At 51.6% G+C, this 48,950-nt stretch carries 40 protein-coding genes, 2 tRNA genes and 2 CRISPR repeat arrays; of the genes, 16 read left to right on the top strand and 26 right to left on the bottom strand.

The window, feature by feature from the left end:
• Nucleotides 1-49 precede the first annotated feature (49 nt).
• Nucleotides 50-1,786: direct repeats of the CRISPR family, unit length 29 nt; unit sequence CGGTTCATCCCCGTACTCACGGGGAACAC.
• A gap of 74 nt (nucleotides 1,787-1,860) precedes the next feature.
• The 10 genes from cas2e to KCG43_RS19870 all read right to left on the bottom strand — a co-directional run bounded on the left by cas2e (nucleotide 1,861) and on the right by KCG43_RS19870 (nucleotide 15,074).
• A complete protein-coding gene (gene cas2e, locus KCG43_RS19915; protein WP_218387134.1) occupies nucleotides 1,861-2,160 on the bottom strand; it encodes a type I-E CRISPR-associated endoribonuclease Cas2e in 300 nt (99 codons plus the stop codon).
• Nucleotides 2,161-2,162: 2 nt separating this feature from the next.
• On the bottom strand, nucleotides 2,163-3,083 hold the full coding sequence (gene cas1e, locus KCG43_RS19910) for a type I-E CRISPR-associated endonuclease Cas1e (protein ID WP_218387133.1): 921 nt from the start codon (nucleotides 3,081-3,083) through the stop codon (nucleotides 2,163-2,165).
• Nucleotides 3,084-3,137: 54 nt separating this feature from the next.
• A complete protein-coding gene (cas6e, locus tag KCG43_RS19905) occupies nucleotides 3,138-3,812 on the bottom strand; it encodes a type I-E CRISPR-associated protein Cas6/Cse3/CasE (RefSeq protein ID WP_218387132.1) in 675 nt (224 codons plus the stop codon).
• Nucleotides 3,799-4,590 carry a type I-E CRISPR-associated protein Cas5/CasD gene (gene cas5e / locus KCG43_RS19900; RefSeq protein ID WP_218387129.1) on the bottom strand — a complete coding sequence of 264 codons (792 nt, stop codon included), beginning with the start codon at nucleotides 4,588-4,590 and terminating at the stop codon, nucleotides 3,799-3,801. The genes cas6e and cas5e overlap by 14 nt, the downstream gene beginning before the upstream one ends.
• Before the next feature lie 12 nt (nucleotides 4,591-4,602).
• Nucleotides 4,603-5,637, bottom strand: a complete 1,035-nt coding sequence (gene cas7e, locus KCG43_RS19895; protein WP_218387127.1) for a type I-E CRISPR-associated protein Cas7/Cse4/CasC — start codon at nucleotides 5,635-5,637, stop codon at nucleotides 4,603-4,605.
• Nucleotides 5,638-5,662: 25 nt separating this feature from the next.
• Nucleotides 5,663-6,220: a type I-E CRISPR-associated protein Cse2/CasB gene (casB, locus tag KCG43_RS19890; RefSeq protein ID WP_218387124.1), complete on the bottom strand. Its 558-nt coding sequence runs from the start codon at nucleotides 6,218-6,220 to the stop codon at nucleotides 5,663-5,665.
• 20 nt (nucleotides 6,221-6,240) lie between these two features.
• Nucleotides 6,241-7,875, bottom strand: a complete 1,635-nt coding sequence (gene casA / locus KCG43_RS19885; RefSeq protein ID WP_218387122.1) for a type I-E CRISPR-associated protein Cse1/CasA — start codon at nucleotides 7,873-7,875, stop codon at nucleotides 6,241-6,243.
• On the bottom strand, nucleotides 7,875-10,607 hold the full coding sequence (gene cas3 / locus KCG43_RS19880) for a CRISPR-associated helicase Cas3' (RefSeq protein WP_218387120.1): 2,733 nt from the start codon (nucleotides 10,605-10,607) through the stop codon (nucleotides 7,875-7,877). Before cas3 ends, casA begins: the two co-directional genes overlap by 1 nt.
• A gap of 156 nt (nucleotides 10,608-10,763) precedes the next feature.
• Nucleotides 10,764-12,075: a CRISPR direct-repeat array (repeat unit 29 nt; unit sequence CGGTTCATCCCCGTACTCACGGGGAACAC).
• Between the two features lie 125 nt (nucleotides 12,076-12,200).
• Complete coding sequence (locus KCG43_RS19875) at nucleotides 12,201-13,985, bottom strand: family 20 glycosylhydrolase (protein ID WP_218387115.1); 1,785 nt, start codon at nucleotides 13,983-13,985, stop codon at nucleotides 12,201-12,203.
• 9 nt (nucleotides 13,986-13,994) lie between these two features.
• Nucleotides 13,995-15,074, bottom strand: coding sequence for an ROK family transcriptional regulator (locus tag KCG43_RS19870; protein ID WP_192017170.1), 1,080 nt, complete (start codon nucleotides 15,072-15,074; stop codon nucleotides 13,995-13,997).
• Nucleotides 15,075-15,313: 239 nt separating this feature from the next.
• On the opposite strand from KCG43_RS19870, the gene KCG43_RS19865 reads away from it, so the two are divergent.
• The 5 genes from KCG43_RS19865 (at nucleotide 15,314) to KCG43_RS19845 (ending at nucleotide 21,577) form a co-directional block, all read left to right on the top strand.
• On the top strand, nucleotides 15,314-16,528 hold the full coding sequence (locus KCG43_RS19865; RefSeq protein WP_218387112.1) for an ABC transporter substrate-binding protein: 1,215 nt from the start codon (nucleotides 15,314-15,316) through the stop codon (nucleotides 16,526-16,528).
• Nucleotides 16,529-16,579: 51 nt separating this feature from the next.
• Nucleotides 16,580-17,569: a carbohydrate ABC transporter permease gene (locus KCG43_RS19860; protein ID WP_218387110.1), complete on the top strand. Its 990-nt coding sequence runs from the start codon at nucleotides 16,580-16,582 to the stop codon at nucleotides 17,567-17,569.
• 8 nt (nucleotides 17,570-17,577) lie between these two features.
• The gene (locus KCG43_RS19855; protein ID WP_218387106.1) at nucleotides 17,578-18,420 is read left to right on the top strand and encodes a carbohydrate ABC transporter permease; all 843 of its coding nucleotides are present in this window, start codon (nucleotides 17,578-17,580) and stop codon (nucleotides 18,418-18,420) included.
• A 2-nt stretch (nucleotides 18,421-18,422) separates the two neighbouring features.
• Nucleotides 18,423-19,541: an ABC transporter ATP-binding protein gene (locus KCG43_RS19850; RefSeq protein WP_218387105.1), complete on the top strand. Its 1,119-nt coding sequence runs from the start codon at nucleotides 18,423-18,425 to the stop codon at nucleotides 19,539-19,541.
• Nucleotides 19,542-19,930: 389 nt separating this feature from the next.
• On the top strand, nucleotides 19,931-21,577 hold the full coding sequence (locus KCG43_RS19845) for a methyl-accepting chemotaxis protein (protein WP_218387103.1): 1,647 nt from the start codon (nucleotides 19,931-19,933) through the stop codon (nucleotides 21,575-21,577).
• A gap of 548 nt (nucleotides 21,578-22,125) precedes the next feature.
• On the opposite strand, the gene KCG43_RS19840 is transcribed toward KCG43_RS19845, so the two are convergent.
• Together KCG43_RS19840 and KCG43_RS19835 are read right to left on the bottom strand one after the other, a co-directional pair.
• Nucleotides 22,126-22,202 (bottom strand) — tRNA-Asp (locus KCG43_RS19840).
• 42 nt (nucleotides 22,203-22,244) lie between these two features.
• Nucleotides 22,245-22,335: transfer RNA gene (locus KCG43_RS19835), tRNA-Ser, on the bottom strand.
• Between the two features lie 314 nt (nucleotides 22,336-22,649).
• Between KCG43_RS19835 and KCG43_RS19830 the strand changes: the two genes are divergently transcribed.
• Nucleotides 22,650-23,372, top strand: a complete 723-nt coding sequence (locus KCG43_RS19830; protein WP_192017176.1) for a YebC/PmpR family DNA-binding transcriptional regulator — start codon at nucleotides 22,650-22,652, stop codon at nucleotides 23,370-23,372.
• A 139-nt stretch (nucleotides 23,373-23,511) separates the two neighbouring features.
• Here the strand turns inward: KCG43_RS19830 and fhuB are convergent, their stop codons facing one another.
• The 6 genes from fhuB to KCG43_RS19800 all read right to left on the bottom strand — a co-directional run bounded on the left by fhuB (nucleotide 23,512) and on the right by KCG43_RS19800 (nucleotide 30,097).
• Nucleotides 23,512-25,482 carry a Fe(3+)-hydroxamate ABC transporter permease FhuB gene (gene fhuB / locus KCG43_RS19825; protein WP_218387102.1) on the bottom strand — a complete coding sequence of 657 codons (1,971 nt, stop codon included), beginning with the start codon at nucleotides 25,480-25,482 and terminating at the stop codon, nucleotides 23,512-23,514.
• A gap of 3 nt (nucleotides 25,483-25,485) precedes the next feature.
• On the bottom strand, nucleotides 25,486-26,424 hold the full coding sequence (locus KCG43_RS19820; RefSeq protein ID WP_237795725.1) for an iron-siderophore ABC transporter substrate-binding protein: 939 nt from the start codon (nucleotides 26,422-26,424) through the stop codon (nucleotides 25,486-25,488).
• Between the two features lie 75 nt (nucleotides 26,425-26,499).
• The gene (locus KCG43_RS19815; RefSeq protein ID WP_218387100.1) at nucleotides 26,500-27,285 is read right to left on the bottom strand and encodes an ABC transporter ATP-binding protein; all 786 of its coding nucleotides are present in this window, start codon (nucleotides 27,283-27,285) and stop codon (nucleotides 26,500-26,502) included.
• A 63-nt stretch (nucleotides 27,286-27,348) separates the two neighbouring features.
• On the bottom strand, nucleotides 27,349-28,122 hold the full coding sequence (locus KCG43_RS19810; protein WP_218387098.1) for a siderophore ferric iron reductase: 774 nt from the start codon (nucleotides 28,120-28,122) through the stop codon (nucleotides 27,349-27,351).
• 309 nt (nucleotides 28,123-28,431) lie between these two features.
• Entirely contained in the window at nucleotides 28,432-29,124 is a 693-nt protein-coding gene (locus KCG43_RS19805; protein WP_218387096.1) for a hypothetical protein, read from the bottom strand.
• Between the two features lie 55 nt (nucleotides 29,125-29,179).
• Entirely contained in the window at nucleotides 29,180-30,097 is a 918-nt protein-coding gene (locus KCG43_RS19800; RefSeq protein ID WP_192017182.1) for a DUF808 domain-containing protein, read from the bottom strand.
• 338 nt (nucleotides 30,098-30,435) lie between these two features.
• Between KCG43_RS19800 and KCG43_RS19795 the strand changes: the two genes are divergently transcribed.
• Genes KCG43_RS19795 through KCG43_RS19775 form a run of 5 tightly spaced genes read left to right on the top strand, consistent with a single transcriptional unit; the run spans nucleotide 30,436 to nucleotide 35,074 of the window.
• Complete coding sequence (locus tag KCG43_RS19795; RefSeq protein ID WP_192017183.1) at nucleotides 30,436-31,554, top strand: cytochrome c oxidase subunit II; 1,119 nt, start codon at nucleotides 30,436-30,438, stop codon at nucleotides 31,552-31,554.
• Between the two features lie 20 nt (nucleotides 31,555-31,574).
• Nucleotides 31,575-33,335: a cytochrome c oxidase subunit I gene (gene ctaD / locus KCG43_RS19790; RefSeq protein WP_192017184.1), complete on the top strand. Its 1,761-nt coding sequence runs from the start codon at nucleotides 31,575-31,577 to the stop codon at nucleotides 33,333-33,335.
• A complete protein-coding gene (locus KCG43_RS19785) occupies nucleotides 33,332-33,946 on the top strand; it encodes a cytochrome c oxidase subunit 3 (RefSeq protein ID WP_192017185.1) in 615 nt (204 codons plus the stop codon). Before ctaD ends, KCG43_RS19785 begins: the two co-directional genes overlap by 4 nt.
• 33 nt (nucleotides 33,947-33,979) lie before the next feature.
• The gene (locus KCG43_RS19780) at nucleotides 33,980-34,702 is read left to right on the top strand and encodes a cytochrome c oxidase subunit 3 (RefSeq protein WP_218387094.1); all 723 of its coding nucleotides are present in this window, start codon (nucleotides 33,980-33,982) and stop codon (nucleotides 34,700-34,702) included.
• A 24-nt stretch (nucleotides 34,703-34,726) separates the two neighbouring features.
• On the top strand, nucleotides 34,727-35,074 hold the full coding sequence (locus KCG43_RS19775) for a cytochrome C oxidase subunit IV family protein (RefSeq protein ID WP_192017187.1): 348 nt from the start codon (nucleotides 34,727-34,729) through the stop codon (nucleotides 35,072-35,074).
• 39 nt (nucleotides 35,075-35,113) lie between these two features.
• Here the strand turns inward: KCG43_RS19775 and KCG43_RS19770 are convergent, their stop codons facing one another.
• The gene (locus tag KCG43_RS19770) at nucleotides 35,114-35,671 is read right to left on the bottom strand and encodes an NAD/FAD-utilizing enzyme (protein WP_192017188.1); all 558 of its coding nucleotides are present in this window, start codon (nucleotides 35,669-35,671) and stop codon (nucleotides 35,114-35,116) included.
• A 234-nt stretch (nucleotides 35,672-35,905) separates the two neighbouring features.
• Here KCG43_RS19770 and KCG43_RS19765 point away from each other — a divergent pair, with 234 nt between their 5' ends.
• Nucleotides 35,906-36,097 carry a hypothetical protein gene (locus KCG43_RS19765; RefSeq protein WP_192017189.1) on the top strand — a complete coding sequence of 64 codons (192 nt, stop codon included), beginning with the start codon at nucleotides 35,906-35,908 and terminating at the stop codon, nucleotides 36,095-36,097.
• Between the two features lie 129 nt (nucleotides 36,098-36,226).
• Here KCG43_RS19765 and KCG43_RS19760 read toward each other — a convergent pair whose 3' ends face one another.
• Nucleotides 36,227-36,514 (bottom strand): hypothetical protein, encoded by a 288-nt coding sequence (locus KCG43_RS19760; RefSeq protein WP_192017190.1) that lies wholly within the window; start codon nucleotides 36,512-36,514, stop codon nucleotides 36,227-36,229.
• A 420-nt stretch (nucleotides 36,515-36,934) separates the two neighbouring features.
• Between KCG43_RS19760 and KCG43_RS19755 the strand changes: the two genes are divergently transcribed.
• Nucleotides 36,935-37,354 carry a hypothetical protein gene (locus KCG43_RS19755; RefSeq protein WP_218387085.1) on the top strand — a complete coding sequence of 140 codons (420 nt, stop codon included), beginning with the start codon at nucleotides 36,935-36,937 and terminating at the stop codon, nucleotides 37,352-37,354.
• A gap of 69 nt (nucleotides 37,355-37,423) precedes the next feature.
• Here KCG43_RS19755 and KCG43_RS19750 read toward each other — a convergent pair whose 3' ends face one another.
• The 3 genes from KCG43_RS19750 to KCG43_RS19740 all read right to left on the bottom strand — a co-directional run bounded on the left by KCG43_RS19750 (nucleotide 37,424) and on the right by KCG43_RS19740 (nucleotide 41,809).
• A complete protein-coding gene (locus KCG43_RS19750; protein ID WP_192017191.1) occupies nucleotides 37,424-39,211 on the bottom strand; it encodes a M28 family metallopeptidase in 1,788 nt (595 codons plus the stop codon).
• Nucleotides 39,212-39,512: 301 nt separating this feature from the next.
• The gene (locus KCG43_RS19745; RefSeq protein ID WP_192017192.1) at nucleotides 39,513-40,229 is read right to left on the bottom strand and encodes a DUF2799 domain-containing protein; all 717 of its coding nucleotides are present in this window, start codon (nucleotides 40,227-40,229) and stop codon (nucleotides 39,513-39,515) included.
• A 326-nt stretch (nucleotides 40,230-40,555) separates the two neighbouring features.
• A complete protein-coding gene (locus KCG43_RS19740) occupies nucleotides 40,556-41,809 on the bottom strand; it encodes a D-amino acid dehydrogenase (protein WP_218387084.1) in 1,254 nt (417 codons plus the stop codon).
• A 202-nt stretch (nucleotides 41,810-42,011) separates the two neighbouring features.
• On the opposite strand from KCG43_RS19740, the gene KCG43_RS19735 reads away from it, so the two are divergent.
• Nucleotides 42,012-42,926, top strand: coding sequence for a LysR substrate-binding domain-containing protein (locus KCG43_RS19735; RefSeq protein WP_218387080.1), 915 nt, complete (start codon nucleotides 42,012-42,014; stop codon nucleotides 42,924-42,926).
• On the opposite strand, the gene KCG43_RS19730 is transcribed toward KCG43_RS19735, so the two are convergent.
• The gene (locus tag KCG43_RS19730) at nucleotides 42,915-43,685 is read right to left on the bottom strand and encodes an ABC transporter permease (protein WP_218387078.1); all 771 of its coding nucleotides are present in this window, start codon (nucleotides 43,683-43,685) and stop codon (nucleotides 42,915-42,917) included. The two genes, KCG43_RS19735 and KCG43_RS19730, sit on opposite strands and share 12 nt — an antisense overlap.
• Entirely contained in the window at nucleotides 43,678-44,244 is a 567-nt protein-coding gene (locus KCG43_RS19725) for an ATP-binding cassette domain-containing protein (protein ID WP_370630715.1), read from the bottom strand. Before KCG43_RS19725 ends, KCG43_RS19730 begins: the two co-directional genes overlap by 8 nt.
• Before the next feature lie 263 nt (nucleotides 44,245-44,507).
• Between KCG43_RS19725 and KCG43_RS19720 the strand changes: the two genes are divergently transcribed.
• The gene (locus KCG43_RS19720; protein ID WP_192017197.1) at nucleotides 44,508-46,376 is read left to right on the top strand and encodes an ABC transporter ATP-binding protein; all 1,869 of its coding nucleotides are present in this window, start codon (nucleotides 44,508-44,510) and stop codon (nucleotides 46,374-46,376) included.
• Nucleotides 46,377-46,703: 327 nt separating this feature from the next.
• On the opposite strand, the gene KCG43_RS19715 is transcribed toward KCG43_RS19720, so the two are convergent.
• The gene (locus tag KCG43_RS19715; protein WP_218387074.1) at nucleotides 46,704-47,291 is read right to left on the bottom strand and encodes a TetR/AcrR family transcriptional regulator; all 588 of its coding nucleotides are present in this window, start codon (nucleotides 47,289-47,291) and stop codon (nucleotides 46,704-46,706) included.
• A 122-nt stretch (nucleotides 47,292-47,413) separates the two neighbouring features.
• Between KCG43_RS19715 and KCG43_RS19710 the strand changes: the two genes are divergently transcribed.
• Entirely contained in the window at nucleotides 47,414-48,610 is a 1,197-nt protein-coding gene (locus KCG43_RS19710) for an MFS transporter (RefSeq protein ID WP_218387072.1), read from the top strand.
• The last annotated feature ends 340 nt before the right edge of the window (nucleotides 48,611-48,950 follow it).

The following is a 48,950-nucleotide window of genomic DNA, read 5'->3' as shown; positions in this document are numbered from 1 at the left end:
GTACTCACGGGGAACACCGTGACTTTCGTTGCTACATCACTGCAGCTGGCGGTTCATCCCCGTACTCACGGGGAACACTGCGCAGTACCATCCGTTTTGAGTTCTGAATGCGGTTCATCCCCGTACTCACGGGGAACACTCGGAAGGGCTGCTCAGTTCCTGTGGCCAATCCGGTTCATCCCCGTACTCACGGGGAACACAAAGAAGCATAATCATATGCATCAGGAGCTCACGGTTCATCCCCGTACTCACGGGGAACACTCTGGAATTATCCAGTCGTTTATTCAGCTCGTCGGTTCATCCCCGTACTCACGGGGAACACGGGACAACCAGTGGCCGGATGTGGAAAGCTTCCGATTCATCCCCGTACTCACGGGGAACACGGTGAATCGTCAGTTAGAACACGGATCATCAACGGTTCATCCCCGTACTCACGGGGAACACGGGCGCAGCCCTTCACCGGGAATCAACACCTGCGGTTCATCCCCGTACTCACGGGGAACACATCCGGATTGACCACACTGACCCGAATACCTGCGGTTCATCCCCGTACTCACGGGGAACACTCCAGTAATTCTCTTTGGCGATACTGAAAGGGCGGTTCATCCCCGTACTCACGGGGAACACGTGGCAGTACGATAGAGTGAAAATATAGGCATCGGTTCATCCCCGTACTCACGGGGAACACGCCTTATCAATCGCAGTTCGGCTTACACCGACCGGTTCATCCCCGTACTCACGGGGAACACTTCGGGTTGCGTCGCCTAAGTTCATCAATGATCGGTTCATCCCCGTACTCACGGGGAACACGCACGGCGACAGCATCGACATCAGTTGAACCGCGGTTCATCCCCGTACTCACGGGGAACACGCACGGCCAGCGCCTTAGATTTTGCCTTTTCCCGGTTCATCCCCGTACTCACGGGGAACACCTTAGCCCAGCTATCCTCCGGTATGTCCTGCGCGGTTCATCCCCGTACTCACGGGGAACACTTCGAACATGATATTTTCGATAATCTCAATGACGGTTCATCCCCGTACTCACGGGGAACACTTCTGGTTCAGTGGCTGGATGTTTACCCTGTGCGGTTCATCCCCGTACTCACGGGGAACACCATCGGAAGTAGAGAGAAACCAAAAGCAAGGGCGGTTCATCCCCGTACTCACGGGGAACACTCGGCGCGGGTGAAATCCTGTTCGAGGGCGGACGGTTCATCCCCGTACTCACGGGGAACACTCCATCCGTTTCCGCGCCAGACCGTTTGATACCGGTTCATCCCCGTACTCACGGGGAACACAATACGGAACCCGGGCCTCATACAACAGCTCGCGGTTCATCCCCGTACTCACGGGGAACACGGTGCGAAGGCTGAGACTGAGGGCCGTGGCCACGGTTCATCCCCGTACTCACGGGGAACACTCGCCCACCCCAACATGTGAACTCATTCATCCCGGTTCATCCCCGTACTCACGGGGAACACCGTTCGCTCCGGTCGGTAAGCAGTATCGCGCCCGGTTCATCCCCGTACTCACGGGGAACACGGGCGCTTAGAATGGATTACAGAGCGTTTTAGCGGTTCATCCCCGTACTCACGGGGAACACGGTGCTCAGGAAGGGGGCCGTGATGCCCGATACGGTTCATCCCCGTACTCACGGGGAACACAACATGCTGAAAAATGCCATTTCCTATGTTAACGGTTCATCCCCGTACTCACGGGGAACACCGGTTTTGAATCTAAGAAAATGGACATGGAACCGGTTCATCCCCGTACTCACGGGGAACACTCTAATTTTAGATCATTGTTCTATATAGACTTTTTTCACCTCAAAAATTCTACCAGACTTTTCACCTTTGAAAACTACGCATCTGAGGCATCAACCGGCTTGAACAGTACGAGGCGTAAGCCATCCATATCGACGGGTTCACGGCGATTTTCGCCGTAAGTCTGAAAGTCAAATCCCGATTCGGTATTGGTAGCCCAACTCATCACGGCATTGCCGTCTTCGGCCAGTTCAGTCACCTGTTCCCAGATCATTTCACGCACCCGGCGCGACACATCCCCTACATACACACCGGCGCGCACTTCTAACAGCCAAACGGCCAGTCGACCCCGCAATCTGGGCGGCACCGCTTCGGTGACAACCACCAGCATACTCATGACTATTTACTCCTGTGTCCGGCATCGCCAATCGACTTCGGCTCAGGAATTGCTGGCGGCTGTGCATCTTCCGGCGGCAGTGGTGGTTCAATTTCCCCAGCACTCAACACCTCCTCGATCAATGGAATCAACCGCCTCAGCACCTTGTCGGAACGAAAGAGTTCGCGACAGGCCAGCCGGACTTCCCGATCCGGCGATCGGGGTTGTTTCGCAGCAATTTTGAAGGCAATCGGCACCACGGTTTCAAACTTCAAAATATCCGCAATATCATAGACAAATGACAGCGGTTTCCCGGTATGAATAAAGCCAATCGCAGGCGCATAACCGGCAGCCAGAATCGCCGCTTCCGTCACACCATACAGACAGGACGTCGCCGCACTGATGCATTGATTGACCACATCCCCTCTGGCCCAATCGTTCGGATCGTAATTGCGGCCTTTCCAGTCGACACCATACTGCTTTGCCAGCATTTGATAGGTCTGCCGCACGCGGGAACCTTCAATGCCGCGTAACTGTTCCACACTGCGCCGTTCCGGGGCCGGTTCGCCGAAACGCAGTTCAAACATTTTCCGCACCACTTTTAACCGCAAGTCCGGATCCAGAGCCAGTTTCGCCTGATAAAGTAAACGGTCACTCCTTGCCCCACCCGGCTGACCAACGGAATACAGCCGGACACCCGCTTCACCCACCCAAATCAGCAAAGTCCCCGTCGTGGCGGCCAGTTTGACAGCGGCATGACTGATCCGCGTGCCCGGCTCCAGCATGATGCACACGATAGAGCCGACCGGGATATGCATCCGCTCGCCATTGACTTCATCGATCACCACAAAAGCCCCGTCGCGGACATCTATCCGTCCCATCCCGACAAAAATCATCGAATTGCGATCTTTAATCGGGATCGGTTTCAGCGGAATAAAAGCCATTTCACCTCCCTGTCAAAACACAGGGCCATGATTATGATGGCCCTGAAAGCTCGTCTAAATTGAACGAATCAGCATCAGCCCGCACCCCATCGCTTTAGCGCGCCCAAAGCCCTGCGAATACTGAGCCAGGAAACGTTCCGGATCTGTGACCGTCAGGATGCCCTGAAAATCCACACTAGAGAACTGAACCGGGCGGCCAGATTTTTTCTGACTTTTATGCTGGGTATAGCGCTCAATCTCCGGTAGCACATCCAGTTGAATACCCCAGGTGGCTAAGCGTTTTTCATCGCAGATCCACTGCTGTGCTGCCTCATTCATCAGCGCTTTTTCTGCTTCCCGTTCGGTTTTACCGGACTGCTTTATCTGATATTTCGCATGCATCATCACATCGTGACGGCGGCTTTTACCCTGTTCGTCCGTCACACAAATGGTCGGGTTCACCCGCAACTTGAAGGCCAGCCGCTGTCCGGTCTGAATCTGAGGGGAAAACACCTTGGTCTGAACCAGAAAAACCGGCAGATCTTGCGTGGGCGCAATCTGAGACAATACATAAAATTCAGGTCGTCCGCCTGACCCGATTTCTTCCCGGAACAGGAAAGGGCGATCGCTTGCGTGTGTAAAGAGCTGCCATAACATCTGATGGCCTGAATAAGCACCATTGCCGCCGAACCGGGCAAACAGCGCCGCAGCCTGTCCCGACGAAGCAAGCGTCACTTTAGACAGATACATGCCCATCCTCCTTCCCTGTTTCTTCAGAGCCATGCAATTCGGATCCAGCCACTTCAGAAACCGACAACTGATACATAGCCCGCTGCCGGAACTGCCAGCGCTGGCGATGGACCGGTTCATCCCAAGGGTGCACCGTCAGTACACGCTTGTCTTCAATCGCATGCTTATCCCCTTCCCAGAAATAGGTCACCCGGCCGGTATGACCCAACCAGAATGCATCTTCTTTCTCTGAGCGGGTCAAAGCCGGAAATGACGTGTCCAACGCATCTTTCAGCGATCGGTTTTCGATAACTTTTGGCATCAGCGGTAAGGCTGGCGGACAAGATTTCCGCCCCAAACACAGCGTGAATACCGGTTTGAGCAACGCAGCCTGCAACTGAACCAGACTGATACTTGCCTTATCGGTAAGCGACACCGCAACGATCCACAGCCCGTCACAGCGGTAATCCCGGCTCGACAGCACGGTATTGAGTTTGTCTTCACTGAGTTCGCTTTTACGGGAACGGTGCACCACTTTATTGCTCTGTGAAGGTACCTGCGCCGTGTGATAATCCCGCATCAAGGTGCTGGGCGTGGTCTGTTTCACGGCCACTTCAACACTGTACTGCAACGCTTTCAGCCCGGCTTCATCCTCTCGCCGGATCCCCAGCGCTGCACCTAACAAGCCAAGAATTGCTGAACGGGTCGGCTGAATCCCGGTCGGGCGGTCACCGCCCACCGCAGCTTGTCCCCAGCTCGCCAACGGGCCGTATAATCGAAAAACCAAATAGTTCTTCATCCTGCCTCCGGTTTATTCCGCCACAAAACTCAGCAATTCAGCCAGTGAACCTTCTCCGGTAAAGGCACTCAGCGAATAGCGTGCATCTGCACAGTCGCCGTACACGCGATCAAATTTCTCTGCTTGCGCAACCAGCGCGCCCACAGCCGCTTCACCCTGATCATCTTCTTGCACAGGCTTGAGGAAAGCAACGGACAACTGACGCGGTTGCTGCTCTCCTTTCTCTGCCAGCACAAAACTGGCATACGCACGGGAAGCAAAGCTGTTTTGTTTCCCGGTTGGTGACACCTTCACCGCAGATTCGGTCAGCGCACGAATCGCCCGGTTCGCCAGTGTTTCATCACCGCCCAGGTTTTCAACCAGCAATGTTTTGTTAATGCAGATATAACTGTAGAACAGAGCAGCAGCAAAGCCCTGCTCACCGATATGCGCGGAACCAGCATCCGCTTTACCGCTGTTCAGATCATCCACCGCAGTAAAGTAATCATCTTCAACCACCACGCTGTGCACACTAATCGCATGGGCGACCTGACAGGCCGCTTCGACATTAAACGCCGGACTAGAGGCTAGCATTCGACCAAACAGGGCAATATCAACCGCGGTTTGCTCTGCTTTCAATAAATTCAGCTCATCTGAGTTAGGCGCTCGATTTTCAGCCGCCAGCACCGCAGCCAGCGACAAGGCCGCATCCTGCTCCGCCGGGCTGATATGGGCAAGCTGTTCTATTTCAAGCGCATCTTTTTTCCCTTTACCGAATACACCCGCAATCGAACTTGCCCAGGCTTTGGCGTCTTTTTCTTTCACACCGCCCACCGTCAGGGCTTCAAAAATCTGATGACCGAATCGTTTCGTGCGAATGCCCAGTTCTCCCTGCATCGCTTGCTCAAACAGATCAGAGGTGCGCCAGTGACGCTTCAGACTTTGGGAACTGACACGCAGACGATCAAACCCGCCCATTTTAGCGGTCTTCGGGCGACCTAAGTCGTCTCGATTGAGGTTGGATGGCGCATAAGAGGTCAGCAGGTGTAACTGAATAAATTGGCTCATGATGTGGTCCCTTTCTGAATTTGATTTATTTGCCTGAGGCGGCGCGGTAATAGTCCATTGCCCATTTCACGCTGATGCGTTTATCGGCTTGGCGCGGGCGAAAACCCGTATGTTCCCGATACCAGTGCTCAATATCTTCTGCGAGTTTGATCACGGACACTTGGCCGCCCACCTGCTGCAAGGTCCGGCGCAGACGGCGCAAAAACTCATCCGGTGTTTTAGCGCTCTGCAACTGAGCAAAACGCAGTTCACTCACCACGGATTTATCCCCTTCACCTTTCATGCCTGCCGCCGTGGCAAGATTGATGCTGGTTTCCGTTTTCACATGCACCAAAGCCGCAGCAATTGTCGCCCAGCATTCATAAGATTCCGCGTTCTCTGGCGCCTGAATATCTTCCGGCAACCGTTCCCAGAGCACCCGAAAACCGGGTGACATCATGGCTGCATCAGCCGACTCACAGCGCTTCAGCTGTGCCTTTTGACCGCTGGGAGCCGGGGCAATGCCCTTTTCCTGAAGCTGTGCGGGTGGCAGATACATACTCTGCCACCAGCGATGCACAACATTTTTTATTTCTTTGTCCATCAAACAACCTCCCTGTCGAGCTAAATTTGATAATTAAAGACGAAATCATTAATTTTATTACTGCTACCAGGAGCAGAAAGATATTTATCCAAAGCAAGGCGAGCTTTCATGCGTTTTTCCATAGATCGCACTTCTACAGACTCAGATAATGCATATTCATCAAATAAATCCATACAGATTCTTCGCAATGATGATAACCAATATTTCGCATTTTCAGGCGTTAAATAAACATCACTCCCCGCTGTACTTTCAACCACTTGCTGTACAACAGCATAAAAGTGACATTCACTTCTATGCCAAAATTCAGCATTAAAAGATGAAACGTTTTTGAGAAGCTTTGGATATAAATATTCTTTCTTATCTCCCTTTTTTTTATCTTGAACTCCGTATAAAACATAAGAGATTATCTTTTCCGTGTACTGCCACATATCCTTTGTTAAATCAATCATGTCTCTGACAATGTCACAAATTTTCCCTTGCTCCTTATTTTGCAGAGAAAATATCGGCATTTCATGTGAAAACCATCCATTGACTTTCGCTGATTTTTTCTTGTCAATTTCATAACCAAAAACCCATAACCGGGGTTTATGATTCAAGCCTGATCGCCTTCGTATTAGGCTATAGTAATGACTGACTGTCTCAGCACACTTGGTTTTACCTACATCATCTACAAAAACAAAATTACACCAGTAACTATAATTCAACTCATTTAAAAAAGTCCTTACAGGCTGCAACCCATCATCAGAAACTACATCTTGATAAGGTGATAGCCAATGTCGCCACTCAGCAGAATATGAATTACCATAAGGTTTTATTTTACACTCACGAACAACATTTTCTTTTTCCCTACCCGAAATATCACAATTTGTCTGTATAGATTCATTAATCAACCGAACCCGACAAGGCATTCCCCAATAAACATGTAAAGGATGTGCATCATTCGGATACAATTGATTAAAGTTTTTCTTAGCATCGGGCCTACTATCAGCAGTTTTTTTCAACCACGGGAAGATGTTATTGAAATCATCAATAGGTTGATGTTGAACAAAGTCACGGCTCATCACATTTAACCATAAACTTTTCCATAGTGAATCAGAGTCATTATCAGAGAGTATAATTGTCGTTAATGGTCCTAGACCGCGAAGCCCCTTTCTTCCCCCCTTACAACCTCTATTAGTCGGGGGTTGTAACTGTAATGTAAACAATGCCATTACTGCCATTTCTAATGACATCACAGCACTTTCAGAACGCTTAACGAAATGATCTCTGTTTTCAGAACATGTGTTCTCTCCAGGTGATTCTATCAGCAATGCTGATACTGATTTAGTTGGCGCATCCTCCAATGCATCCAAGTCTTGCATAAACAGAGGGCCATCACCGGTCGTGTTAAATGCATGCTCCACCCGATTCAACGCATCTTGTAACATCTCAGTAGATGGTGGTGTTGAAAAATATTCCCACCATTGGTTTTTATCTTTCGGTGCGAAAACAGTTTGCAACAGCCCAATGGCAAACTGATACGCCGCCCCCTGAAAATCAGCCCTTGGTAAAGCGAAATCTACTACCTCAGAGTTACAAATGGCCGTGATAGGAAGCACCTTTTCACTCCCATCTTGAAGCCTGAATGGCAGCCATGCATCGTGCACTAAGTTCATCACACCTCCTGTGTCTGACGTTCACAAAAACCTGTTGTTGCGTGATAAGTAAAATTCGGGTCTTGCTCCGGCAGCCAGACCGTCATGAATTGAATCTGCCGGTAGCACTGTTGCAGCGCTTCTACGGCAGGTTGCAGATGTTCGGGAATCGGTGCCAGTTTGTCGGCATAGGTGTTTTTTGCCACTTTGATAGTGCTGAGTGCGATGGCAAAACGATCGTCATCCACCCAGGGAACCAGTATTCCTTCAGACGATTCTCGGACAAGCAGCACCTCGACCGTTTCCCTATCACTGTAACGAGTACTAATTTCTACCCTGCTCTCGTTAATCCAATTATCCGCGCTTTCCAAACAATAACCATATTGCTGCCAGTCAATCAGCACAGATTTCGCCTTCTCACGAACACCTCTTGCTTTCGCATAATGCTCGTCTTCCATGAATTGCATGGAGGGCGGGATCTGTGCCAGCGATGCGTCACTGTAAACAGATTCAATCAGCTCACGGGCGTCAGTCGGCATACGAATCGCGCCCAACTGACGCAGCTTGCGTAACCCCAGCCATAAGCGGCCGGGCGAGCGATACACAAACTGGGTTTGCTGAAAACCCCGGCTCAGCCAGTCGGCTTCGGGTGTGTCGTCCCAATCCGGCGCATGGAGATAGAGCACAGGCGGCTGTCGGGCATCTTGGCAATCTTGCTGATATTCACCCGATGCATTCCGGGTATGGCGATGTAAACGCCCGGTACGCTGAATCAGATCGTCAATCGGGCAGAGATCGGAGATCATCACGTCGGCATCAGCGTCTAAACTTTCCTGAAAAACCTGAGTGGCAATCAGCACTTTGCCCCGGCGATCAGCTGCGTTAGCCTTTTTGCCAAACGTTGCCAGCACCAGATCTTCTTTCACCTTGCGATCGGCCAGCACAAAGCGGCTGTGGAACAACAGACAGTCGTCCGGATTCGCCATTCGGCTGCGCACCGCTTCAAACGCTTCCAGTGCATCATTCACCGTATTGCGCACCCACACCACGCACTGTCCGGCCTCGACGGCACGAAACAGGGTTTGCAGGCAATCGCCGAAACTTGTCCGATGAACAACGGTCACTTCCCGGCTCACCGAAGCGCGGCTTGCCAGTGCTTGCTCCGCCACAGGAGCTTCCGGGTCTGCCGTGATGTACGTCGCCAGCGGAAAGTCAGTGCTCCGCAATGGCCGGCTAGGCAGTTCAGCCGCTTTCAGCCAGGCATTGCTCAGGCGCTGACGCTGCTTTTGTGACAACGTCGCCGTCAGCAAAATCACCGAACCACCCTGATGAAAATGCAGCGCCAGCAGGCTTTCCAGCAGTTCGAACATGTATTCATCGGCGGCATGGACTTCATCAAAGATCAGGATTTTCCGGTTCAACCCCAGTAAACGCAGCGACTGATGACGCCGGGGCAATACAGCCAGCAACACCTGATCAATGGTGCCGACACCGACCGGTGCCAGCAGGGCTTTCTTACGTGAATCCGCCAGCCACTGGTTACACTGCGCAGTGGCCGTGTGATCGCGGCGATCATAGTCGGCATCAGCCGGGCCAGAAACGAGCACCGCGTCCCGGAAGCGTTCGTTCATCTCCCGGGCACCATGTGCCAGCACAATGCTGGGTTGCTGCCCGTCTTCCAGCGCCAGCATCTGGAGGTAGTGATCAGCAACCCGATCGAACATCGCGTTAGATGTTGCCATCGTCGGCAGACCAAAATAGAAACCATCGGCCACGCCCGACTGCATCAGGCGATGGGTCAGCGTGAGTGCCGCTTCCGTTTTCCCGGCACCGGTGACATCTTCCAGAATAAAGAGCTGTGGCGACTGACAAATGGGGACAGTTTCTGCCCACGCCTGCAATGGTGTTGGATCAAAACCGAAATGTTCTTGAACTGAAAGGAAAGGCCTTATTTGCGGTTGCTGGTTCAGATCGGTATTGGCGAGCGCTTTTTGGGCGTGAGATAATGCCTCTGACCAGTAATTACTCAGTGGCACTGGTTCGTCACAGTATTTGAAAAAATTCTGATCAGAACCAATCCAGTCGGCCAGTACGGCCAGTCCTGCAAATTGCCAGCTAACCAACTTCAGACGCCTGCGCCATTCTTCAGATAGCATTTTGTCGACTGGCCATGTCGTCCTAAATAGCTCTGTTAGATCTGAAGAAAAATTCGCCGCATCGTCAATATTATGATTCTCTGTAAAAGCTTCTGTGGAATCAGGCGATTTTTGACTTATCGGTAATCCATGGTGTCCCAAAACACAATCCATTAAAACCAGCAAGCTATCGGCAAAGTATTCCTCCTCATCGAGTGATAGCTTTCTACTTTGTAATAGTTTGGGAAGCACCGTGGATTCACATTGAAGCCAGACGTAATATCCCATCCGGTCATGACGAAACGCTTTACTGTCATAGCACTTCACACGTTTCGAATTCCGCATCGCTTTATAGCCAGCAGGAGAGAGCTGCTGAAACGCCGCCGCGAATTTGCCCAAATCGTGCAGTGCCAGACAAAAAGTCCAGATGGCACACAATTGTTCGGGGGTGATTTCCAGAAAATCGGCTAAGTCCCGTGTGAGCGGCTTGTTCGGATCCATCAACAGGTAACCGACCGCGGCAACATCCAGGCAGTGGTACGGCAGTAAATGATAATCCGCACCGGGCTGTTTCGGATCGCGTTTGGCTTTTCCCCAGTACTGAAAATAAGTTGGCATCACCGCACCACAATCAATCATCTTAAGCCGAACTATACAAATGAAATCAGATGAATACTGTGATTCAACTATGAAAGTCAACGGTGTGAAATCAATCCTTATCAATGCAAAAGGAATCTGGGCCCGCACCGACACAGAACGTGCAGGAGTGTTGTTTTCGTCATCCCCGTACGTACGGGGGACACCCAAGAATACCAGCAAGCTCAAGTATTTCAGGCGGTTCATCCCCGTACTCACGGGGAACACCTGTGGCTGACCCCATGCACCTGGCTGATTGTCGGTTCATCCCCGTACTCACGGGGAACACCTTGAGCTTAATCTCACCTGTTTGCGTGGTGACGGTTCATCCCCGTACTCACGGGGAACACAACATCGATGCGATTGGTACGGGGCAGGTGTTCGGTTCATCCCCGTACTCACGGGGAACACAACAAGGATTTAACTCCATTAATCCTTGCACACGGTTCATCCCCGTACTCACGGGGAACACACCGGCTCAGGTGAGAAAATTCAGCTGGCGACCGGTTCATCCCCGTACTCACGGGGAACACGGGATTTTCTCAGCAAAAAGCTGCAGATATCGCGGTTCATCCCCGTACTCACGGGGAACACTACATGTAGACAGCATTCGTACACTAACCAGCTCGGTTCATCCCCGTACTCACGGGGAACACCTATTGAACCCGCACTGATCTAGAATGGCCCCCGGTTCATCCCCGTACTCACGGGGAACACAAAAAGATTTAAACCAGAAGACGGATAGCCGCCGGTTCATCCCCGTACTCACGGGGAACACTTGTCAGACCCAGAAGAGAATCAGTGAACAAACGGTTCATCCCCGTACTCACGGGGAACACCAGGACAGCGGCAGAGTGTTAGCCTGGCACCGCGGTTCATCCCCGTACTCACGGGGAACACTCCTGATTGTGACTGCCATAAAAACCTCATCCCGGTTCATCCCCGTACTCACGGGGAACACCTGCGTTCCATGGGTCGCCGCCATTGCTCCAGCGGTTCATCCCCGTACTCACGGGGAACACTTCACTGCCGCCACCTTGCGACAGGTTGATAACGGTTCATCCCCGTACTCACGGGGAACACATTTGATGCAGCGGCAATCTCCGCCTCTAAAACGGTTCATCCCCGTACTCACGGGGAACACAACATTAACAACCAGGAGAAAATCAAAGATATCGGTTCATCCCCGTACTCACGGGGAACACCCGCCAGGGCCGCGACAAAATTGTCGATTCAACGGTTCATCCCCGTACTCACGGGGAACACAGGTCGAGCGTTACAAGGGAACTTTGCTCTTTCGGTTCATCCCCGTACTCACGGGGAACACGCTGGAAGGCAGCGGAATGAGCGGGAAGTACGACGGTTCATCCCCGTACTCACGGGGAACACGGCACTATAATACTGAGAATAGCGCTCGATAACGGTTCATCCCCGTACTCACGGGGAACACCCTAAATATAGGCTATTGTTCTAACAGCATTTATTCAACCAATATAATTCTACCAAGTTTTGACAGCGAAAATAACCGGTTCATTGAACAGTGCAAAATGGCTCACTAAGAGGTGGCGATTTGGCTTATTGCCCTGTTTTATCTGCACACAACTCCCGCAAATACCCCAACCGCGAGGCACTTTGCCGCAGACCGCCGGGGCGGTAATGTAGCAACCACAGATCGGCGTAGGCCTCTTCAACCAGGGCGAGTTTGTCCAGAATGCGGGCTTTTTCTTGCTGCGGTAAAGCGGTGATATCACGATGCCCGGCGTTGGCGTAGCTCAGGGCGATCTGACTGGCCAGCAGCATGCAGTCTGCCGTCCATAACATCTCGGCTTGCAGTGCGGAAGCGGGCAGTCCGGCGATGTCGGCTTTCAGGCTGGATACATCGTCCATTGCCTCGGCAATCTGCTCGGCGCTGGCGATCTCGGCGCGGCGGATATGGCGGCCTGAGCGCTGGTCAAACACGAACGGGCCATAGAAGGCGCAGTTCGGCGTGACCACGCCGCTGGTGAGATAGGCATCCTGCAGGCGATCTATCAAAGGCAGTGCCTGCGTGTAGGCTTGCCCAAAGTGAGTGCAAACTAACAGCCCGGCGTTCACACTGGCATGGCGATGCGGATCCCAGGCCATGGCGGCGCCGAACACATAACCGGGTAAGGCGGTGAAATGTTGCTGCGCGTGGCCCATATCGCCCCATTCGGAAATCTGATAACCACAGGCGCCGTATTTCAGGGCCGATTCAGCGGCCCGGCGCATGTGCACTCTGGCGGCCTGCCCCCGGCCAGCCACTGAGGCAAAGGTGTTGGTCGATACCACCACCTGAAACGGGTAGCCAAACTCAGCCAGCTGCCGGTGCTCGTCATCGTAAGGATGATCTTCTTCATAGCCCCAGTTCAGCAACTCCAGATCGCCTGGCAGATGGGGCAAAATGTCCGGGTATTGAAACAGCATATCACTGAAAATCTGGCAGGATTTGCCCCTTGCATGGGCAAGATCCAACACTTTCTTGAGGTAATTGAGGTAAACCTGTCCTTTGCCCTGCTGCTCACAGGCCTGCTGGCTAGCCCCTGCGCCGAGATCCATGGTTTCATCAAAGTTCAGGTTCAGGGTATCGGACGAGAAATTCGGCAACAGGGTATCGAGTAAGCCAGCAATAAACTCAGTGACACTGTCACTAAGAGGGTTCAGGCCAAAGGATTCTGGCCGGAAGTCGCCCCGATGATCATAAAAGCCGGTTGTCTGCTCAGCGAGGTGCCGGTATTGCGGATGGCACAGCCACTTTTCCATGTGCCCGAAGGTGGCCTGATTAGGGATCAGCTCTATGCCCCGCTCCCGGCAATAGCGATCCAGCGCCTGGATCTCTTCGGCTGTCATCGGCGAATAATCCTGCCATACGGCCTGATGCTGCGGATAGGCGAAAGTGTGCTCGGTGTACAGTTGTAACTGGTTGATTCGCAATGCCGACCAGAAGTCCACCAGCTTAAACAAGGCCGCCATGGTCGGTACTTTGTCGCGGCTGATATCGACAATGACCCCGCGTTTGGCAAACGCAGGCTGATCGCTAATAGTCAGTGATGGCACCTGGCCGTGACAAAGCTCGATGAGCTGTGCCAGGCAATAGTGCGCATACAGGCGGCCGGGCTCGTCTGCCATGGCGATTTCAATCCCGCTGGCGGCTATCCGAATCACAAAGCCCTGACCTGGCAGACTGTCATCCTGCCGATAGCTCACGCTCGGCGAGGGGATCACCTGCGCCACCGTAGTAGGGATCACGGCAAGCAAGGCGCTGTAGTCGGTCCGCGCTGCACTGTGATCCAGTTTAAGGGTTGCTGGCTGCGGAAAGAGCTGGCTGAAATCCGGGGTCATATTGCGTCCTTACGATAAAATGCGCTGAGCGTCCAGTACCTCGAACAACACCAAGTCTGACGAAGTGATTTTACTCCATGCCAGAGCGGCAGCGCCCGCCGATACGGCTTGCGTACCCAGTGTCGAAATCTCTGTGGCCGGTTGCCAGGTCTGATGGCCTTTGAATGCGGCCAAATTGGCGTGAATCAGCCGTTCAATGTCCCTGACATAGGGCTCAACTTCGCCACCAAAAACAATCTGGTGCACATTAAGCAACCGGCCTAAGGTGGCTAATTTATCAACAAACTGGGCCAGTATCTCAGGCTCGCTCACCGGGCTCTGGTGCGGCCCGGTTTCGACATCGAACTGGCCAGACAGGCAGTCATCACCGTAAAACAACTGGCCGTTCAGTACGAACCCCAGCCCTATGCCCAGATGCCGGCTGTCGTCATGACGGTGGTGCGAGGTGAACAGCACGTACAACAGATTGCCGCTGCCCTGTGGCCGCGACAGCATAATCTGCCCCCAGGCCGCACAGTTGGCGTCGTTATCGCAGTACACTGGGTAGCCGAGTTGTGCCGAGAGCCGCTCTGCCAGAGCGACAGGTTGCGAGATCTCAAAGGCGCTGGAAACAGAGACGACCCCGGTATCCGGTGTGACCAGACCCGGCATCCCCAGCCCGATAGCCAGTACCTTGCCCCAGCGGCTTTCTACCTCGCGAAGCACAGGCGCCAGCACATCTCCCAGTTGCTCAAGCGGTTGCGTGCCGGGGTGATAGCTCACTATCTTGCGGTACAGGATCTGACAGGCAAGGTTAAGCACCGACAGGTTGATCTGGCTGTCGGTTAGCTCTACGCCAACCAGAACACCGAGTTGCTTGTTCAGTTGCAAAGACACCTTTGGCCGTCCGCTCTGGGGGGGGCCGTTCCGGTTGGACACTTCAGTAATCAGTTGTTTCTCTGCCAGCGAACTGACGATTTTAGTAATTGTCGATTTATCCAGTCCCAGCCGGTCTGCAATATCAATGCGGGAAATGTTCTGGTATCGCCACAGCACGTCTATAACGCGAGAGGTGTTAACCTGTTTGATGTTTGGTGCCTTTCTAATCATTTAGTTTCCATTAGAAACTTAGTGTGTTGAATTTATTGTTAATCAATCTCTCCGCTGAATTCAAGGCTTAATTTCCCTTATTTCTAACTCTGTTAACTTAACCATGCATTCCAAGGTTACCCTTATAATTGTTATCTTCTTGTTAACATAATTGTGATTTTGATCCTTGCATCCGCGGCTAATTTCTCTACATTTTTACTTAGTTTCCAGCCGAAACTAAATATCATAAGGAAGGCGATATGAAACGTAAGTCAGGAATTACCGCAATCTCTGCCCTGCTGGGCTTGTTGGTGGCCACCCCCATGTCTGCATTCGCGGAAGAAACCCTCACCCTCTGGACTTGGCGCAAACAGGAGCGCCCGCTATGGGAGGCGGTCTCGAAAGCCATGGATGACGTCAACATCAAGGTGGAAGTTTTCAAGGGCGTCGATTACAACTCCCGTTTACGACTGGGCTTGCAGAGTGACAACGGGCCTGACCTGTTTCAGGGGCGTCCCGGCGCTTCATTTATTGATCAGTACGCCAATGCCGGCGTGATAGCGCCGCTGCCCGCCACGGTCGATATCAGCGGTATTTCGCCAGCCACTCTGGTTGCAGCTACCGGTTCCGACGGTAAGATCTATGGCGTGCCCTTTGCGGTGCAGACCGTTCAGATTATTTATAACAAGGCCATTTTCAACAGGCTGAACCTCGACGAGCCCAAAACAGCTGAGCAGTTCGTGGCTGTGATGAAAACCCTGAAAGAGAACCGGGTGATCCCGCTGGAAGTACCGGGCCGCGCTGGCTGGGCACTGGCGATGATGAGCGCCGGACTGGAAGCCGGTCTGTCCGGTGAAGGCATGAAACAGGTCGCCAGCCGTCAGTCTCCCTTTACCGCTGAGGGTTATCAGCAGGTAGCCAACACGTTCGCCAGTTGGCAGCCGTACATTAATCCATCAGCAGCGGCACAGGACTATAACGGAATGCGGGCGAATATCGCGCTGGGTGATTCTGCCATGATCATTGATGGTTTGTGGTCCACCTCGCCACTCTCGACTATCGCGCAGACCGATCCCAGTGTAGAACTTGGCCTGATGCCGATTCCGGGGCACGGCGGCAAAGTCTATGCCTTTGCAGACGGCGCATATCTGGTTAATGCCAACAGTGCCAAACGCGAAGCCGCCGATAAACTGCTGGCCTTCACCGCCACCAAAGCATTCGCCCAGCTGTTCGCAGATCATGTCGGCGAGCTGTCGACTTACGCCGACGGCATTACCTACCAGGGGAAATATCAGGCCGAAGCGGCCAGCTTTGTTTCACAGCACGCGCAACCCTACCTGACCTGGAAGGGGCCTTTTAACGTGCAGTATGAGGAAATCGTCGGCCCGGCTTACCAGAAATTTCTGGCAGGTAAAGTCGATGCCAAGGGTCTGACGCAGGAAATCGAAAACGGTTTTAAAGCGAAGAACCTGTAACCTTTTTCTGTTGGCCTGCTCTGGCAGGCCATTTCCCCAAACGGAGTCGTTATGCCACACGCCCCTAGCCCTGATGACTATTCAGACGATCTGCCCGCTGAGCTGCTGCGCGGCGATGTTAAGAAAGCGCAAGGTTTGAGTTTCCGGCAAAAAGAGAAACTCCAGTACGCCCTGCTGCTGATCCCCGGCTGTCTGTTATACGGGATATTCAACCTGTTACCTTTAATCGGCACACTGGTGCTGTCCTTCTTCGACTGGCCGGGAATCGGGCCGGCAACTTTTGTCGGCTTCGACAACTTCACCAAGTTGCTCGCCGATGAGTACATGAGCAACCAGCTCTGGAATGCGTTTCAGCAGACATTTGTATTTTTTGCCATTTGTATCAGTCTTTTTCTGGGATTAGGCACCACCTTCGCGCTGTTGCTGAGCTGGAACACCGCCGGTAAATCAGCATATAAACTGCTGTTTTTCATGCCTTATCCGCTGGCGGCCGTGGCCGTTGCTTTTCTTGGTCAGTTAATCGTTGACGTGCGCGGCCCGTTAAATCAGCTGATGATGCACTGGGATCTGATCAGCTCGCCGCTGATGTTTCTGGGAGAAGCCGATACCGCGCTGCCAACCATTGCCCTGTTTCAGTCCTGGCAGAAGCTTGGCTTCTCCATCATGCTGATTCTGTCGGCCATTCTGGGCGTACGGGCTGATTTGCTGGAAGCGGCAGTACTGGACGGCGCCAACCGCTGGCAATGTATCCGTCATGTGGTTTTTCCCGTGCTGGCACCCGCCTTCGTGCTGATTACCATTTTGACCATGGTCGATGTCTTCAATAATGCCGAGTACGTGCTGATTCTGATGGGCCCGGATGCCGGTCCTTATTATTCCACCGATATTTTAGGCACCTTTCAGTACCGTACCGCATTTGGCACCAGCGGCGGCTCCGGCACTGCCGACCTTGGCATGGCTGCCGCTATCGGTATGGTGATATCAGTGCTGATTTTACCGGCCACCATTTATCTCGCGCTTCGCAATATGCGTAACCGATAGGACAGCTTATGGAAAGGATTTTCAAACTTCGCCCAATGGAGCAGGTACTGGTGCAGTTTCTGTTACTGGCCTGGGCTCTGGTGGTCGCTATCCCCTTTGGCCTGGCGTTTATCAACTCCATGAAAGGCAGCCTGGGCCAGGTGATTCGTGCGCCCTTTTCTCTGCCGGACAGCTGGCAGTTTGATAACTATGCCGCGGCCTGGGAAATGGCCAATTTCAGTGGTTACTTTATGAATTCGCTGATTATCAGCGTTGGCACCGTCGCGGTTGCTGTTTTGTTCAGTACCATGGCGGCCTTTGTGCTGGCCCGGGTTGAGTTTCGGGGCAACCGCACCATTTTCATTCTTTTTATGATCGGGGTGATCGTGCCGCTGCGTCTGGCAATGGCGCCGCTTTTTGTGGTAGTGCAAAGCCTGGATCTGCTCAACTCACTGCTGGGAATTATTCTGGTGCAGGCGGCCAGTATGATGCCTGTGGCGGTGTTTATTCTCAGTACCTTCTTTAAACACCTTTCACCGGAAATTGAGCAGGCGGCGCGGGTCGATGGCGCTTTGCCCTTTCAGATTTACTGGAAGATAGTGCTTCCTCTGGTCAAGCCTGCCATCGCCACGGTTGCCCTGTTGTCTTTTGTCAGTGCCTGGAACGAGTACCTCTTCCCGCTGCTGTTTTTGCAAGATCGCAGTTTATATCCGCTAACGCTGGGACTGCAGGAGTTTCAGAACGAATTTGCCATCCAGTGGCACATGATGTTTGCCGGACTGATCATCATGATGGCACCCACACTGATCGCATTCTTACTCGCATCAAAAGCCTTTATTCAAGGTCTGACTCAAGGTGGAATTAAGGAATAGTCATGGCTCACATTCAACTGAGAAACATCAAAAAACACTACGGCCAGACCGAAGTACTGAAAGGTATCGATCTGGAAATCAATGACAGAGAATTTGTCACCTTTGTCGGCCCGTCCGGTTGCGGGAAATCCACGTTGCTGCGAATGATTTCAGGCCTTGAGGAGCCCTCGTCCGGCACTATTTTTATTGATGGGGAAGACGTCACCCGAGAAGCCCCGGCCGACAGAGGCATCGCCATGGTGTTTCAGTCTTATGCCCTGTACCCGCAGATGACAGTATGGGAAAACATGGCGTTTGCGCTCAATATTGATAATCAACCCAAAGACAAAGTAAAAGAAAAAGTCGAGCTGGCCGGTAAGATGCTTAAACTCGATCACCTGTTCGACAGACTGCCCAAGGCGCTGTCGGGCGGGCAGCGACAGCGTGTGGCAATCGGCCGGGCCATAGTCCGCAACCCTAAGCTTTTCCTGTTTGATGAGCCGCTGTCCAATCTGGATGCCGAGTTGCGGGTCGACATGCGAATCCAGATTGCCGAGCTGCATCGCTCACTGTCTGCCAGCATGGTGTATGTGACCCATGATCAGGTGGAAGCCATGACGCTGGCCGACAAAATTGTGGTGCTGCGTGATGGCCGTATTGAACAGGTGGGCGCGCCGCTGGATCTCTACTACCATCCGGCAAACCAGTTTGTGGCAGGCTTTATCGGCTCGCCCAAAATGAACTTCATTCCGGTTACAGTTATCAGCGCTGATGCTTGCAGCACCACTGTATCTGTAGCCGATCAGCACCAGATCACTATCAACAGGGACGGCAGCACAGTGAGACCGGGCGATCACATCACACTGGGTATACGCCCTGAGCACTTGCTGGTTGCGACACCGGATTCGATGGATGATGGCAGCACAGTGTTAAATATGCAGATCAATGTGGCGGAATACCTTGGTGCGCTGTCGTATATTCACTGCTATTCCGGCGACATAGACAAACTGAGCCTGATGATGGATGGTGAAAAAGCATTGCAACATGATCTGAAGAACGGCGCCAGTATGGCCGTTTCCCTGCGCGCTGAGTATTGCCATTTATTTGATCAGAATACGCAGTCATTACCACCCGCATGCTGAACCTGAACACCCGGCCCCCTGCAGTCAGGGGGCAGAACAAAGCCCGTCTTTGTGCAACATTCCATCATACCTGACTGGTCGCTGCTGTTTGAAAAAGGCACCGATACCCGCTTTCGAACGATGGTGCATAGCCAAAGGTGTTACTTCCAGCCCAACTTCATTTATTTACTCAGATAATTAACCAAAATGACATTGATGAAATGAATAAATAAACGAATGATGTTCGATGACATAATAGCCGTGTCTGTATTCAAATCAGTCAAGGCAATAAAGACACAATAAGTCGCTCACATCGGGTTACAAAGGCAGGCTAACACCGGCAAACTCCCCCACGTCTCAGTGTTATTCCGCCCCTTTTCATTCTATGGATATGTTAATAAGAGATAACAATGCTAATAAATACACTGACCTTAAGAACAAAGCTGATACTCGCGGTATTGCTTCCGTGCATCATGTTATTACTTGTCGGCATAATCAGTTATTCGACCATGTCTCAAATAGGGCTAAAGTCAGAACGGCTTTACATGAATACTGCCACGCCAATGCGCGCTATGGCTGAAGTCGCTTCACGCATTCCGAGAATGCGCGTGGGGATCGACATGATGTTATTTCAGGAAATTGATGGCCTGAAAGACGCCAAAGGCGTACAGACCAGGATCAATGAAACACGCACCGAAGACATTCCGGAAATGCGTGCTGCAATTGAGCAATCGGTAGCTGCGCAGATTAACCCTGAATTACGCCGGGAAGCGCAGAAATTACAACAACGCTTTGAAGCCACGATCGCCTCAGATCTCAACCCCATGCTGGCTGCGCTGGAAAAAGGTAATCTGTCCGATGCCTACCGCTATTACACCCAGTACGCCGTCGATTATGGCGTCATGCGTCAAGACACCAATACGCTGCTGGATACCCTGTTAACTCAGGCCGAAACCTTCAACAATGAAGCTCAGAGCAGTTTCAATGACGGGCAACGCAATCTGGTGATGATTATCATTGTTGCGCTGATCGTCTCTTTCCTGGTGTCTTTCATCATTATTCAGAACCTGCGCTCAAGGGTAGCGATTCTTCAGCAAACCATTAAAACGGCTGAACAGGACATGGCGCTCAGCACCAGAATTGAACTGGACGGTAACGATGAGCTGAACGCGATCAGCCAGACGCTGAATAATTTCTTCACCAAGATTCACCGTTCTGTGGAAGAAGTGGCGCAAAGCTCAAGAAACTTAGCCAAAACAGCCCAGGCCGTCGCGACGACAGCCCAGACGACACAAAGCAACTGCTTAACGCAGCGAGACAGAACCATACAGGTGGCGACGGCCATTAATGAGCTGGGAGCGACAGTTAATGAAATCGCCAATAACGCCGCTCAGGCGGCTCATATCGCAAAAGAAGCCACCACACAGGCTCAGGATGGCAGCCAGGTGGTTGAGCAATCCAGAGAGAAAATGAGCGAGCTGAGCAATGACTTGGGTGACATTACCGGTGTGATTGAAGCGCTCGCGCACCAGGTCACCGATATCAGTGCCATTCTGGATACTATCCGCAGCATTTCAGAGCAGACTAATTTGCTGGCGCTGAATGCCGCCATTGAAGCTGCCCGCGCCGGTGAACAGGGTCGCGGCTTTGCGGTCGTTGCCGATGAAGTCAGAACCCTGGCTTCACGCTCTGCCGGTTCGACCGAAGAGATACAGGAAGTGATCAACAGACTGCAGAATGAATCGACCAGAGCCGTCAACGCTATCTCTCAGGGACGCCAGCAAGGTTCTGATGTCGCAGAGCAAGCGAACCAGGCGACCGGGTCACTCGCTCAGATCGCCACCTATATCGATCAAATCAGCGAACAAAACATTCAAGTGGCCACCGCAACGGAAGAGCAATCCTCCGTGGTACATGAAATCAACCGCAATATTGAAGACATCAACCATTTAACCTCAGAGACCGCCGACATCGCCAACGAACTCACTGCATCCAGCGGCGAGCTTCAGGCTTTGTCGAAGCAACTTGATCAACTGGTTGGCCGCTTCAAGCTGTAAATCATTTCGCGAGATCGTTTCGCCACCACCTCCTCCACATCCAACAAGCCTCTTCGACACAGAAGAGGCTTGCCCACAGCACAAATCACCATCCCGGTTTTCAGCTATCCGACCACAGAACGGATTATCAATCTGAAACATAAACAAAAAAGCCCCAGCATTGCCGCTGAGGCTTGGTGTGCTGGCGGACGGCTGAGGTCGCACACGACCGGGACTCATCCGACCATAGGGCGGAAATAGATTCAATGCATAACAAAAAACCCCTGCATTTCTGCTGAGGCTTCGTTGTAGTGGCGGAGCGGACGGCTGGGGTCGCACACGACCGGGAATCGATGGTCCGGCATTCCGGCCCGCGACCCAAAGTGCGCAGCACTTTCGGGGGCGCTTAAATACAAAAAAACCCCAGCCTTTCTGCTGAGGCTTCGCTGTAGTGGCGGACTGACGGGAATCGATGGTCCGGCATTCCGGCCCGCGACCCAAAGTGCGCAGCACTTTCGGGGGCGCTTAGATACAAAAAACCCCAGCCTTTCGGCTAGGGTTTCGTGTAGTGGCGGAGCGGACGGGACTCGAACCCGCGACCCCCGGCGTGACAGGCCGGTATTCTAACCAACTGAACTACCGCTCCAATTCTTTTAAAACCGCTGTTAAACAGCAACTTTATGGAATGTGGCGGAGAGATAGGGATTTGAACCCTAGATACGCTATTAACGTATGCCGGTTTTCAAGACCGGTGCTTTCAACCACTCAGCCATCTCTCCGTAAGTGCGGTGAATCATACCAGCTCAATTCACACTGTAAAGTACCAAGACATTCAAATGTCTATTTTTTGAGCCATAAACCGTGTTTTTCATGTATCTGGACTATTTTTAATCACCAAAACGGTTATTTTTATAGTCTCTTCGCCTTAAAAGGGCGGAAACCAAGCTAAAATAGCCGGTGTTCACAGGTCAGATTATGGCAAATTGTCGTTTCGGCTGGTAAATGCGAAACTAGGCACTAGCCTAAATACAGACCGTGCTGATAAAATCAGCCCCTACATATCGAAAGTATCAATTACAGAGAGTGATTCCCCATGGGACGCAGTTTCGAAGTTCGTAAAGCCTCAATGGCTAAAACACAAGGCGCTAAAATCAAGGTCTATTCCAAGTACGGTAAAGAGATCTACATGAGCGCCAAAAACGGCGGTACAGATCCGGACAGCAACCTGTCTCTGCGCCGTCTGATGGAAAAAGCAAAGAAAGATCAGGTGCCTAGTCACGTGATCGAAAAAGCTATTGATAAAGCAAGCGGTGGCGGCGGTGAAGATTTTTCAACGGCACGCTACGAAGGTTTCGGACCTGGCGGCTGCTCTGTAATCGTTGACTGTCTGACCGACAACAACAACCGTACCTACATGGATGTTCGCCAGTGTTTTGTGAAGAACAACGCGAAAATCGGTGCGCCAGGTGCTGTTGCCCACATGTTCGATCATCAGGCGGTATTCCAGTTCAAAGGCGATGACGAAGAAGCCGTCATGGAAGCCCTGATCATGGGTGATGCAGATGTGACCGACATCGAAGCGGAAGACGGCATGATCACTGTTTTCGCACCGCACACTGAATTCTTCAAAGTGAAAAATGCCCTGTCTGACGCCATGCCTGATCTGGTGATGGAAGTGGAAGAAATCACTTTTGTTCCTCAGGCAATGCATCCGGTCACCGGCGACGATGTAGCCACGTTTGACAAATTCCTCGACATGCTGAACGACTGCGACGATGTGCAGAACGTTTACCACAACGCGGAAATAGAAGGTTAATCCCTTAATCCGCCTTCTGTGAAGGCGGCTTTAAACAATCACCACCGCCATAGGCGGTGGTTTAAGGGTAACAACAAAAAGCCGGGTTGCATTGCTGCTAACCCGGCTTTTTTATCTGCTCAATCGAAGCGCTGTATTGCTATCGGCTTCTGCCGCGAATCAGCAAAAACAGAAAATAACTGCCGCCTATCACAGACACCAGAGTGCCGGCCGCGATTTGAGCCGGGAACAGCACAGTCTGCCCTACCCAGTCAGCAATTAACATCACAGATGCACCAACCAGTGACGCCACTAAGAGCTGCTCTTTGGCCTGCTTGGCACCCAGCATCACCGCCATATGTGGTGCCAGCAAACCGACAAAAGCGACCGGCCCCATAGTGGCTGTCACCAGAGCACACAATAAAGCCACAGTCCCCAGTAACAAAGCGCTGCTGACAGGGACATTCAAACCACGAGCAGCCGCAAACTGTCTGCCGGCAGAAATCAGAGTCAGCCAGCGCGAGGTGGAAAGTGTGAACACGAACAAGGCGGCCACCCCAACGAACAGAAATACCGCTTTGCCTTGTGTCACCCGGTAGGTTGAGCCTGCCAGCCAGGTCAGTATGCTGTAGCTGTCCTGCGTGCCTTTCGCCAGAGCAAACTGCACTAAGGCGTCGATCAGAGCAGTCAGGGCAATACCGATCAGAATCAGGCTGGAAGGGGCAAACTGATGACGGCGTCCCAGCACCAGTAACACGGCCAGCACTAGCATACTGCCAGCAAATGCCAGCACAGAGCCCACCGCAAAAATGTTCATGCCCAGGAAAACACTGGCCCCCACCAAAGCAAAGGTTGCGCCGGCAGAGATCCCCAGAATATCCGGACTGGCAAGCGGGTTGTAGATCAACCGCTGCAGCACAGTGCCCGCAATGGCTAGCCCGACTCCGGCGCTGAGAGCGGTCAGCATCCTCGGCCAGCGGAGTTCCCACTGATAAGCCGTTGGCAGCGCGACATGCCAGCTGTGGCCGTCAGTCACAAACACAGCCGTCAGGCACAGTATGCCAGCGACAGTCAGCATCAATGCTGGCAGGCTCAAAGCAGAAAGACGATCCCGGCTCGGAGGCAGTTTTATCGACACCTGATCCTGCGCTTTCATCTTACGCCGACTGAACCACAACAGGGCCGGCGCACCGATGGCTGCTGCCGTGGTGCCACTCGGAATAGCGTCAACTGTCAGCTGGCTGAGCAGCTGGGCGGCGGCATCTGTCATCACTAAGAGCAGCGCCCCGAGCAAAGCACTCATGGTGAGCTCAAACCTCGGGGTTCTGGCACCCAGTGCCCGCGCAATATTTGGCGTCAGCAGTCCGATAAAGCTTATCACACCGACCACTGTTATAGACGCGGCCACCAGCCACAAGCCGACTGCCATCAGCACGATAAAAGCAGGAACGACATTCAGACCACGTGCTGTGGCACCCTGATGACCCAAACGCATCAGGGTCAGAATGCGCGGCGCAAACACCAGCAGCAGGAGTGACACTGACAAGCGGGGCAACAACCACTGCACAGATTCCCAGCCGTTCTGAGTCAGATCGCCGGCACCCCAGATAAAGACGTTCTTAGCATATTCCGCGTTCAGCAAAATGATAGCGCTTGCCACTGAGCCAAGCAGAATATTCACCACCATGCCCGACAGCACTAGGGGCAACCCCGTCATATTTTTCGGCCCGGCAATGAAAATCACCAGAAACAGAGACAGCATGGCACCCGCCATAGCGGCCAGGGCACTGTGATCACCCACCAGCTCAGGGAACCAGACGTTGACTATGATCAGCGCCAGCCAGGCGCCGGAAGAGGTGCCCAGTGTCAGCGGTGAGGTCAGCGCGTTTTGTGTCAGTTGTTGCATCAGGCTGCCAACCAGCCCCAGCATAGCGCCCACCATCAACGCCATCACCAGGCGCGGCAGCTGGGCATAGCTAAACATGATGTCGGCAAATTCTTCAGCCTGGGTGCCGGTGACTATGGCAAGCTGACGGGAAAGAGAAAGATCAGAGCCAATCTGAAGACTGGCAACAACGGCTGACAACAAGGCCAGCAGCAGTATGGGAAAGAAAGACAAAGAGCGGGTCATGAATCAGTCCTGCCCGCCCTTAACGGAGGAAACCACATCCTGATCAGGCGCAATTTCAAACAGGCTGTCGGCCATGGCTTCGGCTATATAACGGATTGACATGGCCCCGCCATAGTTCCAGACAGAAGCAACACTGTTTACGTGCTTATCGCGGACAAAAGGCATGGCATTCCAGATAACCGAGCGCTGCAACTGCTTCTCTTCATTGAAAGGCCGGAAGTAGAGCACATAGCTCCTACCCGCTTTTTGCAGGTCGGTCAGCCGCTTCTGCACAATGCCCCACTCGGTGGCAGGTAAAGGCATGGCCGGTGTCAGACCCAACTGCTCAAGCGCATAATTAGTGGTGGAATTCTGGCCATAGATATACACAGAGGTCTGATTGGCAAATCGCATCGCGACCACACTGGGTGACTCACCATTAAACGCCTGATTAAGCTGATTTTTCAGTTCAGTAAAACGTTCAGACATGGCCGTGAGTTTCTGCTCAGCCAGCGCTTCCTGATCAAAGACTGTGGCCAGTTGGCGGAAGTTCGCAATGGCAGCTTCTGCACTGCTGAGCGACTGGCTGTAGGTTTCGTAGTACAACACAGGTGCCAGAGCTTCAAGGCGGGGGATCAAATCTTTTTGCGGTGAGGCAGCCAGGATCAGATCCGGTTTCAGTTCCGCAATTTTCTCCAGATTCGGTTCGGTGCGGGTGCCGATATCCGCCACACCGGCGGGTATGGCAGGCTGAACAACCCATTCCTGATAGCCACTGATATTTGGCATACCAACAGGAGTGACATCCAGTTCCAGTACTTGTTCAGCCAGATCCCAGTTGAGAACAACCACACGCTGGGGCTGCTCAGTCAGTGTGTGCTCACCTCGGCTGTCGGTCACCGTTATCTCAGCAAACACCTGACCGGAGAACAGCAAGGCTGCCACGGCAGTCCATTTGCTCATTCGCGCCACTGGGCCCATATTTTTCAACCATTTATTCAACATAAAACGACAACTTCTCTGTTTTTCGTGCCACTGTTATTCACACACCACAGCAACTTTCTGGCCAGTCAGGTGATCTGAATTGACAGGGTGATCAATGAGTTTAATGTCCGTCTCATACAATGCAGACAGTCTTGGTTCATCCAGTAACACGTCTTTCGGGCCGGTGAAGGCAATGCGCCCTTGCTTCAGGGCCACCACGTGCGTGGCAAAACGCAAAGCCAGATTCAGATCGTGCAAGATGACGATTACGCCACAGCCTGTGTCTCGGTTCAGCTCTGCCAGCAAAGACATCAGTTGATACTGATGATGAATATCCAGTGCCGAGGTCGGCTCATCGAGGATCAGGACAGGTGACTGCTGGGCCAGCAGCATAGACACCCAGGCGCGCTGGCGTTCCCCGCCAGAGAGCTGGTCGGCCAGATTGTCGGCAAAGCGTAAGGTGCCAGTCTTGCGCATGGCTGCTTCAATGATGGCGACATCATCTTTTTGCCAGCGACCGAATGTGCCGCGCCAGGGAAAGCGCCCCAGTTTCACCAGTTCTCTGACCGTCAAGCCGGCAACGTCCGGCAGCTTTTGTGGCAGGAAAGCCACTTCACGTGCCAGCGCTTTGGCAGACAGCGTAGTCAGTGGCTGTTGGTTGAGCAGAATGTCGCCTTCATCGGGCGCCGTTTGTCCGGCAAGCAAGTTCACCAGCGTTGATTTACCTGAACCATTGTGGCCCAGCACCATGGTAAAAGCCCCGCTGTCGATAGTGAGCTGATCGATACGCAAAATATCGCGCCCACCACGGTGTACACGGATGTTGTTGAGTTCAAACATAGTTTTTCTTATGACTTACACTGCAAGATTGTGATCAACGCATCGCGTGCGGCACAACCAGGCCTAGAGTTTATTCTTCGGGCAGTTTTCGCAATAGCTGCCATCATCACGCCGGTAATGCATACAGCAACTGACTCGCAGTTGTTGCCACTGACCGTCGGCTTCGGAGCGGTACAGGGTCTCAATATGCTTGGCGGGCAAGCCAAGACTTTCCAGCCACCAAGCGGCATGCTGGGGTACATCGTCCGCAGGCATCTTCTCAGGTAATGCATTGTGGTAACGCAGCAGCACCGCCAGGACGGCATCCGCCAGTAACTGGCGGGTAAAACCAGGACGAATACGGGTATGGTGTTCCATCTGCTCTCGCAGATCGTCATACAGATCGACCAGCTCACGGCCCGCGCACTGAATCAGCTGCTGGGTATTGCCTTCGCACCATTGGCTATTCTGGCTGAAACTGTAGCCAGCCACCCACCCTGCATTGTTATATTGCTGAACGATACGGCTCAGTGGCGGCACCGACTGCACACTGTAAACACAGACAAAAGCCAGATAGAGCGGCTGCCAGGTCAGCATAGACCAACTACGTGTCGTCCAGTAAGGCTGCCCAGCTTCCGGATAGTTCTGCTGCCAGTACTGATACAGGCTGGCCAGCAACTGATCGTTGTTGCCATCACGCTTAATACAAAACAAGGTGTCAGGCGCGGAAACACCTTTCATTATGGGTATCAAACGCTCCGCATCATTGAACAACCGAATCAAATTTTCCGGCTGAACGGCACGCGCAATGGTGCCGGGAAAGCGGTCAGCTTCAGAGCTCTGTTTTGTATTCAACACTGTTGTCATCCATTCACCAAACTATCATGGACTCGCTTGCTGCACTTTGAGCAAACGCAAATTCTTACCAGGCCAATAATACTAGAATAAATAATAACTATTATCATTCAAGTTGAATTATCTTTTTGGGGCACATTCCTTTCTACCGTTTGGTGTAATCACACCAGCGTCGCTGCGACACTCTGGAAAGTAATGGGAAGAATAATAACAATTATTCTCAAAATGATCAGTCAAAAAATACCACAGTGACATTGCTGCGGTATCGGCGGGAGATAAAGATGAAAAAACCAGCCCTGCGGCTGGTTCCTGTCAGATTTGAGGGAGATCGCCCTGAAGGCTATAGAGCTGTTGCAGTGTGTCTATCGCTATCACTTCGCCAGCATCTGTCACCCGATCGCCTAACATCAGGGTAACGGTGGAAAGAGCAGTCTCTGCACCTTGGTTTGCATCAATTAATGCCGGGAAATCACTGGTTTTTATCTCGACAGATTTACCGTCCAGGCTGCCAAGTGCTGACACTAGCTGTGCATCCACGGTCAATACCTGTACCTGACGCAACGACTGATAACTGTGGAATGACAGCGTATCTGGCATCATGCCGTATTGTTCGAACCAGGCGGTTTTGGTCATCAGATATTCGTGATAAACCGCCCCGACCAATGGCTGCATATCACGGACAACAACACTTTCCTGAACAATGTCTTGCTGTGAGACAGGAACCGGTTTTCCTGCCGCATCTAACCCGTAGGTAGTGAGTATCTGGCCGATATCATCACGGCTGGGCAACCGGGCATAAGCGATAGCATCTCGCCGCCACAGTTGGGCTGACTGTTCGAATGCATCTGCCAGCACTGAGGCAGTGTTCTGGGATGATACCGCTCCCTGTACTGTTGCGGTTCCCGGCTCACTGCTGGCGGCTGTGATACCGGGGAAAAACAGAACCGCCAGCAAAGGCAGGCGGTTCAGCATCACAAAAGGTCTGCGTCTTGGCTTTTTCGTCATATTCATTCTTATACTTACATCTCAAGCTGACATCAGCATACCTTAAGTCAATGATTTATGCTGCCTGATTACCGCGCAAACGCTGCCAGGCCGAAATGACAGCCAGTACCAGCAGGCCCGCAACGATACCGACTATCAGGTTGGTCATCATGGGCACCAGCCATGATGCACCGGGCAGAGCTTGCAACCGCTCAGTTAAAACCACCAGCCAGTGATGCGAATCGGGAATACTGTGAACCACGATACCGCCGCCGACCAAAAACATGGCGATGGTGCCGACAACGGCCAGTAACTTCATCAGCTTAGGCGCGGCGGCGATCAACAGCTGACCAAAACGGTGCAACAGGCTCTTCTCCTGATGCTGCTTCACCAGATAAAAGCCAGCATCATCAAGTTTGACAATCCCTGCCACTAAGCCATAAACGCCCACTGTCATGGTCAGGGCAATCAGGCTGACTACCAGCAATTGCGTCATCAAAGACATGCCCTGAACGGTGCCTAATGCAATCACGATAATTTCGGCTGACAGAATAAAATCGGTTCTGATTGCTCCTTTTATCTTGTTCTGCTCGTATTCATCAATATCCATGCCATCGGGCAGTTGATCGTGATCTTTCAGCTCTTCTTCTGCATCATCATGAGTGAGTTTGTGAATGACTTTTTCTGCACCTTCAAAACACAAAAACAAACCGCCAGTCAGCAGCAATGGCACGATGAGCCAGGGTGCAACAGCACTGATTAACAGGGCCGCCGGCACCAGGATCAACTTATTTTTAAACGAACCTTTTGCCACCGCCCACACAACCGGGATTTCTCGTTCTGCTCTTACCCCGGCCACCTGCTGGGCATTCAGGGCCAGATCGTCCCCCAGCACCCCGGCGGTTTTCCGGGCCGCGACCTTACTCATTACGGCAACGTCATCGAGTACGGTTGCAATATCATCCAGCAAGGTTAACAAACTTGCACCAGCCACATCCCCTCCTCATTTTTGGGAAAGCTTATCTTATTGACTATCAGGCGATTGTGCCTGAATAACCTCTCTCATAGTAAGACATTTTTCGGTGAAACCCAGCTTTCTCATTTACGAACCGTCTGCAGAGAAAGCCCTCAGATCACTCGCACAGCATGGTGATGTCCACTAAGCTTTTAATCAATATGACTATCAAACACAGCCACTTTGTCATTTTTCTGGCTGGCAGCTGTGTATAAAGCCTTCACTGCGCGGGCAACAATACTGTTTGACTTTCAGGGTTCGGGTTACCGATTTTTGTTCCTCTCATGGATGCGACCAATTTCGGTAAAAGGTGATATATGGCAATAGCCATTGCCCTGATCATTATTGTCGTTGCTTCCATTGCCTTCCATATTTACAGCCCTTGGTGGCTGACGCCTGCTGCGTCAAATTGGGGGGAGATAGATAATGCGCTGCACCTGACTCTCATCATTACCGGAGCGTTTTTTATCGTTCTGAACCTGGTGCTTGCCTGGCTGGTCATTCGCTTCAGACATAAACCCGGCCGCCAGTCCCAGTTTCAGCCCGACAGCAAAAAGCTGGAAGCCTGGCTGATCGGCATTACCTCTGTCGGCATTATCGCTTTACTGGCCCCGGGCTTGGTGGTGTACGGGCAATTTGTCAGCGTGCCTGATGAGGCACGGATTGTCGAAGTCGTCGGTGAGCAGTGGCGCTGGCGATTCCGTTTTCCCGGTGATGACGCTCAGCTGGGCAAAAGTGACACCCGGTTTGTGTCCAGTACCAACCCGTTAGGCATTGACCCGGATGATCCTGCCGGTGCAGATGATCGGATAATTCTGTTGCCCGAGCTGCACTTGCCCCTTTACGCGCCCTACAAAGTGCTGCTGCGATCCAAAGACGTCCTCCATGATTTCAACGTGCCCCAGTTCCGGGCAAAAATGGATCTGGTTCCCGGCACCGTCACCCATTTCTGGGTCAGACCCACTGAGCGCGGACAGTTTGACATTCTTTGTGCCGAACTCTGTGGTGTCGGGCATTTCAATATGCGCGGGCGTGTTGTGGTTGAAGACGAAGCAGAGTTTGGTCGCTGGCTGGCCGCACAGCCGACGTTTGCCCAAACCCAGCGCCCCGCAGACACGACCGCGAGTGGCGAGGCACTCTCACAAGCCGATCTGATTGCGATGGGCGAGACGTTATCGCAAGTCAACGGCTGTATCGCCTGCCACAGCAGCGACGGCAAGACCGGCATCGGACCGACCTGGCAAGGGCTGTACGGCAATACAAGAACCCTGTCGGATGATACACAGCTTCAGGCCGATGAAGCTTATCTGAAACGGGCCATATTGGATGCCAAAGCCGAACTGGTAAAAGGCTACCCTGCGGTCATGCCTGCGTATACTTTGAATGATCAGGAAATCGATGCCCTGATCGCTTATATCCAGTCTCTGGCGCAATAGTGCTCGCGACGGGAGGAGATATGACAGCACAGACTCACCAACACAGCTCCGGGTATTCGCAATCGTTCTGGAGCAAGTATATCTGGAGCCAGGATCATAAGGTCATTGCCATTCAGTATTCTCTGACCGCCATTTTTATGGGCCTGATTGCCTTGGTCATGTCCTGGATTATGCGCCTGCAGCTGGGCTTTCCCGGCACCTTCGATTTCATTGATGCCAATACCTATTACCAGTCTATGACCATGCACGGCATGATCATGGTGGTCTACCTGCTGACAGCTTTGTTTTTGGGCGGATTCGGTAACTATCTGATTCCGTTAATGGTGGGTGCCAGAGACATGGTTTTCCCTTTTCTGAATATGCTCAGTTACTGGTTTTATCTGCTGGCTTCACTGATCTTACTGGCCAGTTTCTTTGTCACCGGCGGGCCAACCGGCGCCGGCTGGACCCTTTATCCGCCGCAGGCCATTTTGCCCGGCACACCCGGCACCGACTGGGGCATTGTGCTGATGCTGATATCGCTGGCGGTGTTTATCGTCGCCGCCACCATGGGCGGGCTGAATTATGTCACCACTGTGCTGCAGGCGCGGACCCGGGGCATGACGCTGCTGCGCATGCCTCTGACCGTCTGGGGTATTTTTACCGCCTCAGCCATGGCTTTGCTGGCCTTCCCTGCCCTGTTTGTCAGTGCGGTGATGATGCTGTTCGATAAACTGCTCGGCACCAGTTTCTTTATGCCTGCCGTGATATCCATGGGACAGCTTACCGAGCACGGCGGCGGCAGCCCTATCCTGTTCCAGCACCTGTTCTGGTTCTTTGGTCATCCTGAAGTCTACATAGTCGCCTTGCCTGCCTTTGGCATAGTGTCGGACTTAATCAGCATTCATGCCCGCAAAAACATCTTCGGTTACAAGATGATGGTATGGGCGATTCTGGCCATAGGGGTACTGAGCTTTGTCGTTTGGGCGCACCATATGTATGTCAGCGGTATGAACCCGTACTTCGGCTTTTTCTTTGCCATCACCACGCTGGTGATCGCTGTTCCGACCGCGATTAAAGTCTACAACTGGCTGTTTACGCTCTGGAAAGGTGACATTCATCTCACGCTGCCTATGCTGTTCGCTCTGGCCTTCATCAGCACCTTTGTCATCGGTGGCTTAACCGGTTTGTTTCTGGGCAATGTGGTGGTCGATATTCCCTTGTCGGACACCTATTTTGTGGTGGCCCATTTCCACATGGTGATGGGCGTATCACCGATCCTGGCGATTTTCGGCGGGCTCTATCACTGGTATCCCAAAGTCACCGGCAGAATGCTGAACAACACCATGGGCCATATCCATTTCTGGTTTACGTTTCTGGGGACTTACGCCATTTATTTTCCTATGCACTATCTCGGTGTTATGGGGATGCCAAGGCGCTATTTCGCCTGGGAAGACTACAGTTTTATTCCCGAATCGGCGCAGCACCTCAATGCCTTCATTACCATCGCGGCCCTGATTGTCGGAGCGGCGCAACTGCTGTTTATCTTCAACATGTACTGGAGCTGGCGTCATGAACAAGCTGTGGGCGGCAATCCCTGGCGTGCCACCTCACTGGAGTGGCAAACCCCTGATACGCCACCTAAACATGGCAACTGGGGCGATGAGCTCCCTGTGGTGTATCGCTGGGCCTATGATTTCAGCGTGCCCGGCGCCAAAGAAGATTATCTGCCTCAGAACCAGCCGCCCGACGATATCGCGACGGATATGCCCGACAGCGAGCCTGAGGAGTCCGAAACATGAGCCGTAAGCCTGCACTCTCGACACTGGCGTCGGGCAACCTGAGTCCGGCCCCGAATGCCCACTACCAGCCTGCCAGCACCTATGCGATTGCCTCGACCGGTTTGTGGGTACTCATGGGGGTTATCGGTGCTTTGTTTTTCTTGTTTACCGTGGCCTATTACATCCGCCACACGCTGAGTGACTGGCAAGCGCTCAACGAGCCGTGGCAACTGATGCTGAGCACATCACTGCTGGTACTGGGCTGTGTGGCCATGCACCTTGCCGGCCGTAAAGCCCGTTTGCTGCCTGCCCTTGCCGCCTGCCAGACCGAGCTGATAATGGCGGTCTGTTTTACGCTCGGCTTTATTCTCGCACAGTTATGGGCCTGGCAGGCGCTGGTCAAGATCAACCAGGGCGTGCTGGCCAACCCGGCTAACAGCTTTTTTTATCTCCTGACCGGCCTGCATGCACTGCACATAATCGGTGGGGTTCTGGCCCTGGGTGTAGTGGTGTATCAGGTCTGGCGGGGGCAAAGGGACAACCTGCATTTATGGTTGCAGCTCTGCGCACGGTACTGGCATTTCCTGTTATTCATCTGGCTGTTTCTGCTGGGCTTACTGCGATTAACCTGATCCGCACAGCCGGCAGAACGAGAGGTCTTGATTATGAGTGAAACCCAACCATCCCGGACGCCAACCCTGGGCAGCCAAACAGGTTGGACAGGGGTCATCAACGACTATGCCGGCGATCGTGCGGCATTTCACGTCTCGGCAAACAAAACCATGATGTGGATTTTTCTGCTCAGCGACACCTTTGTGTTCGGCTGTTTTCTGGTGGGCTATATGTCGGTCCGCATGACCACGACTGACATCTGGCCACCAACCAGCGAGGTCTTTGCCTTAACGATTGCCGGTCATTCCATCCCCCTGATCCTGATTGCCATTATGACCTTTGTGCTGATCACCAGCAGCGGAACCATGGCGATGGCCGTCAACTGCGGCTATCAGGGAAAGCGCTGGTCCACTGCCTTACTGATGCTGTTAACCGCGCTTTTGGGATTGGCCTTTGTCAGTATGCAGGCGTTCGAATGGAGCAAACTCATTGCCGAAGGAGTTCGCCCGTGGGGAAATGAAGAAGGCGCATCGCAGTTTGGTGCGGCATTTTTCATGATCACCGGTTTTCACGGTTTGCATGTCAGTGTGGGCGTGCTGTATCTGACGATAGTCGCCATTCGGGTCGCTCTGGGAAAATATGACAAAAAACAGGTGGATCCACATGCCACGGGAATACAGGGGGGAAAATACGAAATTGTTGAAATCACCGGACTGTACTGGCATTTCGTTGATTTGGTGTGGGTATTTATATTCGCCTTTTTTTATCTGTGGTAACTCAGGCAAACCGTCAAGGAGGCCATGATGGCAAATTCTGAACTCACTCATGATTCAGTGAAGCAGCAGCATCCAATCAGCCTGTATCTTAAAGTATGGGGACTGCTCTTTGTGCTCAGTACCCTCTCGTATCTGGTCGACTATTTCCATTTGCAGGGCATGTTACGGTGGAGCCTTATTCTGCTGTTTATGGCACTGAAAGCCGGGCTGATTGCCGCCGTGTTCATGCACATGCGCTGGGAAAGGCTCGCTTTGGTGTATACCATTTTCCTTCCGCCGTTAGTCCTGCTCGTCCTGGTAGGTCTGATGGCGAGCGAAGCAAGCTATATCTTTGCTCTCAGAGAATGGTTTTTCAGTCTGCCGGGCGGATAATGACCCGGCAGACACCTTGTCAGCGCCAGAACCAAGCGATTAAGGCAGAGTTTTCATCATACGCTGCCATTTTTGCTGCATGGCGACAACCCAGTGCGGAGGAGACTTCCCGGTTCCGGCAGGTTTGAGTTTGTCGTGCGCCAGCGTAATACTGGCCAGCTGCAGTTCCTGCTCCGGCTCAACATCCACCATTAATACATGCTTGCCGGATTTCAGGACGTTTTTAAACCGGCGGAACTGATAATGCAGTTCCTGGAATCCAAACAATCCCCCTTCCCAGGTAATGAATCCTAGAATCGCAATCGCCAGTAAAATGAAAGGTGCCCAGCCAACCGCATCTGTCACCCCGGAGGCATAGGCCGCAATTAATACGCCGGCTGCGGCAATCGCCCCGATCACAGCGCCAATTTCAGTTGAGTGCACAACGTCATTGCGCATCACAGATTGCACCGGATGCAAATGCTTGTGGCTCGACACATCAGCATCTTTGTTACTGAGAACATGGATTTGCGGAGAAGTAAAACCACTCAGTTCCAACTCATGTTCAACCAGCTCAAGTTCATCCAGGTCATCACTGATATAAAAGACCCGTTTCATGTTTGCCTCCTGACAGGTAGCCAACGAAGAAGGTCACTATTTCAAAGGTTACTATCAGTTTACAATGGCTTTGCAGAACTTTTTACCAGAATGAAAACTAATTTTTCACAATATTGTCAGATTATCCTGCCAGAGGCGGATTTTGACAGGCTCAGCAATCATTGACATCAGGCTAACACAGGCCTTGCGAAAATCATTTACAGTGCCCGCTTTTCCCATTTTATGGCGTTAACAATGAAATCATTAACTCTGCTCGGTTTACTGACCATCAGCCTGTCTCTGACCGGTTGTCAGCTGACACATGTTGAAGGCGAAGTAGACGGTGTGAACATCAAAGCCACCACCAATGGTGACTATGATGATCACCATCATGGCGGCAACGGCAGTTTCTGCCCGCCAGGACAAGCTAAAAAAGGCCGCTGTTAATTCAGCGGTTTTTTTCTCACCCGTAATCGACAAGAGCCATTTCGCAGGCTCACATCAACAGCTTTTATTGTCCCATCACCTGAGTACACTCACGCTATGCTCAGCGTTTCCCCACTGACATAATGACAACTAACTTTTGCCCGCCAGCTTAGCTTTCAGCCATCGAAAGGCATGGAGCAAAGTGTAAAAAAGGTTTGTTGATGCATTGTACTCTTCCAGGTGATGTACATAGTTGGAGCGAAACTTATCGACGGCGTCTTCCGCGCTGGAGGCATAAATCACATCATCTTCTACCTCTAATCCCTGAAGCAGTAATGCCTGTTTCTCTTCAGCAAACGTAGGGGAGGACATATTCAGGTAGGTAAACGCTTTTCGAGCGGTATTCGGCACACAGAAAAATTGATATTTATTGGACATTTAACACCCATTCACAGTGACAAATTACAAGTACGATTTGTACATGTGATCAGAACAGGTTGTCTGACCCCGTCCTAAAATCATCATGCTCCTCATCATATGGTCACTTGCACATATAAAATACATCTATTATTCAACCGTTTGACTAATACTACAGAATCAGATGGCTCCAATAACAAAAAGTCACTGAAAACCTCAAAACGCTCACTTTTCCTGTCATCGAATCACGACAAAACCCTGCAAGAGTTACCCTGAGAGATAATGCCCCCCTTGATTAGGAAACAAAATATTACATTTCTGGCCGATGGATTCAGAAGCCTTTTTGTGAACCCTGCCAAACTCTGAACCATACTGGGATTGTTAACAGAAAAATGGCTGGCTGCTTTTCAAATCAATCACATGACAAAACAGGATGAAGAAATGAAAACAATAGTTAAAAAGTCACTGATGTTGAGTCTGGCAATCACTTTTTTCGGGACAACGGCCGCAGCACATGCCGCGAACAGTGTAAAAGGCGCTAATCAGGATGTCTCTGAAGGCACAGTAACTGCGGCAATGATCGAATCCGATGCGAATGGCTGGCTGGTTGTACATCGCACTAATAAAGACATGAAGCCCGGACCTGTGGTGGGTTATGCACCAGTCAAAAAAGGGATGAACCAGGATGTAGTCGCCATTCTCATGGAACCTGTCGACACCGGCGAGATGCTGATGCTGATGCTCCACGGTGAAGATGGCGGGATGAAAACCGGCGTGTTTGAATACACACTGGGCGCGAAAGAAGACGGCCCGATTCGCGAAGATGGCAAGCTGGTGATGGATATTATTACAGCCGAGTAATACTGCCGTATATAAAAGAACAGCCACGCATTTGCGTGGCTGTTTATGTTTAGCGTTAATCGCTGGTCATTACTGGCGATCCTGATCAAAGTCACCGTGGAAGTGACCGTGATCCGAATGACTCTCTGCAGCTTTCAGCTTCTCACCAATACGCAGTTTTTGCGTTGGTTTCATGTCGCTTGGCATACGCGACATGGTTTTCACTGCCGGTTCAGCAACTTCAGGGAATAATGGCTTACTGAACGCATAGTAAGTCGTCACATAGGCCAGGGCCTGAGTATTAACGAACAAGGCTTTCTGGCTGACGTTATTCAGATCATCACAGGCCTGGTGATAACATCTGTCGTAAGCCACATCAATTTCACCGCCAAACTGATCCACTTCTTCAGCCGTTTTCACTTTCTCAGCACCGGTGAACAGGCCACCGAACGCCACACCCCAATCAGCGAAACCTGCATAATCAGAACGTTTAGACAGCGCCTGAGGCACAGTGAACTCAGATTTTGCCGTAAAGAACTCATTGAATGTCGATTCAATGTCGGAAGTACCGTATGGCGGTTTGAAATCACCTGTATAGGCATTGTCCGGGCTGTCTTTGGTATCCGACAGGTCGCCATCCATGACACCGAAGATGTAGTTTGGCGAACCGATCATGTCAAAGTTCAGGTACAGCTTCACTTTGTTCAGCTTAGTGTAGCGGGCTTCAACCAGCTCAACCTGTTCTTCTGTCAACTGGCTGGGATCGTCCAGTCCCAGTTCTGCCAGAATTTCGTTCTGAGCCTGATCATAGATAGGGGCAAACAATGTGTTAGTGTAATACTCTGAACCCACTAAGCCTGCTTCCTCTGCCGCCCACCAAGCGAACCGGACTTTGTTTTTCACTGGCGCTCTGGTGTCAGCCAGCGTAATTGCATATTCCAGCAAACCGGCCGTACCTGAACCGTTATCATTGATACCAGGCCCTTCCGGTACTGAGTCCAGATGCGCCCCCAGCATCACCACCTGATTCGGATTACCGCGTCTGGTTTCCGCAATCACGTTCTGGGTCACAACCATTTCGTCTTTGACATCGACCGCAAGTACCACAGGGACGGGCTGAGTCTGGCTGGCATCGAACCACTGTTTAGCTATTTCATACCGGGCGCCAAAAGCGGGTACTGTCGCCGCTGTATCGCTGCCCAGCGTACCGTTAACCACACCCTTACGGCCTTCATCGTTCCCTTGGTTAAAGACGATCACCGCTTTGGCACCGGCATTTTGTGCGTTCACCACTTTCGTTGTGAAGTTACAGCCACCGCGCTGGATGGCTGCCACTTTCCCGGTGATCGCTTTACCGTCAAAATCAGTGGCTTCACAACCATCGGTATCATCGTAATTCGGGCTGTCAAAGTTAAAATCCGGCGTGACAAATACGATGTCACCAGCCAGCTGACCATTTGAATCACCCGAATAGGACATCACGGCATAGTCTGCTTCAACACCTTCTCCAGCCTCACGAGTGCTAATCAGATCAGCGCCGTCAACATTGAGCGTTGTTCCGGCCAGCTCTTCCCAGGCGCGGAAATCAAACTCCTGTGTAGACACTTTATAGCCGTGTTCTTTCATCACTTCGATGATGTAATCAACAGAATACTGGTATCCGTCTGAGCCGGCAGCACGGGTCACAGAGCTGCCATCCGATGTCGGCGTGGCACGCGCTTCCAACTCCACCAAATGCTCTACCACATCTTCATGTTCAATTTCGCTACTGACGTAAGCCGCGGCTTCTTTCGGGTCATCCCAATAACAACCGGTCAACATGGTTGAGCTGATGAGAGTGGCGAGAAGCGTCTTTTTTGTTGTTATGCATACTTGCATGTGTGACTCCTTGTGTGTTGTTAGCCAACACATTGTTGACGAAACACAAGGTTACAAAAATGTTAAATTGGAGTTGTTTTGTTAAATCTAGGCAGACTTCAAACTATGTGCGCACATGCTATGCAACAAGAATTAAAGTTTTAACTCAAGATCACACCCTGACCTCAACAAGATTCTTTATATAATGATAATACTGTTAATTTAAACTGTGTTTTTACCCAAAAACAGACATTAAATTCATTAATGCTAAATTTGATGATAATAAACACTAAGGCAGTTTCAGATCACCACTCAGTCACATTTAAAATAAATCAGCAATATTTTTGATATTCTGAATCGTATTTTCTGTTGTCGATAAGGTCTCGTAATATTTACGCTGATTGTTCAGACTGGCAAGGCGTTGATTCAGCGCTGTCTTTTGCGTTTGAGGCAGTGTTTCCGAGGTCAGTTGACTATGAATCTGAGTCATTTCTCTGTCAATCTTATGAACGGCAAGTTCATATTCAAAACGGTTAACATCAAACTCCGCACGCTCCATCCGCGACTTGGCCGATTTCAGCTCCGCTTTAAATGTTTTTCTGTCATCACTGGACAGCGTGTCCTCTTCCAGCCTCGCTTTGTAGTTATTCACACTGCTTTCTGCCGAGTCCAACCTGGATTGCGCTTGGGCCAGATTATGGTAAGGCGTGTAACCTGACAGAAAATCTCTGGCTAAGTCTGCCGGACAGACATTGTCATAGCTTGCATTGGACTGACCAACCAGAGTGCCATTTTCGTAAGTACAGTATGAGGTTAATCCTTCACGTCGGCCTTGCTGGTAAGATTTCAGATCAACAGATACACCATATTCCGCACATTCTTCACTGTAAATGGCCGAGTAATTCTTTTTCCCTTTCTGGCCATCGGCCAAGCCCATCTGATGCCAATCACCCAGCCGGCATTCTTCTTCACTGATTGAAGAACAGCCAGACATGGTCAACATCATTGCCACGGCTGACATCACATATCGTTTATGCATTATCCAGATTTCCCTGATTCACAGTAAGCCACTCTCTTTCCTTGAGATAGAGCGGCGCGCTGTCTTTATTTGTTAACTGCAGATAACCAGATGGCGTCAGGATACTCTGCGCATCATGGTATAAAGCCCGTAAAGATACAGTACAACTGATGTCATATCAAAGCTTTAGCATAGGCGCAGTGAAATGCCTGGTAGGTATTGAATACTGACGTTGAATCACCCAAGTGCGGGCAGTAAGGCGTGAATAACGCGAAGATATGTAGATTGAGGGAGTAGCCCCGATCAGGCGGACGCAGCCTGACCGGGAGATAGCATTTACGTGCCGGTTACAGATACCGGTGGATAGATAAGCCGTCTGTGTCGATATCCGTGTCATTACCACTGACAATATCGGCCAGTAAACGACCAGACCCGCAGGCCATGGTCCAACCCAGCGTGCCGTGCCCGGTATTGGTGTAAAGATTATCAAAAGGCGTTTTGCCTATAACCGGGGTGCCATCCGGTGTCATCGGACGCAGGCCAGTCCAATACTCAGCCTGATTCAGATCGCCGCCGTCAGGGAACAGATCATTGACAACCATAGCGATGGTTTCTTTTCGCTGCTCGGTCAGATGCAGATTAAAGCCCGCCAGCTCAGCCGTACCGGCCACACGGATACGGTTATCGAACCGTGTCATAGCGACTTTATAGGTTTCATCTATCACGGTCGACACAGGGGCGCCGTCGCTGTCTTTCAGCGGCATGGTCAGCGAGTACCCTTTGACCGGGTAAACCGGCAGTTGCATACCTAAGGTGCCCAGCATGGCTGTTGAGTAACTGCCCAGCGCTACCACATAGGCATCGGCTTTGAACTCACCTTTATCGGTATCAACAGCCACAATGCGCCCCGCTTCATGGCGCAGTCCTTTAATTGGGGTATCAAACACAAAAGTGACACCGGCCTGCTCAGCCAGAGCGGTCAGTTGCTGGCAGAATTTATAGCAGTCGCCAGTCTCATCATCCGGCAATCGCAAGCCACCCGCTACTTTCTCCCGCACTTTAGCCAGCGCCGGTTCTGCTGCGATACATCCAGCGGCGTCCAGAAGTTCAAACCGTATACCGCTTTCATCCAATACCTGAATATCTTTACCGACCGCATCAAGCTGAGCTTGAGTACGTAACAATTGCAATGTGCCTTTCTGACGGCCTTCGTAGTGCAGATCGTGTTGCTGGCGCAACTCAATCAAACTTTCCCGGCTGTAATTTGAGACGCGTAACATGCGGGCTTTATTGCGCTGATAACTGACATAGTTGCAGTTGGCCAGCATCTTACCCATCCAGCTGTACAAATCCGGCGATAACGACGGTTTGATTTTCAGCGGCGCATGTTTCTGTACCAGCCACTTAATGGCTTTCGCCGGAATGCCAGGCGCTGCCCACGGTGAAGAGTAGCCGTAGGAAATCTGCCCGGCATTAGCAAAACTGGTTTCTTCTGCACTGCGGGACTGGCGGTCAATAACCGTCACCTGATGCCCCTTCTGCGCCAGATACCAGGCTGACGTCAGCCCGACAACACCGCTTCCTAATACAATGACTTCCATACGTCTCTCTCTTCGCTGTGGCTGGGTTTCGGTAAGAAAACGCAAATACGCTCTCCACACCTTAATAAAAGCGCAGATTGCGCGATTTACATCACCTTAACAATCGATAATTATTAACATCAGCGTATAGTTATTCTATAAGCTTATACTGAAAGCCTAGCTGACTGGCAATGTCAGCGCGACCCGAAGAGATTAAGAAAACATGTCAGTCATAAAAGGCAACCTGCTGGCGGCGCTGGCTACTTTCGATGTCGCCGCCAGAACCACCAGCTTTACCGGTGCTGCCAGTCGGTTACATATCACGACAGGTGCGGTCAGCCAGCAAATACGGCAGCTTGAACAACAACTTGGCTTCCCGGTGTTCCAACGTCATGCCAGAGGCATCATCCTGACCGAGCAGGGCCAGCGGCTGCATCAGGTTGTCAGCCGGAGCCTGACTGACATTGCTGAGGTTATTCGGGAGCTTCAGACTGATCCCCAGCCCGAAGGTGAAATTCGCCTCAGACTTACCCCTTCATTTGCCTTCAAATGGCTGGTGCCCAGATTGCATGATTTCTATCAGCACTACCCTGACATCAATATCCAGACATACGCCGATGGTGCCCTGGTCGACAGCCGGGACACAGATTGCGATTTAGTGATTGATTACCGCCGTGACGACGAAATTAAAGATGACGGCAAAACCAGTCTGTTGATGGCGGAATCCCTGCTGCCTGTCATGAGTCCCGACTATCAGGCAAAGTTCGACTGGTTGCATCCGCAAGCCTGGCACCAGGTGACGTTACTGCATGATGCGATGCCGTGGCGTCAGGCGGAGCGGGATACCGAGTGGCGCTACTGGTTTAACAGCATGCACATACAGGCCGACAGCCGGCGAGGCCACTTTTTTAACCGGACAGACATGGCAATGGCAGCAGCCGAAGCCGGACTGGGGGTCGCCATGGCGCGACAGGCATTGATAGGTGATGACGTCAACAAAGGCCGGCTGGTGTCACCGTTTGCTCCCCTGCAGGCCAATGCAGGTTATTACCTGATCAGCCACCGCCATTCCGCGGCCATTGACTGTTTTGTGCAATGGCTGAGAGCACAGATTGACTCTATGCCCCTAGAGCACTAACTGTCCATAGCGGTTAAAGGCAAACCGGCTCATCATGCCTAAGGTGGCCGCGACACTCACAGAGACGGCAACAAGAATAGCGATCATGATCGCCAGTTGATACTTCACCGCCAGAACAGGTTCCGTGCCGCCGAGGATCTGACCTGTCATCATACCCGGCAAGGCCACTATCCCCAGAGTGCTCATACTGGCTAACTGCGGCATTAACGCCGCTTTGACCGCCTCTCGCTGAAACGGTTGGATCGGGTGCGGCGCGCCCATTGCCAGATAAAACTGATACTCGTTATTTTTTTCTTTCAGGCTGGCATACCAGCGCTCCAGCGCCAGTACATTAGCGGTCAGGGCATTGCCCAGAATCATTCCGGCGACTGGGATCAGGTATTGCGCCTGCCACCAGGGAGCTGCATGGATCAAACCCACCAGCATAGGTGGCAGCACCACAAATAAGCACACCAGCAAACCAGTGATCACGGCCAGTGTCGCTTTTCCGAGCGCAATCCCCGCGCGACGACAGATACTGAAACCTGCCACTGTCACCATGATTCCCAGCCATAACAGATTCAGACCGGGATGCTGGAAATCAAACAGGGTTTGCAGGTACAAACCCACCACCGCAAGCTGCAAGGTCATGCGAAGCACGGCAGTGACGGTCGGCTTACTCAGTCCCAATTGCCAACGGTAAAACAGCGCCAGCGGCACCAGCAACAACAGATAGAAACCGGCCAGTGACAGGTTTGAAATCGCAATGGCATTATTCATGACTGACTCCCAGTTCAATCTGATACTCAGCCGATGCCAGCCAGTGGGGATCATGTGACACAGACACACACGTGAGTGGCTGTAACGCCAGCTGGGCCATCACCTTATCACGGCAGGCACTGTCCAGCGCCGAAGTCGGCTCGTCCAGCAGCCAGATGGGCCGGTCCATCAACAGTGCCCGGGCAACAGCAACCCGTTGCTTTTCACCTCCGGACAACGCACTGACCGCTTTTTCCAGTCCATGGGTAATCTCCAGTGACAGCAGCACATCCACACAACGCTTATCGTCAGGCATATCGCTTTTCACGGCTTTCAGTGTCCATGGCAGCCGTAAGGCATCCCCCACCGATTCGCCCCCCATCACTGGCGCTTGAGGTAAATAGCAGAATTGCTGCCGCCACCAGCGCAAGTTGCCAGGGCTGATTTCCTGCCCCTGCCACAAAAAATGACCTGAACTGGCAGGCTGTAAACCAGCCAGTACCTGTAACAGACTCGATTTTCCGCTGCCCGAACGGCCGGAAAGAGCAAGGTGTTTGCCCGCTGGCAAACTTACCGTCAATGCTTGATCCTGGGATTGTTCAAATCCTGACCTCAGCATGTTTATCTTTAACTGAACCTGACTGTCAGACATTCTGTTCGCCTATTCACTCCGGACATCTAAAATTGATGCGTCATTATGGTCAGATTCTGATAAAATATTGCCGTTATTTCTGACACATTAAAGAGCACTCAAACAGTAAACAGTGTTCAGCCGTAATGCTTACGGCCATCCTTTAAGGCTATCGCCTATTGCGTCACATGCACAATTGGAATCAATAATTTATGTTTAAATTCTTTGAGAAACTGACGGCGCCTTTCCCGGACGAAACGCCTCAGCAGCCCCCGGGCAGCCTGCTGGCATTTTGCCGCTACTATACACGTGGTTTCGGTTGGCCATTATTGGCAATGTCTGTTCTCAGCGCCTGTATTGCCATTGTTGAAGTTACTTTATTAGGCTTCATGGGACAGTTGGTTGACCTGCTGGCTCAACACTCACCTGACACTTTTCTGGCTGAAGAAAGCGGAAAACTCTGGATGATGGGTCTGCTGATTGTGGTGGTGATCCCCTTCCTTGCTTTCACTCACTCAATGATCATGCACCAGACCCTGCTGGGGAATTATCCGATGTCGATCCGCTGGCTGGCGCACCGCTATCTGCTGCGCCAGAGCGTCTCGTTTTATCAGGATGATTTTGCCGGACGCCTTGCAACCAAAGTCATGCAGACGTCGCTGGCCGTCCGGGAAACCGTGATGAAAATGGTGGATGTGCTGGTTTACATCAGCGTGTATTTCACCGCCATGATTGTCATGATGGGAAATGCCGATATCATTTTGATGTTGCCTATCCTGGTATGGTTGATGGCCTATATCGGTATTCAGTTCTACTTCGTACCGAAAATGAAAAAAATCGCCACCGAACAGGCCGACGCCCGTTCTATGATGACCGGCCGTATTGTCGACAGCTATACCAATATCACCACGGTGAAACTGTTCTCGCACACCAACCGTGAAACCGAATATGCCGAAGAAAGCATGCAGGGGTTTCTGGATACTGTGTACCGTCAGATGCGCCTGGCAACCAAATTCATTTTGAGTGTCGATGCCATTAACTACCTGCTGCTGTTCGTGATTGCCACTGTCTCAATTGGTCTGTGGATGAACAGTGCCGTTACTGTGGGTGTTATTGCCGTAGCTATCAGTATTGCGCTGCGCGTGCAGGGCATGTCTAAATGGATCATGTGGGAAATCGGTGCGCTGTTTGAAAACATTGGTACTGTCGTCGATGGCATGAAAACCCTGTCTAAACCGGTATCGATTGAAGACAAAACCGATGCGCAGCCACTTGATGTGACTCAGGGCGGCATTGAATTCGATAACATCAGCTTCCACTATGGCGAGAAAGACAAAGGCGTTATCGAACAGCTGAATCTGCATATCAAACCCGGTGAGAAAGTGGGTGTGGTCGGCCGCTCTGGCGCAGGTAAATCAACGCTGGTCAACCTGCTGATGCGCTTCCACGACCTGGAATCCGGTGCCATCCGCATTGATGGCCAGAACATCGCTGATGTCACGCAAGATTCACTGCGCGGCAATATCGGAATGATCACGCAGGATACGTCATTGCTGCATCGCTCTATTCGCGAAAACATTCTTTACGGCAGACCCGATGCAACAGAAGAAGAGCTGCGGGCGGCTACCCGTCAGGCACACGCCCATGAATTTGTTGAAACACTGACCGATCCGCACGGCAATGTCGGTTACGATGCACAGGTCGGTGAGCGCGGTGTGAAACTGTCCGGCGGTCAGCGCCAGCGTATAGCCATTTCTCGCGTGCTGCTGAAAGACGCCCCGATTCTGGTGATGGACGAAGCGACCTCAGCGCTGGACTCAGAAGTTGAAGCGGCAATTCAGGAAAGCCTGTACCAACTGATGCAAGGCAAAACAGTCATCGCGATTGCGCACCGTTTATCAACCATTGCAGCTATGGATCGCCTGATCGTCATCGACCAGGGCCAGATTGTTGAGCAAGGCAGCCATCAGGAACTGCTGAGCAAAAACGGCATTTATGCCCATTTATGGGCGCACCAGACAGGCGGCTTTATCGCCTGTGATCTGGAAGAAAGCCAGCCCGAAGCGGAAATGGCAAAGTAACCCGCTCCTGATCTCAAACAGACAAAACCAGCCTGCGGGCTGGTTTTTTTATGCATCCTCAACCGTTACGTATCAGGGAGCGGTACTCTCTTCGCCCGTCCCTGCTTCCTCTGGCGGGAATTCGTCAGCCCTATAGAGTGACGACCGGTGTGTCCTCCTTCACCCCTTACCTACCAGCTCGCCAGTCAAAAACAATCATAACCACTATCTGTCGGTATCGCTAATGATCAATTAATAATTCTTAACAACCTTAAAATGTTGTACTCAGCGCAAGAGCGGGCGCTCAAGCAGTCAAATTCATCTGACTTACTATCAGTACCCTTCAATTCAGATTTTCAAGCCATGGAGCAATACATCCAGACTATTCAAAGCCTGACTAAGCGCCTGCTCGTCATCTTCACTTTTTGCAATCCATAGCGCAGTGTCCATCAAACCACCATTAATCAGGCGCGCTAACATTTCTGGTGATGAACTTTTAATCGTCCCAGCATCCATTAAGCGCCTCAGCATGTCCGCAATAGAAGTTACACAGTGTAACCGAATGCTTTGTAGCTCATCGGCATCGAGTACTGAGGAAGCATCCCTTAACAAAATACGCTGAACTTCTGGTTCAATGGCCATCTTTAAATAAGCATGACAGCGTCCAGTGAATGCACTCCAAGCATCCGGAGCACTTGCTGAAATATCTGCAAGTCGGGCATCCAACTCACTGTCAAGTTGTGCCAGCACTGCACAAAATAACCCTTTCTTGTCGCCAAAGTGATGATATAAGGCCCCACGCGTGAGGCCAGCTTTTGCAGTTAGCTCATCCATGACAGTTTGCGCATAGCCAACGGTACCAAAGTGCTCTCTCGCCGTCGCAATCAACTTCAATCGAGTTTCTTCCATCATTTCCGCTCTGGATTTTCGGGTCATAACGAGTCCTGTTAAGAAATTTATTGCATTTATAATTGACATACACATCGTATGTCAATATGTTTTACATACGTACCGTATGTAGACGGTCTGAAAGTTTTTACAACACTATCGGAGTAAATATGGCTAACCCATACAAAGAACTATTCAGTGTTCCCGGAACCATTGCGTTCTCGCTCGCTGGGCTCGTTGCTCGCATGCCAATATCCATGACTGGGATTGGTATCATTACAATGCTGTCACAAATGAAAGGGTCGTACTGGTTGGCAGGCACCGTCGCAGCAACATTTACATTCACTATGGCGCTCATCGCACCGCAAATCTCTCGTGCAGTAGATCGATATGGCCAGAGTCGTGTACTTCCTATAGCAACAGGCATTAGTGTTATCTCAATTGCACTGCTTCTTTTGTGTGCTCATTACGGAGCTCCAGACTGGACACTATTCATTTTCGCTGCGTTGTCCGGATGTATGCCAAGTATGCCTGCTATGGTCCGTGCACGCTGGACAGAAATTCATCGCGGTACCCCCAGACTTCATACTGCATACTCGTTTGAGTCAGTCCTGGATGAAGTCTGTTTCATCATCGGCCCGCCTATCTCCGTTGGTTTGAGTATCGCAGTGATGCCAGAAGCAGGGCCACTCATGTCAGCTATATTTCTGGCAGTTGGTGTGATGGTGTTCGTAATGCAAAAAAGCACAGAGCCTCCAGTTCACCAAGAGTCTGATATTTCTAAAGAGTCTGCGCTTAAACCCCTACCAATGAAAATGCTCGTACTTGCTTTGATTGCCTTGGGAACAATTGTCGGCACGATTGATGTGATTAGCGTGGCGTTTGCTGAACAACAAGGTCAACCCGTTGCAGCAAGTATTGTTTTATCTGTCTATGCTGTTGGCTCTTGCCTCGCAGGGCTTGCATTTGGTGCATATAAACTCAATGCATCACTGCCAAAACAATTCCTGATTGCATCCTTTGCAACTGCTGCTATGACGCTACCACTTTTTTATGTCTACGACATAGCAACACTGTCGGCTTCAGTGTTTGCCGCAGGTATATTCTTTGCGCCCACGATGATTATTGCCATGGGGTTAGTTGAGAGTATCGTTCCTTCCTCTAAATTGACTGAAGGCTTAACATGGATGATTACCGGATTAGGAATTGGTGTTGCAATGGGGGCTGCAGTAGCTGGCTGGGTTATCGATGAGTTTGGAGTAAAAGCTGGCTTTATGGTCACCATAGCATCAGGTATGACAGTCTTGTTGATTGCAATTGCCTGCTATCGTTTGCTTCAACGCAGAATGGTACTGGAAACTGCATAAATTTGTAATCCACGTTAAAAACTCGCATATCTATGCTAACGCCACTCGCTTAAGAGCGAGTGGCGTTCTTATCCCTCTTCCGTACTGGATATTTTGCTGTTTTCTTAAGTACTGCTCTGGGGTAGTGCTTCCTTTCCGCTTGTTGGGTAGGATCAATCTTTTCCCGTTTTCCCTCAATATTTTCAAGTTTTTCGGTATCGTGCCAGGTGTCCGACCATAGGGCGAGAGCACGTATGCTCAGTTTTTATCCAAACCTTGGATTCCCGCTAGTATTACTTGCTCCAAATAGGCAACATTCATGGCTGCTATTTTCTGCTTGCGCCTGATACTCGCCTTTTTG

It is taken from the genome of Photobacterium sp. WH24, from assembly GCF_019204055.1.
GTDB lineage: Bacteria > Pseudomonadota > Gammaproteobacteria > Enterobacterales > Vibrionaceae > Photobacterium > Photobacterium arenosum.
The sequence above is the reverse complement of the archived record's forward strand: the minus strand, read 5'-3'. Positions and strand labels throughout refer to the sequence as shown.

What these genes read in the sequence shown, in the direction of transcription:
- cas2e (WP_218387134.1), bottom strand. Translation starts at nt 2,160, where the DNA reads ATGAGTATGCTGGTGGTTGTCACCGAAGCGGTGCCGCCCAGATTGCGG.
- cas1e (WP_218387133.1), bottom strand. Translation starts at nt 3,083, where the DNA reads ATGGCTTTTATTCCGCTGAAACCGATCCCGATTAAAGATCGCAATTCG.
- cas6e (WP_218387132.1), bottom strand. Translation starts at nt 3,812, where the DNA reads ATGTATCTGTCTAAAGTGACGCTTGCTTCGTCGGGACAGGCTGCGGCG.
- cas5e (WP_218387129.1), bottom strand. Translation starts at nt 4,590, where the DNA reads ATGAAGAACTATTTGGTTTTTCGATTATACGGCCCGTTGGCGAGCTGG.
- cas7e (WP_218387127.1), bottom strand. Translation starts at nt 5,637, where the DNA reads ATGAGCCAATTTATTCAGTTACACCTGCTGACCTCTTATGCGCCATCC.
- casB (WP_218387124.1), bottom strand. Translation starts at nt 6,220, where the DNA reads ATGGACAAAGAAATAAAAAATGTTGTGCATCGCTGGTGGCAGAGTATG.
- casA (WP_218387122.1), bottom strand. Translation starts at nt 7,875, where the DNA reads ATGAACTTAGTGCACGATGCATGGCTGCCATTCAGGCTTCAAGATGGG.
- cas3 (WP_218387120.1), bottom strand. Translation starts at nt 10,607, where the DNA reads ATGCCAACTTATTTTCAGTACTGGGGAAAAGCCAAACGCGATCCGAAA.
- KCG43_RS19875 (WP_218387115.1), bottom strand. Translation starts at nt 13,985, where the DNA reads ATGACCCCGGATTTCAGCCAGCTCTTTCCGCAGCCAGCAACCCTTAAA.
- KCG43_RS19870 (WP_192017170.1), bottom strand. Translation starts at nt 15,074, where the DNA reads ATGATTAGAAAGGCACCAAACATCAAACAGGTTAACACCTCTCGCGTT.
- KCG43_RS19865 (WP_218387112.1), top strand. Translation starts at nt 15,314, where the DNA reads ATGAAACGTAAGTCAGGAATTACCGCAATCTCTGCCCTGCTGGGCTTG.
- KCG43_RS19860 (WP_218387110.1), top strand. Translation starts at nt 16,580, where the DNA reads ATGCCACACGCCCCTAGCCCTGATGACTATTCAGACGATCTGCCCGCT.
- KCG43_RS19855 (WP_218387106.1), top strand. Translation starts at nt 17,578, where the DNA reads ATGGAAAGGATTTTCAAACTTCGCCCAATGGAGCAGGTACTGGTGCAG.
- KCG43_RS19850 (WP_218387105.1), top strand. Translation starts at nt 18,423, where the DNA reads ATGGCTCACATTCAACTGAGAAACATCAAAAAACACTACGGCCAGACC.
- KCG43_RS19845 (WP_218387103.1), top strand. Translation starts at nt 19,931, where the DNA reads ATGCTAATAAATACACTGACCTTAAGAACAAAGCTGATACTCGCGGTA.
- KCG43_RS19830 (WP_192017176.1), top strand. Translation starts at nt 22,650, where the DNA reads ATGGGACGCAGTTTCGAAGTTCGTAAAGCCTCAATGGCTAAAACACAA.
- fhuB (WP_218387102.1), bottom strand. Translation starts at nt 25,482, where the DNA reads ATGACCCGCTCTTTGTCTTTCTTTCCCATACTGCTGCTGGCCTTGTTG.
- KCG43_RS19820 (WP_237795725.1), bottom strand. Translation starts at nt 26,424, where the DNA reads ATGAGCAAATGGACTGCCGTGGCAGCCTTGCTGTTCTCCGGTCAGGTG.
- KCG43_RS19815 (WP_218387100.1), bottom strand. Translation starts at nt 27,285, where the DNA reads ATGTTTGAACTCAACAACATCCGTGTACACCGTGGTGGGCGCGATATT.
- KCG43_RS19805 (WP_218387096.1), bottom strand. Translation starts at nt 29,124, where the DNA reads ATGACGAAAAAGCCAAGACGCAGACCTTTTGTGATGCTGAACCGCCTG.
- KCG43_RS19795 (WP_192017183.1), top strand. Translation starts at nt 30,436, where the DNA reads ATGGCAATAGCCATTGCCCTGATCATTATTGTCGTTGCTTCCATTGCC.
- ctaD (WP_192017184.1), top strand. Translation starts at nt 31,575, where the DNA reads ATGACAGCACAGACTCACCAACACAGCTCCGGGTATTCGCAATCGTTC.
- KCG43_RS19785 (WP_192017185.1), top strand. Translation starts at nt 33,332, where the DNA reads ATGAGCCGTAAGCCTGCACTCTCGACACTGGCGTCGGGCAACCTGAGT.
- KCG43_RS19780 (WP_218387094.1), top strand. Translation starts at nt 33,980, where the DNA reads ATGAGTGAAACCCAACCATCCCGGACGCCAACCCTGGGCAGCCAAACA.
- KCG43_RS19775 (WP_192017187.1), top strand. Translation starts at nt 34,727, where the DNA reads ATGATGGCAAATTCTGAACTCACTCATGATTCAGTGAAGCAGCAGCAT.
- KCG43_RS19770 (WP_192017188.1), bottom strand. Translation starts at nt 35,671, where the DNA reads ATGAAACGGGTCTTTTATATCAGTGATGACCTGGATGAACTTGAGCTG.
- KCG43_RS19765 (WP_192017189.1), top strand. Translation starts at nt 35,906, where the DNA reads ATGAAATCATTAACTCTGCTCGGTTTACTGACCATCAGCCTGTCTCTG.
- KCG43_RS19760 (WP_192017190.1), bottom strand. Translation starts at nt 36,514, where the DNA reads ATGTCCAATAAATATCAATTTTTCTGTGTGCCGAATACCGCTCGAAAA.
- KCG43_RS19755 (WP_218387085.1), top strand. Translation starts at nt 36,935, where the DNA reads ATGAAAACAATAGTTAAAAAGTCACTGATGTTGAGTCTGGCAATCACT.
- KCG43_RS19750 (WP_192017191.1), bottom strand. Translation starts at nt 39,211, where the DNA reads ATGCAAGTATGCATAACAACAAAAAAGACGCTTCTCGCCACTCTCATC.
- KCG43_RS19745 (WP_192017192.1), bottom strand. Translation starts at nt 40,229, where the DNA reads ATGCATAAACGATATGTGATGTCAGCCGTGGCAATGATGTTGACCATG.
- KCG43_RS19740 (WP_218387084.1), bottom strand. Translation starts at nt 41,809, where the DNA reads ATGGAAGTCATTGTATTAGGAAGCGGTGTTGTCGGGCTGACGTCAGCC.
- KCG43_RS19735 (WP_218387080.1), top strand. Translation starts at nt 42,012, where the DNA reads ATGTCAGTCATAAAAGGCAACCTGCTGGCGGCGCTGGCTACTTTCGAT.
- KCG43_RS19730 (WP_218387078.1), bottom strand. Translation starts at nt 43,685, where the DNA reads ATGAATAATGCCATTGCGATTTCAAACCTGTCACTGGCCGGTTTCTAT.
- KCG43_RS19720 (WP_192017197.1), top strand. Translation starts at nt 44,508, where the DNA reads ATGTTTAAATTCTTTGAGAAACTGACGGCGCCTTTCCCGGACGAAACG.
- KCG43_RS19715 (WP_218387074.1), bottom strand. Translation starts at nt 47,291, where the DNA reads ATGACCCGAAAATCCAGAGCGGAAATGATGGAAGAAACTCGATTGAAG.
- KCG43_RS19710 (WP_218387072.1), top strand. Translation starts at nt 47,414, where the DNA reads ATGGCTAACCCATACAAAGAACTATTCAGTGTTCCCGGAACCATTGCG.